The organism is Bacillus sp. FJAT-42376, from assembly GCF_003816055.1.
Classification (GTDB): Bacteria; Bacillota; Bacilli; order Bacillales; family Bacillaceae; genus Metabacillus_B.
Map to the genome: position 1 here is coordinate 3,497,457 of NZ_CP033906.1, position 55,082 is coordinate 3,552,538.

Below are 55,082 nucleotides of genomic sequence, written 5' to 3' on the forward strand. Positions count from 1 at the left end.
GAGGACGTAAAGAAGAAATATGTCAGAATGGCATTAGCGTCCGGCACTACGGCTTGCCTAGCCAGGAAATTATCAGTAGCTCCTTCTACTCTGTCAGGGTGGGTGCGCCAGTATCGGGATGAAGTCGAATTAGAGATGAAAATGGAGGGTGTCTCTCCCCTTTCTGAAAACTCTGGTACGGATGAGATCCAGAAAAAATATGATCAAGCCATGAAACTGTTAGGGGAAAAAGAGCTAGAAGTTGAAATGCTTCGAGAAATGATAAAAAAAAAATCGAAATGTTAACCGATAAAGTCGAATTCGCAAAAGAATGGGTAGAAGCCGGGTTTGCGGTCACTCGGGTAATCAACATTGTGGGAATATCTAAGTCCACTTACTATTATCAACAGGCCAATCCCATTCCGGCGAAAAGGGTAGCTGGCGGAAGGCCTATCCCCGGTTTTTCCTTAGACTCAAAAGGAAAACGTGTATCTGACGAGCAAATCAAAGCGTACCTGGTCAAGCTGATCGGTGGTATGGAGGCGGTCTATGGGTATCGGAAACTGACAAGCTGCCTAAAACGGAAGCACCATCTGACCATCAGTAAAAAGAAGGTGTACCGTCTGTGCAAGGAAATGGGGATCCTGTTCCCTTTAAAAATTCGAAACAATAAGTACCCCAGAAAGATTGCCAGGAATCGAATCGTCACAGGTCCAAATCAAATGTGGCAGATTGACATCAAATATGGATACATCCCAGGCATAGAGCGTTTTTTCTACCTGGCAAGCGCGATAGACGTGTACGATCGGAAGATTGTCGGCTTTTATTTAGGGAGAACATGTGGCGGGAAAGATATCACAAAAATGCTTAAGACGGCTCTGAGAGCCCGTAAAATAGAAAATTCCGGCGAAGAGAAGCTGGTGCTTAGAACCGATAATGGACCCCAGTTTATCGGGATCCAATTTCAAGAGTTCTGCCTGGAAAACAAAGAAAGGCTGGAGCATGAACGAATTCCTCCAAAGTCACCTAATTTGAATGCTTATATCGAGTCCTTTCATAGCGTCCTCGAACGAGAGTGTTACCAGCGGCACGAATTCCAGACATTCGAAGAGGCCAATGAAGTCGTGAAGGAATACATTCAGTTTTACAATAACAAAAGACTGCATGGAAGCCTTGAGGACTGGCCTCCAGCTGTCTATTTTCAGAAACATAAAAAGGGTGAAGTAAAACCTAGAAAGATCGCTCTTTGAAAAACGGAGAAAACATTAGAATTCGGAAGAGCGTGTCCAAAATTAGGGGGCTCAACCGATATCCTTAAATAATAGCAGATATATTCTGATTTTCGTCGATATATCCAAATTTCCGTCGATATCCTGAAATTTCAAAGAGAGTGCTCCCCCAACCCGATCCGAAAGCATCCAAATTTCAGCGAATACATCCGTCTTCCCGTCCATTCTGTTCGAATATAAACTAGCCCCATCTATATTCCCAGCCAAATTGCCTACTAAGTAATCACTTGCACCCCAATATTCCGCATAAAAAATAAGCAAGCGGCCTTTTCTCACGTTCGATATAAGATCATCGCAGAGAAACAGTACACTTGCTCTCCTTCCGCATCACAGGAAGCAGCAACTGAAAACTTTACGTCCACAAGCTGTTCATCATCTAATTTGGATAAAAAATGATTAACCTCTTTTTCCAGGTCTTTCTCGTGTTCTTCATCAAACACAGCCACCTTCATTGCATCAGCACCACCCTAAATCGCAGCCCTCCGCATACTGCTGCTGGCCGCAGTTTCGTTCATACAATTTATAAATCCGTCCTTCTTCAAAGACAAACCCTTCTATTAAATCATATTGCTTGCCCTCTTCGTTTATGACAAGCCAGCCGATTGGATTTTTCCCGCAAAATAATTCAATGAGGTCCTCACTTACCTTCGCCGTAACGCGCTTCGTGATATCGAGCATATGGTATTCACTCATCGCCCATCCCTCCCTTACCTCAATGTATGAAAAAGGGGGTTATTTATGTTAACGCTTTCAATATCCGTTTTCCTGAATCATTCACGAATAGAAAATTTATTAATGAGATTCCTTGACAAACATCCAAATCCATTGTAATTTGTATGTACAAACAAAAGGAGTTTTTATCATGCTGATTGATGAATATTTTAATAATTGTCTGTACTTCACAGTTAATAAGCTGTCCCGCGCAATCACCAAGATGGCGGAGGATGCCTTTAAAAGGACCGGGCTCTCTCCGACCCATGCCTTCCTCATGATGCTTGTCATAGAGAAGCCCGGCATTTCACAGTCGGAGCTCGCAGAAGCGCTTCATTTAAAGCCATCCACCATCACCCGTTTTGTAGATAAATTGGTGGAAAAGGGATACACTGAACGAAGAGCAGATGGAAAGAGATCGCTGAATCACCCGACTGCAGATGGAAAAGCCATTCTGGAAGACATTAAAGAAGGCTGGAAAATTCTCTTTCGTGCGTACTCAGATATTTTAGGAGACGATGAAGGAAAAGCATTGAATCAATTAATCCATGAAGCCGGAAACAAGCTCGAAAGGTAATGATACACAATCTCTTTAGTGAATAGGATAAAAGTTCATTAAAGAGTTCCGTTTATAGTTGCATGTACAAACAAAGAAACAAACCATTCTTCATCAGCCTGTAAAAAAATTTACCCTTTCATTTGTATATACAATTAATAATATTATGAGGAGGTCGCTACATGTCTGAAAAAGTCATGCTGATAGCAGGAGCAGGAACAGGTATCAGCCTAAGCACAGCACGAAAATTTGGTAAGGAAGGATTTAAAATTGCCCTCATTGCCCGCAATGCAGCGTCACTTCAACAGTACGAGAATGAATTGAATAGCGAGGGCATTGAGGCAAACGGATTTCCTGGAGATCTAGCATCAGAACAATCCTTAAAATCAGCCATCGGTTCCGTCATTAAAACTTTTGGAAAAGTGGATGTTCTATTGTATAATGCTGCTTCAGGAAAGCCTGGGAAACCAACAGAATTAACAATAGATGATTTGATGTCTGATTTTAAAGTAAGCGTTGCTGGAGCACTTGCCAGCGTGAAAGAAGTCCTTCCATTTATGAAAAATGGGGCAATTCTTTTGACAGGCGGCGGCCTGGCACTTCAGCCTTATGCCGATCTTGCCTCCCTGTCCATCGGCAAAGCCGGGATAAGAAGCCTGGCCGGCAGTTTGCATCAGGAATTGCAGCCTAAAGGGATTTATGTGGGCACATTGCTTGTTAATGGCTATGTGCAAGAAGGTACATGGTGTTCAGCTGATCATATTGCTGATGCATTTTATGGCATGTATGAAAATCAAACCGAGCAGGAAGTTTTCTTCCAGGAAAAATAAATTGATTTTAATACTAACATCAGAAAGGTGATATAAATGAAAACATTAGTTTTAACCGCCCATCCAAACATGGAGCAATCAAAGGTCAACAAAGTATGGATGAACCGTCTTCAGCAAGAAAAACAGGTAACAGTCCGCGATTTATATGCTCTTTACCCTGATTTTAAAATTGACCGGGAAACAGAACAGCAGCTCTTATTGGAGCATGACCGCATTGTTTTTCAATTCCCATTCTACTGGTACAGCTCCCCGGCTCTATTAAAAGAATGGCAGGACATGGTTTTAACATACGGGTTCGCTTACGGGTCTGAAGGAACGAAACTGCACGGAAAAGAGTTTATGCTCGCCATTTCTACAGGCGGACCTGCTGAAGCCTACCAATCCGGAGGCTACAATCACTATTCGATGAGTGAGCTGACTCGTCCCTTTCAGGCGACAGCCAATCTCTGCGGAATGCATTTCCTTCCATCCTTTTTACTGCAGGGGATGATGGCACTGGACGAAGAAAAACTTCAGGAAAGCGCAGAAGCACTTGCTGCGTATGTGATAAAGCCAAATATACGAAAGCGCTAAACACAGCCTGTATCAGGATGAAATCATCTATGATACAGGCTTTAATTTTGCTGCATGTCCAAGAAGACTATGGATTCAAGATTAAACATTTTATAAAACGGTTCTAAATAACACGGCTGACCTATACGATTTAGGAAGGAAATCATTAAAAAATCCATTCTATGAAACAGGTGAGGCCGAATGTTTGCCGTTCATTTCATTGAAGACAAAAACATCGTATTAAGCCAGCTGCTTACCGCTGTTCCTGCTGCAGGGGATGATTTAAAAATCAAAGGACGCAAAGGACAGGTTGCGGAAGTGAGAAGTGTGGATGACAGAAATGTGAACGTGTATGTGGTTTTCGAAAGCGTTGTCAAAAACAAAGCTGCTGCAGACGATAAGAAAAAGAAAAAAAGGTAAAAGAAAGTTGTTTTCGGACCCTTTTCATGGATTAATCACCCGTGAGAGGGTTTTTTCGTTCTTACTCATCGGGAATTTCATTCGGGAATTAATAAGAAAAAAACAAACAGGCCAAAATACAATCATCAGCAGCTACTGGAGCTGTGAACTGATTTCAGCATAACTTGGAACAGGCTTTAAAAATTGCAAAAACTATTGGCGGTGAAAATCATGGAAAATAAAGACTTTCAAAAAATTTATGAAGAATACCTTCATAAGGGAGCTGCCATGGCTCAATCGGAAGAAACCCATTCAGAAAAAGAACACATTGCCGCTGTCCGCAAAAACGATGACGGAGATCTCATCGCTTTTAAGACGAGCAGCGGGAGAGAATTGGATTATATTAGTGCGCTTAATGAAGCAAAAGCAGGAAAGCTTGCTCATGTGGATGTCTTTCATAAGTATGGCCGGGATATCATTCGAAGTGAGCCTGATGGCATAAAAGAAAATAACCTTGATCACTTGCCCTCTTTTTAATGAGCAGTCCTGTAAACCCGTTTTACTGCTTCCTCCCCTTTTTACATTTCGTCTGTTTTGGATGATTTCCGCTCCCTAACCCGTTCCATGAGGACACAAAAACCCCCCGGCATGCCGGGGGGATTCCATTCCACTGTTTTCTTACTGCGATACTTAATGCTTAGGGGACGTTTCGCCTTTCCAGCTGAGCATGCCGCCTGTCATATTGACCACTTTATAGCCCTGTTCCTGAAGGTAGGCTGCAACGTTTTCGCTTCTCTTACCGGAGCGGCAGATGAAAACATATTCTTTTTCTTTATCCAGCTCGCCTGCTCTTGCAGGAATATCGCCCATTTTAATATGTTTTGCTTCGGCAATCATGCCCTCAGCTACTTCGTCATCCTCGCGCACATCGATTAATTCAAGTTTTTCACCGTTCTGCAATTTTTGACGGACTTCTTCTGGAGAAATTTCTTTGATCATCTTCTGTTCAGCTCCTACATTCATAATGATTTTATTATAGCAGGGGAAGCCATCCCATGCTAATTTGCCGGATGGCTGCACAGACCGAGAAAAGCACCCGGATGAAATCCGGATGCCTTTCTTTTAATTCGCCACAATATTAACCAATTTTCCAGGAACGGCGATGACTTTACGGATGGTTTTGCCTTCAAGCTGCTCTTTTACTTTAGCATCTTCAAGTGCAAGTTTCTCCATTTCTTCTCTCGTTGCTTCAGCAGGAACGAGAAGCTTTGCTTTCACTTTGCCGTTGAATTGAACAACGACTTCGATTTCATCCTCTACAAGCTTGGACTCATCATACTCCGGCCATTTTTCATATGAAATGGTGTCTGTATGACCAAGCTTTTCCCATAGCTCTTCTGCAAGATGGGGAGCAATTGGAGAAAGAAGCTTCACAAAGCCTTCCATATATTCTTTTGGAAGTTCATTTGCTTTATAGGCATCATTCGTGAATACCATAAGCTGCGAAATCGCCGTATTGAAGCGGAGCCCTTCGATGTTTTCGCTCACTTTTTTCACGGTTTCGTGGTACACCTTCTCTAAAGAAGGATTTCCGCTGTTTGTAACCTTCGGAGTCAAGTTTCCATCATCTTCAATCATCAATCTCCATACGCGGTCAAGGAAGCGTCTTGCTCCGTCCAGTCCTTTTTCAGACCAGGCAATGGACGCTTCAAGCGGCCCCATGAACATTTCGTACAGACGAAGCGTATCAGCGCCATGGCTCTCCACAACTTCATCCGGATTGACAACGTTGCCTTTGGATTTACTCATTTTTTCATTATTTTCACCAAGAATCATTCCTTGGTTAAACAGCTTTTGGAATGGCTCTTTCGCTGGAACCATGCCGATATCGTAAAGGAACTTGTGCCAGAAACGTGCGTATAGAAGGTGAAGCACCGCATGCTCAGCTCCTCCGATGTACGTATCAACCGGCAGCCATTGTTTGATTTTTTCCGGATCGGCCAGATGATTTTCGTTCGCTGGATCGATGTAGCGCAGGTAATACCAGCAGCTTCCCGCCCATTGCGGCATCGTGTTTGTTTCTCTGCGACCTTTTTTCCCCGTCTCAGGATCTGTTACGTTCACCCACTCAGAAATGTTGGCAAGCGGTGATTCACCTGTACCGGACGGTTTGATTTCCGTTGTTTTCGGAAGCACAAGCGGAAGCTCTGCTTCTGGAACAGCGGACATGGTGCCGTCTTCCCAATGAATGATTGGAATCGGCTCGCCCCAGTAGCGCTGGCGGCTGAACAGCCAGTCACGAAGGCGGTACGTTACTTTCTTTTCGCCTTTGCTGTTTTCTTCAAGCCATTCAATCATTTTTTGAATCGCTTCCTCTTTCCCCATTCCGTTCAGGAATTCAGAGTTCACGTGCTCCCCGTCGCCGGAGTAAGCTTCTTTCGTTACATCGCCGCCTTGAACAACCTCTTTAATCGGAAGCTCGAATTTCACAGCGAATTCATAATCCCGTTCATCATGGGCAGGCACCGCCATAATTGCCCCGGTACCGTAGCTGATCAAGACGTAATCTGCCACCCAGATCGGCATTTTTTCGCCGCTTACAGGGTTGATGGCATATGCACCTGTGAAGACACCGGTTTTATCCTTGGCAAGATCTGTTCTTTCCAGATCGGACTTGGATTTCATTTGATTGATATAAGCATCCACCGCTTCTTTTTGGTCAGCTGTAACAATCTTGCTCACCAGCGCATGCTCAGGAGCAATGACCGCATACGTTGCACCGAAAAGAGTATCCGGTCTTGTTGTAAAAACGGTGAAGCTCTCGTCATGTCCATCTACTTCAAAATGGACGTGAGCCCCCTCTGAACGGCCAATCCAGTTGCGCTGCATTTCTTTAATACTCTCCGGCCAGTCTACTTCATCCAAATCCTCAATTAATCGATCTGCGTAGGCAGTGATTTTCAGCATCCACTGCTTCATCGGACGGCGTTCAACCGGATGTCCGCCCCGCTCGCTTTTCCCGTCAATGACTTCTTCATTCGCAAGCACGGTTCCAAGCGCCGGACACCAGTTCACTGCTACTTCATCAATATATGCAAGGCCTTTTTCATAAAGCTTAAGGAAAATCCACTGTGTCCATTTATAGTAATGAGGATCCGTCGTGTTGACCTCGCGATCCCAATCATAAGAAAAGCCGAGCGCCTGAATTTGGCGTCTGAAATTGTTGATGTTCTTTTCCGTGAATTCTGCCGGGTCATTTCCTGTATCCAGGGCAAACTGTTCGGCAGGAAGTCCGAATGCATCCCATCCCATTGGATGAAGAACATTGTACCCCTGCATCCGTTTCATGCGGGAAAGAATATCTGTCGCCGTAAATCCTTCCGGATGCCCTACGTGAAGACCGGCTCCTGAAGGATAAGGGAACATATCCAATGCATAAAATTTAGGGCGGTTCGGTTCCTCCCCTGTCTTAAATGTCTTGTTGGCAAGCCAGTGCTTTTGCCATTTCTGTTCGATTTTCTTATGACTGAAACTCATATACATCCTCCTTATTTTCGCTGAACGGACATCGAGTACGCGGCCGTGAACAATAAAAAAAGCTCCGTCCCTGTAAAAAGGGACGAGAGCTTTCTCCCGCGGTACCACCCAAATTAGTGTATACAAACTACACTCGCTTGACATTCGTAACGTGAATGCACGGCAGACACTACTGATTTCTTTCGCATCTGCAAACTCAAAGGCGAGTTCATGAACATTTGCTGCTGACTTCCACCTGCCGTCAGCTCTCTGTGGTGCATCCTGTTCACTACTGCTCCTTATCTCCGTTCGACTATTCTACTGCTATTTTATAAAAAATTTGAGGGATATGCAAGCTGGTTAAGATTTTTTAGGGAATGCTGCCTGAAAAGAGGCAGTCCTTAAGGGAGGGGCGGCTTGTGACTTGGACAGTTTTTAGTTGGGGGACCTTCAGGCTGTTCTTGCTGAGTGGAGAATTCAAAGCTTCTTAGTACCGCTTCCCCGCTGTATCCAGCGATGATGGAAAGCAAAACTAGCTGAAAAGAGGATTGCGGTTCTGAGGAGAGAACGAGCATGATGGCCGCGATCGTTCCGACGGCAAAGTCTTCATAGAAGCCAAGATAAATAAAACGCTTCGTCATTCTCGGTTTTTCAAGACGCCCCCTTTTTTTTATGTGGCTCACAATCCCCATTATGCCTCCAATGATACTGGCAATTAAAAGTTGAGCTGTCAATTACACCACCATTCTTTCTTTTTTATTCTGGCAAAGCGGAATAAAAAATACAGACCGGCAGTCCCACGGGGATGGGAAAGGCTTTTTTATTTCCATTATATAAAATAAATGTTTATACCGCCTGATTAATTGGAATTATTTTCTATATCGAACAAATGTACTAATTAGAGAAGACCGACTTAAAACAGGAATTATGCTGGTTGATTTCCGCTGCAGGTGTCCGCTTTCCGCGTGGCGGCCAATGAGCCTTTTCAGCGCTCTGCGCCTGAGGGGTCTCACCTGTCCCGCTTCACCCGAAGGAGTCTCCCCCTTCCACTCCTATCAATTTAAAAAAGGTTTGTTAAAATCTGAGATCCTTTGTAAAAATAATGGAGTTTCACCTGACTTTTTCTCAGTAAGATTTATAACTGTATACGAAATAGGTACTTCACCTTCAGCCCAAAAATCTTTACCATTGTAGAAATCCAAACTTCCTTCTCCAAAATATTTTATAGGGGGTGCAACTGGCGCCATAATTCTCAACCAGCCCCCCATCAAAAAAAAGCCCAAGAAGGATCAAACATCCATCTCAGGCTTCTATTTACCCTTTTGCCGAATCGGCAGAAAAGTCTTCGTTTGTAAGGTATTTAATATGGCGGTCGTATACGATCGTAATGAAGAAGCTAATAACAAGCAGTCCGATCAGAACAGCGAACATGACCGGCATGTTGAACACGTCTACCAGAATTCCGCCGAGCAGCGGTCCCACCATTCTTCCGGCGGTTGCTGTACTGTTTACAAACCCCTGATAAAAGCCTTCTCTTCCTTTTGGGGCCAGGTCATTTGCGATGGTAGGCACAGCAGGCCATACAAGCATTTCTCCAATGGTCAAAATGATCATCGCGGCTAAGAATCCTGTGAATTCTTGAACTGAAGCGGCAATGACAAAGGACACCATGAAGATTCCCATACCGATCAGCATTTGGGATTTCAGTGTTCTGGCAAATCGCTTCACGAAAGCAGCAAGCAGCGGCTGGCCTAGAACAATCAATAAACCGTTAATGGTCCAGAGAAAGCTGTATTGCTTCAAATCAATATTCAAGGTTTGTGTGTGCGCTGCAATCGTAGACTGCCATTGCACGTAAGCTACCCAGCACAGCAGGTAGGCAACAGACAGCGTGGCAAGTGCTGTAAATTTGGTTCTGTCTTTTACAGCGGGCTTTTTGGTCACGACGGTTGAAGCATGAATGGTTTCCCCCTGAATATTTCGGTATCCGAAAAATGCCACCAAAAAAAAGAGCACATACAACAGGCCGTTCGCTGTAAAGATCCACTGAAAGGAAATCGATGCAACCAGCCCTCCTAAAGCAGATCCAATCGCTACTCCGGCATTCTGGGCCACATAAATCGCATTAAATGATTTTCTGCCTCCCTCAGGCCATACACTTCCAGCCATCGCATACATAGCGGGGAAAACAATCCCGGACCCGAATCCGATAACCGCAAGCAAAATAACATAATAAGGCCAGGAATGGAAGAAAATCATGACGATAAGAGCTGAAAGGGTAATCACAATTCCAAGCAAAATCGAGCGGAAACCTCCCATTTTGTCAAAAAGGACTCCCCCTGCAAGATTCCCGACGACGCTTGCCCCCGAGTTCAGCATTAGAACCAGTCCGGCCACAGTCAGAGATTTCCCCAGCTCTTCGTGTATATATATCGTATTAAGAGGCCATAAAAAAGAAGCCCCGGTTACATTAATGATCATCCCAATTACGAGAAGCCATAGGGAACGCGGCATACGAACCCCTCCTTCTATATAAATCTTTCTTTTCCACTAAGTAGTGTATGGGGTTTTGGCGCGTTTTTCAACAGAAGTTTACCGGAAAAGGAATTAAAAGACATTTCAGATAATTGGTTTGATAAATAATCCATTTAACAGAAAAAAACAGGCTGCACCCTGCTTACGTTTTTTCAAGATAATAGGCTTTAGTATGCATATGCTTGAATTGCATTCCTAAAGTATGGAATTCGCAATCGGATGGAAAAAAATCTATACTTAATAGATAGAGGGCAGCAAAAAGAAGAAAAGAAGGAATGCAACCGTGCAAAACAAAAAATGGTTTTCATTTCTGCTGACACTGCTTTACGCTGTAGCGGGAGGAATCCTATTTCAGCTTATTCATATGCCAATTCCATGGCTGATTGGTTCAATGGTCTTCGTTTTGGCCGGCTCAAAAGTCTATCAGCCTGTTCAACTCCATTGGCCCCAGCAGATACGAAATACCGGAATGATCATCATAGGATATACGATTGGATTATCCTTTACAATGGAGGCTTTGCAGCAAATCGGGCAGCAGCTTCCATCTATGATTCTGCTGACGGCACTTTTATTGCTCTTCTCTTCCATCATTGCTTTTACTATATCCAGACTATCCGGGATTTCTTTTCCCACAGCCTTAATGGGCAGTATCCCCGGCGGACTCAGTCAGATTGTTACGCTCGCTGAAGAAACGAAGGGAATAGACATTACGGCTGTCACCTTCCTGCAGGTTTCACGCCTTATGATGATTGTTTTCTTTGTTCCGCTGATTGTTTTCAGTCCGTTCATTTCCCAACCGGGAAGTAATCCGCTTGGACCTGCAGTAAACCATCCGGCAAGTTGGGACAAACTGTTCCCTCACATTTGGGTATTTGCTTTTATTTGTATAGCAGCTGCGCTGATCGGGAAAAAGGCAAAACTTCCGACAGCCTTCTTGCTTGGACCAATGATTGTGACGATTATTCTTAATCTATCAGGCTATGACGGACCGCCTCTCCCTCAGGGAATGCTGAACCTCTCCCAGCTGATGATCGGCGCTTATATCGGACTGATGCTGAAGCCTGAAAACTTAAAAAACAAGGGAAAGATGGTTATCCTCTCTTTCATGAGCGGCACCCTGCTGATTGCAGGCTCAATCGGCTTAAGTATTTTGCTTACAGCCCTCCACCCCGTTAATTTTGTGAGTGCGTTTTTAAGCCTTTCCCCAGGCGGTATGGACCAAATGGCGCTCATTGCAAGGGAAGTAAATGCGGATCTTTCCATCGTCGTCTGTTATCAGCTGTTCCGGATTTTGTTTATCTTCCTTGCCGTGCCCCCGCTGATCAGGGTTATTTTCAGGACTATACTAAAAAGCAGTCTCGCCTCAGAAGCGTCTAAAAGCAACGAACAAAAAACCAGTTAGGCTGCCCTAACTGGTTTTTTTCTTTCATAATGGTTAAATTTCGCGTCTTAAAGCAGACAGTACATCAATGTTCGTTGCCTTAACAGCCGGCCGGAGTCCCGAAAGAACCGCCACGCCAATACTGATGGCTGAAGCAATGAGCACAAGGGAAACCGGGATGTAGGAAATCTGCATATCGAAGCTTCCTTCTCCCCCTCCAGCTGTCGACTGCAGGATAAGGGGAACAATTTTATTTGCCGCCCAGCTTACACCGTAAGAAATGGCGACTCCGATCACAGAACCGGCAACCCCGATCCACGCACTTTCCATCAGGAATAACCGGCGGATCATGTTTGGCTGTGCACCAATGGCTTTCATGATGCCAATCTGCTGGGTGCGTTCCGTAACGGCCATTGTCATCGTATTGAAAATTCCAATGGAGGCAATCAGTACAGCAACCGTGCCAACGAAAATCAATCCGATTTTAAAGGCTGTAAAAAACAGATTGGTTCCTTCAAGCTGTTCAGTAATGGAAAATACCTGATATCCTTTTTCCTTGAGAGATTTTGTCAGCCCGTCCACCTGATCAATCGAAGAGGCGTACGCATTCACCTGGTTATAGGTCACCTCTTTATTCAGGTCAATGGGTGGATCGACAAGCGGGGCAAGTTCTTTCAACTTATTCTTTCCAATCATTACATTCGTATCTTCCATATAATCACGTGCTGGTTTTTTCGCAACTCCTGAAATGATGAACGAATAGGACTTTTCTTTGCCGTTTTCTGCTGTATAGATGAACGTTACTTCTTTATTAATTAAATCTCCCTTGTATCCGGCAGGCCTTTTTGCACTGGCCGGATCCGTGTTGTACTTTTCAAGCTGGAGCTTTTCTTCCTGTGATAAAAGCTGCTTTCCGAAGTGATAGCCGACCACGATTTCATTCGGCTTTTTCGGCATTCTGCCGCGGTCAAGAGATAAGTTTCCTTTTTTCTCTTCTTTCATATCAGTAATGATAGAAGTAAAATTCTCCCCGGTTCTCCCATCAAACTCCGCTTTGACCGGTACATTTATGATATTTCTTCTTACAACGGCCTTCACATGGTCCTCTTTTTCTATTTCCTTTATCATCTGATCATTGATTGGCCTTGAAGCATCTCCGTCCTGCTTTCCTGCAATCTGAACTTCGGTCAGGATCTGCTGCTTCTTGATTTCGTCTGTTACGGACTTTTGAAATCCAAAACCTACTGAAGCAAGGACAATCAAAAACGAACAGCCCATCGTTGTGGCTAGTATCGTCATAAATACCCGGAGGCGGTTCTTCTTAATATTTTGGCGGACAAACCCGATCTGATCTTTAAACTTCAACCGGAACACCCCCGTTCAGCAGAACCCCATCATGCAGATTAAAGCGCTTATGGCTGATTTCCGCCACTTCATCATCATGAGTAATGATAAAAAATGTAATTCCCTTTTCACGGTTAAGCTGCTGAATCAGGGCAAGAATTTCTTTTTCTGTCTCCGAATCCAGACTCCCCGTCGGCTCATCGGCAAGGATAATCTGCGGGTTCAAAATTAAGGCTCTTGCAATACTGACCCGCTGCTGCTGTCCGCCTGAAAGTTCATTCGGAAAATGATTCGCCTGTTCCAAAAGCCCGACCCGGCTGAGCATCTCATTTACTCTCATCTTCCGCTGCGCTGCACTTACACCCTTTAACGTTAATGGAAGAGCAATATTTTCAAAGGTTGAGAGGCTTGGGATTAGCTGAAAATTTTGAAAAATGAAACCGAAATTCTCCAGTCTAAACTCCGCCCACTGCTTTTCATTAAACGCTGTTACATCCTGCCCATTAATGAGAATACTGCCATCCACCGGCTTCATAAAGCCCGAAATCAAATTCAGAAGCGTTGATTTACCCGATCCGCTCCGTCCGACAATCGACGCGATTTCTCCTCTTTTTATATCCAGGGAAACTCCGGTAAGGACCGGAATCTCCCGCTCTTTGCCCTTCTTTCCCACAAAAAAGGAATGGGATAGGCTGCTGATCTGAATCATCTTGTACTCCCTCCCTTTTATCTTGCCTTTTTATAAATAAAAAAGTAGCCCAGGGCTGCTCCGAAAGCTGCACCTATTACTAACCCTGAAAAATAACCGACGAACGATTCATTGCCAACCATATATCCGAATCCCGCAAATCCGAACGTACCAAGGAAAAGCACGATGAGGAAAACAGGAAGATTGAGTTTCTTCCATAGAAAGAAATAGCCAGTTCTCTCAGCCGGGTGATAACGAAAAGTAAAATATCCCACTGCCGTATAAAGAATGGTCAGAAGAAGAGGAACAACAAAATCTCCATAACTCCCCTTATCTTGATATAGAAAGGTAGTGACCCCCGAGAAAAGACCCACACGTTCCATCAAACGATCGCTATAAATAACTGAAGCATCTCCAAACACTTCTAAATTCATCCCTACAACGGAAAAAACCAGTACAGGCAGCAAAAGCACACTCACCGCCACCAGCCCCTGAGCAAAGGATGTACCTGTCAAACACCCTGCTGCAAACACAAGAGTATAAATCATCACGGCAGATAGAAATGTATAAAAATAATACCTGGTCATACTTCCGTCAATAACAGCATCGGTAAAGAATAAAATACCTGAACTGATCAGATAGGAGATAGCCAGACCCGCAAAAATGGTCCCCAATCCTATCAGCCACTTCGTCCAAAAAATAGATCCTCTCGAATAGGGAAGAGATAAGGTGAAATCCATGCTGCCTCTTTGCTTTTCCGTTCCGATCTGGCTAATGGCGAGGATAAATGGAAGAATCATGACAAATCCGTTAAAACCAGTATCCATCAAACTGACATGAAAAACCTCATCACCGTATTTTAAATAGGCTGAATAAGAGTTTAAGAGCATCCAGGGCAAATAAATTATAAGAACAGCAGAAGTTGTAATAAGGCCTGTAATCGATTGCCTCATTTCCTTTAATAAGAGTCCGTTTGTTACCATCTGCGTTTCCCTCCAAACTTTGCAATAAACACTTCTTCCAGGCTGACCGGAAGCTCATTCCATATTCTAGGATTCAGCGACTTAAGCCAAAGTCTTTGTTCCTCATTCTTTTTCTCCAGCAAAACCGTATAAAACACACCCGTATGGTCGAGAACCGGCAGTCCCTTCTCACGGATTTCAAGATGATGATCCTGTTCAAAGGCAAGCTGCACCTTCAGATAATCTTCTTTGACATCCTCCATATCCACCATATTGGACACCGTATTATCTTCCAGAAAGGCAATCCGGCTGCAAATCCTTTCGATATCTTCGAGCCTGTGCGACGTGATCACAATCGCCGTATTATGATTCGCTACCTCATCAATCATCAATTCCAAAACATCATGCCTCGTCACCGCGTCAATTCCATCCGTCGGTTCATCCAGCAAAATCACTTCCGGCCTCATCGCAAACGCCATGATTAAAGCAAATTGCTTCTTCAATCCGGTTGACAGATCGCGGTATTTTTTCGTTTCCGATAAGTTGTAGCGATTCATCAATTCATTCGCATACGTTACATCAAAATCCGGGTACATCGGTTTTAAGATCCGGACGAGCTGTTTATAGTTATACCGCTCATAAAACCCATTCCGGATTGGGACATAGGTTATTTTTCTCTTCACATCCGGATGCTTTGCAATCGATTGATTATCGTATAAAATTTCTCCCGCATCAGGAAGAAGAATCTGCTGTATCAGCCTTAAAAGAGTCGTTTTTCCGGATCCGTTTCTCCCCAAAAGACCAAAAATCTCCCCGGCCTCAAGGCTGAATGAAACATCATCAAGAATGCTTTCCCCATTCATTCTCTTAGACAGGTTCCGTATTTCAAGCATCTTTCTTTCCCCCAACCTCTTTCTTAATTTCATCGATCCACTCATGGAGCTCGTTAATATCCACACCTGCGTATGCCGCATCGATAATCAAAGTTTTCAGCTGCTCCTTAAGCATCTCCATCTTCCCCTTATCCAGTTTGATTTTCACGTTTTCTGAAACAAACGTACCCCTGCCTCTAAGCGTTTCGATAATTCCTTCTCGTTCAAGCTCTTTGTAAGCCTTGCTGACTGTATTTGGATTCGCAATAATAATCGTTGCCAATTCACGAACAGATGGAAGTTTATCTCCCGGTTTAAGAGCTCCTTTTAAACACAGCTCCTTCATACTCTGAACCACCTGCTCATAAATCGGTGTCGAGCTGCGAGGATCAATTTGTATCATGATCTCCCTACTTTCTTAAATTGAATGAACTGTATTAGGTGTACTACAATAATTAATACACTTATTACAATATACAGCTGAAGAACATTTGTCAACGGTGATAGAGGATTTTTTTGTAAAAAATGAGGGAGAGAAGGATATCGCATACTTTTTTTTCGATGATGCCGGTCTGCGGGTGATTTTCTGGTGCCGCGGACATCGCACGCTTTTTCCGGTGTTCCCGGACATTGTTCCCGGACATCTCACCCTTTTTCCGATTGTTCCCGGACATCGCACCCTTTACCGGTGTTCCCGGACATTCTTCCCGGACATCGCACGCTTTTTCCGGTGTTCCCGGACATTGTTCCCGGACATCACACGCTTTTCCGGTGTTCCCGGACATTGTTCCCGGGCATCACATCCTTTTCGGGTCTTCCCGGACATTGTTCCCGGGCATCGCATGCTTTTCCGGTGTTCCCGGACATTCTTCCGGGACATCCTTCCCGGACATCGCACGTTTTTCCCGTGTTCCCGGACATTCTTCCCGGACATTGTTCCCGGACATCACACGTTTTCACGGCAATCCCGGACATCACACTCCCCTTCCACAACCAATCAATCCAAATAAAAAAGCACCTGCCAAGGTGCTTTTCCATTACTCCCGATCAAGCTGGATGTCATTTTCACTTTCGACGGTAACGTCCATATGGCCTTTTTCTTCGAGCTTTCTTTGCATTTCCATTGCCTCGGCTTCGCTGCCGAAAGCTGGGCCGTCAAATACACGTTCCCCTGTTTTTTTATCTGTATATTGCACAACGTACGTTTTCATCATTGTGATCGCCTCCTGTTATGTTCTTCCCCGTTTTTATTGAATAAAAACGGGGAAGGGTCAGGGAGCGCTTAGTTTTCAGGATGCTGCTTCGATTTAATGGGCTGGCCCTGTTTGGCATATTTTTGTTTTGCCTTTTCTACAGGGTCCAGTTCCTTTGAAAATTCAGTTTTCGTTTGACCGGCGATTTTGGTCTTCTGCTCCGGGTTGTTCTGGTCTGAACGGGTTGCCATGCTGGACAGCCTCCTTAATGTTTTTGCAGGATCATTTCGTTTTGAAGCTCCTGAAGCTGGAGTCTCATTCGGTATAGCTGTTCTTTTTGCTGATCATCACAGCTTAATGTTAGTTTATTTAGATCGTTTACAGCATTTTCAAGCATGGTTTGAGCTTCGGTGTATTCAATATCATGATAATGATTTTGCTTAGCGCCGCTCTCAAATTGCTGTTTGGCATAATTGTACGCATCGACGGATTTTTGCATATATTCTTCTACTGATTGACGGGTTGCCATTTGCCTCGCTCCTCTCATGGTTCAAGCTTTTTTAGGGTTTACCATGACAGCATGATTACACCCGAGAAAATTTGTCATTCCAAAAAGGGGCGTGATAAAATGGCAGAATGACAATAATTTATTCGGGAGGCTTTTCTGACTTGATTCAGTCCAACCCTTTTCCATATGCAAGTGATACAAAGCGGTATCACACCTGGAATTACCATTTGAAAAACACATTTGGCCATAAAGTATTTAAAGTTGCGCTTGATGGCGGATTTGATTGCCCGAACCGTGATGGGACGGTTGCTTTTGGCGGCTGTACGTTTTGCAGTGCCGCAGGTTCAGGGGACTTTGCCGGCAATCGGGCGGATGACCTCACGACTCAATTTCATGAAGTGAAATCAAAAATGCATCAAAAATGGAAAGACGGAAAGTATATGGCTTATTTTCAGGCTTACACCAATACCCATGCCCCGCTCGAGGTATTAAAGGAAAAGTTCGAAACCGTTCTCGGCTTTGAGAATGTTGTGGGACTATCCATCGCCACCAGACCTGATTGTCTTCCGGACGATGTGGTGGAGTATTTGGCGGAGCTCAATCAGCGCACTTACCTTTGGGTGGAGCTTGGCCTGCAGACCGTTCATGAACGCACGGCTCTCCTGATTAACCGGGCTCATGATTATCCTGCCTATGTGGAGGGAGTTAGTAAGCTGAGGAAGCATGGCATCCGGGTTTGCACCCATATTATTAACGGTCTTCCGCTCGAAGACAAAGATATGATGATGGAAACAGCCCTCGAGGTGGCGAAACTTGATGTTCAGGGAATTAAAATCCATCTTCTGCACCTTTTGAAAGGGACGCCGATGGTGAAACAGTTTGAGAAAGGAATGCTTGAATTTTTATCCTTTGATGATTATGTTCAGCTCGTCTGTGATCAGCTTGAAGTCATTCCCCCGGAAATGATTGTCCACCGGATTACCGGTGACGGGCCGATTGATTTAATGATCGGGCCGATGTGGAGTGTGAACAAGTGGTCGGTCTTAAACGCCATTGATGCAGAAATGGAACGGCGCGGCAGCTATCAGGGCCGACTGTTTCATGAAAAAGGAGCGGCTGCGAAATGATACTGACCAGAATCCTTCCTTTTTGCCGGAATTTATTATCAGAGGCCGTTCAGCCTGGCAGCATCGCGGTTGACGCGACAGCGGGAAACGGGCATGACTCGGTTTTCCTTGCAGCGCTTACGGGTGAAGAAGGGCATGTTTTCAGCTTTGACATTCAGCAAGAAGCGATTGACGCAACGAGGAGAAACCTCGAGGATAAAGGGTTAAGCAACAGGGTGACGCTTTTTCATAAAGGCCATGAGTTCGCAGAGGAGCTGATTCCTGATGAATATCACGGGAACATTTCAGGAGCGGTCTTTAATCTTGGCTATTTGCCTGGCGGGAATAAAGAAATCGTGACTTCCCCTGAAGGGACGATCGAGAGCATCAGGCAATTATTCCGGATGCTGAAGCCGGAAGGAATCATCGTTCTTGTTATTTACCATGGACATCCTGAAGGGAAATTGGAGAAACAGTCCGTCTTGGAATTTTTGCAAAGCCTTCCTCAGGAAGAGGCCCATGTGATGCAATATCAGTTCATCAATCAGAAAAACAATCCGCCTTTCATTTGTGCCATTGAAAAGCGTTAAACCGGCTATTTGGCCGGTTTTTTTTATTACGCTGGAGTCATTAAAGCCGCAGCAGAAGGCAGAAGATCCGAACCGGAAATGGGAAAGAAGATCAAACAGAACTTTCATTAATAACCCGTATAAATAGCTTCGCAAAATAAAATACTAATTTCGAGATTTCTTCGTTGACTTTCGACAATATCTGCCGTAATCTTAAAAAGTATTTTTTATATAAATTAAACCTATCAACTAACTGGGGGATTACAAAGATGAAAAAAATCTTTTCCATTCTTTTCATAGCAGCTGCTTTATTTGCATTAGCTGCATGCGGATCTAAAAAAGAAGAGAGCGCTGGCGATCTTTATGATCAGATTAAAGATAAAGGCGAGGTAACAATCGGAACGGAAGGTACATATGCACCCTTCACCTTTCATGATAAATCAGGAAAACTGACGGGCTTTGATGTAGAGATTGCCGAGGAAGTATTCAAGCGTCTGGATATCAAACCGAAATTCGTTGAAACAAAATGGGACGGCATGATCGCCGGTCTTGATTCCAAACGTTACGATATGGTTGCCAATGAAGTAGCCATTCGTCCTGAGCGCCTTGAAAAATACGATATGTCTGAACCTTATATCGTTTCTAAAGCTGTATTGATTGTAAAAGAAGATAACAATGAAATTAAATCACTGAAAGATTTGAAAGGCAAAAAAGTTGGACAGTCACTGGACAGCAACTACCGGAAAATTGCAGAGGAAAATGGCGCAACGAATACTGTGGTTGAAGGCTTCAACCAATCCATCGATTTGATTGCTGCCGGAAGAATCGATGCAACAATCAACGACAGCCTTTCCTACCTCGATTTAAAGAAACAGCGTCCTGAGCTTCCAATCAAGAAAGTGTATGAAGAACAAGAAGCAACAGAAAATGCGTTTCTTTTCCGCAAAGACAGCGGAAAACTGAAAGAAGAGGTCGACAAAGCTTTAGCAGAAATGAAAAAGGACGGCACTTACCTGAAGATCTCTGAAAAATGGTTCGGTACAGATGTCTCCAAGTAAAGGATTTGAGTGAATATGTTTGCCGATGAACGTTCACAGCGGATTATAGGGATTCTGACAGAATCCTTTTTTCCGCTTTTAAAAGCAGGAATTGCCTTTACCATTCCTTTGACTCTTATTACTTTTGCCCTTGGCTTGATTTTGGCATTCTTTGTAGCACTGGCACGAATGTCAAATATCAAAATTCTTACCGCGATATCAGGATTTTACGTGTGGATTTTCAGAGGGACACCGCTTCTCGTTCAGCTGTTTATTTTATTCTACGGGCTTGGCAGTGTTGGCATTACATTAGAACCCTTTACGGCAGCTGTTATCGGCTTCACCTTAAATAAGGGGGCTTACAGTTCGGAAATCATCCGTGCGGCCATTCTTTCTATTCCGAAAGGACAATGGGAAGCGGCCTATTCCATTAATATGACACGCTCACAGGCGATACGGAGAATTATTCTTCCGCAGGCAGTGCGGGTATCTATTCCTCCGCTTGGAAACTCGTTTATCAGTCTTGTAAAAGATACATCTCTCGCTGCCACCATTACCGTTACGGAAATGTTCCAGAAGTCCCAGCAAATCGCATCTGTATATTATGAACCTCTATGGATGTACATTGAAGTCGCGTTTATTTACCTCATCTTCAGTACCGTGCTAACCTGGCTGCAATCCAAACTGGAGCACCGCTATGAACGCGGAATTGCTAAATAAGGAGGAGCCGGCATGATAAAAATGGATAAACTTTATAAACGCTTCGGCGATCTGGAAGTGTTAAAAGGAATTGATCTAACCATTGAAAAAGGACAAACCGCTGTCATCATCGGTCCTTCCGGTTCAGGGAAAACCACGCTTCTCCGCTGCCTGAATCTGCTGGAAGTTCCGGATTCAGGTACCATTCAGCTTGGAACGGAGACCATTCATTTTGCTGAAAAGCAAAAGCTCCGCTCGAACGTGACGGCTGCCTTCAGAAAGCAAACCGGGATGGTTTTTCAAAACTATAACCTTTTCCCCCATCTGACTGCTGTGCAAAACGTGATGGAGGGTCAGGTGACGGTGAAGGGAATTTCGAAAGAAGAAGCACGTAAGCAAGCATTGCTTCAGCTGGAAAAAGTAGGACTGCTGGAGAGAGCAGACATGTACCCTCACCAATTATCAGGGGGGCAGCAGCAGCGTGTAGGGATAGCGAGAGCCATGGCAATGGACCCCGATGTGCTCCTTTTTGATGAACCAACCTCTGCACTTGATCCGGAGCTCGTGGGAGAAGTTCTGAAAGTCATGAAAAACCTGGCCAATGAAGGAATGACCATGGTGATTGTGACGCATGAAATGAATTTTGCGAGAGATGCCGCTGATTTGGTCATCTTTATGGATGAAGGGGTTGTCGCTGAAGCAGGGTCCCCCCAAGCAGTATTTGACGAGACCCAAAACGCACGTACCCTTCAGTTCCTGAATAAAGTTCAGTCGAATGGATAAAAAAAAGCTGCAGAAGCGATTTCTGCAGCTTTTTATGTGCCCTGGGCCGTCATTTTTTGATAGGTCCGATACGCCCTGCCGTTCAAATAGAAGAAAAGCGATGTTCCTCCTCCTCTTCTTAAAAGCGTGCGGGCAAGTTTGTTCAGTTCTTTCCTTGATGTCACTTTTTGATCGGACAAATATACGCCAAGAAGTCCTCTGTTGATTAGCTTGTGAAAGCCTTCGTGGGGAATTCCCTTCAGGCTGCTGTCCGCTTTTTCGATGAAATGCTTTAGACGCTTCATCATGCTTTCTTCTGTCGGATAGTAGCTGCAAAAGTTCAAATCCCCTCCGGCGCGGTCTTCTTCCTGGTCAATTAAGTAGTCCAGGAGGATATGTAGCCCCTGTACATATGGGAAATAGCTGTCCCTGATTTGTTTCGCCAGTCTCTGATCGAATGAATTCTGGAATCCATAGGCAACGAGACAAAAGATTCCGAGTGTCGAACCGCTGCATGCAGAAAACTCGTACCATTCCATTTCAGGCAGGGTGCCCCGATGCCGTTCAAACCATGTTTCAAGACGTGGAACCCGCTCATCTTCCTTAACATGCTTGTGAACCTGAAGATCGCAGTAATAGCCTGACAGTTCAAGCAGGGTCCCTTTGATCTGAGGGTAATCTTCCATTTCGCCAAGGAGTCGTTGGCAGGTGGATACAAGATCATGCAAATAGCCGCCGTCATTCTGATCCTCACGGAAGAAATAGTAATTTTTCAATTCAGCCCCGCATGTGAGGGCGTCCGGCATGGATTGATGGAGCATGCTGAAATCATCCGGATCAAGCGACGTGCTCCGGTCGCACAAATTGTCCAAATAATCACTTATGGTCTGATAGGCCACAATAAACTCAATGCACTTTTTCATATTCGATCCGGCCAGAATCGAAAGAATACTGCCTCCCTCACAATGGAAGGATTTATCATTGATGCTTGCAAGCGCCTGGTTCCTTAATTCTGTGTTCGGGATGGCTTCGGCTTTCCTCTTCCACTCCCTCAAATTGTGGTGTACATGGGGAAATACTTGTTTATAAACCTTTTTCATTAACGAAAAAGGAGTCGTCGGGATTGTCATGTCGATTCACTCCAATTTTCTGCAGGAAGGTCCGGAAGGTGGTATTCGGCAAAAGCGAGCGCCATCTTAAATACCTGGTCCCTTTCAGGCTCATTAAAGATTTCATGGTAGAATCCCTTCCACTCTTTATACGATTTTTCAGATGAATCGAGGCGATTAAACCATGATTTAACTGCCGTCTTATCCACTATTTTATCATCCCCGCCCTGCATGACAAGGAGGGGGACATCAGGAAATGTATGCTGCTTATCATTTGCCTGGTGTACAGCATGAATAAGTTCCCTGTACCAGCGTATCGATACTTTGGTTACATACAAGGAGTCATTTTCATCAATCTCAATGACAGACTTGTTCCGTGTCGCCATTTCAATGCTTAAATTCGATTTTAACAGAAGCGCGGGCGTTACGATATTTAATCCTCTTGATACGGCATCCAATGCCGCGTTCGGTTTGTGAATTAAGCCAAGACACGGCGATGAGAGAATGACACCTGCCAGATTATGTTCTTTTTCCTGAAGCGCTCTGATGGCAATCAGGCCCCCCATGCTGTGTCCGAGGAGGAAAAGCGGCAAATCATATTTATCCGCTTCTGTCAGCCACCTGTTCAATTCCGTTATGTATTCACTAAAGGACTGGATATGCCCTCTTCTTCTTGTTGAGGTTCCCTGTCCGGGAAGATCTCCCATTATGACGTGATATCCCGCACATCTCCACATTTCAATCAGCCATTTATAGCGTCTGTGATGCTCAGCAGCGCCATGAACCATGACGATGACTCCTTTTGGCCGTTCTGCTTCCCATTTCCACATAAGAATCCCTCCATTTCCCAAAAATCTTTCCTTCCGTCCTTACAAGCGATGTTCATTTTATTATAATGGAATTAGAATTCCCTAATTACGCGAAAGGATGTTCAGCAAATGATCTATTCATACAAACAATTCACTCCAGATATTTCTGAAACAGCTTTTATTGCAGATTATGTAACGATTTCCGGCGATGTGAAAATCGGTGAAGAATCAAGTATATGGTTTAACACGGTTATCCGGGGCGATGTTTCACCAACCATTATTGGAAAACGGGTAAACGTTCAGGACCAGTGCTGCCTCCATCAAAGCCCGAACCGTCCGCTCATTATTGAGGATGATGTCACTATTGGACATCAGGTCATTCTCCACAGCTCTATTATTCGCAAGAACGCGCTGATCGGGATGGGCTCCCTTATCCTCGACGGAGCTGAAATTGGCGAAGGGGCTTTTATCGGTGCGGGCAGCCTCGTTCCTCCGGGAAAAAAGATTCCCCCGCATTCCCTTGCATTCGGCAGACCGGCGAAGGTCATAAGGCCCCTCAATGAAGAAGATGTGAAGGACATGGCGCGTATCCGCAGAGAATACACGGAAAAAGCGCAAATTTACAAACAGTCATCTCCAATAAAATAGGGGAGTATATTTATCTTATCACGGCAGCGCATCATCTCAAAAGGATGATGCCCTCCCGGTTAAGAGGAAACAATCAGGACAGCTCCATACAGACTCTCAAAGAGAATGGTTGAACACGTCTTTTAGGATATTGGTGCGTCTTTAAGGAATTGAAAAAAATATATTGAATTTCTTTACAATTCCTTATTACTGACTAAATAATTCTAAATTAAAATAGGGATTAAGCCTTTTGTAAAGGAGCCATGTGCTTATATGAAAACGAAACTGATTGCAAACATGTACGATTTCGAATGCAGAATCTTCCGCAGCGTCAACAGACACTTCGACCGGAAATTACTCAACATGTACTTCCGCAATATTACACATGCCGGCGGCGCATCTTTTACCATCCTCGTGTGTATAGCCATGTTTTTCTTTACGCACGGCCCTGTCAAATGGGTGGCGCTTGCCAGTGCTGCTTCACTTGCCATCAGCCATATTCCCGTTGCCATTGTCAAAAAAATGTATCCAAGGAAGCGCCCGTATATTTCCCTGCTGGAAACAAAAGTACCCGCCAATCCGCTGGAAGATCATTCATTTCCTTCGGGCCATACGACAGCCATATTTTCTGTTATTATTCCATTTTTACTTTTCATGCCAAGTCTCTCCGTGATTCTGATTCCTTTGGGTATAAGTGTGGGTCTTTCCCGTATCTATCTTGGTCTTCATTATCCTTCTGATGTGCTCGCCGGCTGTCTGCTCGGCACATCGACAAGCATCATGACGTTCATGATGGTCAGCAAGTGGCTTCCGAATTTGCTTCACTTTTCCTGATTATTCGGTTCGACTTTAAAGTCTGGAGGGATTCGATGAAAATCGCGTTGTTTACGGATACGTATGCTCCTGATGTTAATGGAGTAGCCCGGACATTAAAACGGTTCACAGACTATCTTGAAGCGAATGGCCATGAATATCGGGTTTTTGCGCCTGAAAGCACAAAAGAAAGCCGGTTTTCCAGTCATATCCACCGTTTTTCAAGCTTTCCTTTCTTTTTATACCCTGAGTGCCGCGTCGCGTGGCCCAATATGCTCCAGGTAAAAGGAGAGCTCCAAAAATTCCAGCCTGATCTCGTTCATATAGCAACGCCGTTCAACATCGGTTTTTGCGGCATGCATTATGCAAAAAAATTAAACATTCCCATTGTCGGCTCGTATCATACTGATTTTGACCAGTATCTGGAATATTACGACCTGCAGTTCTTCTCGAAAATCCTTTGGAAATACATGCACTGGTTTCACAGGCCTTTTAAAAAGCTGTTTGTTCCCTCCCCTGAAACGATGGAACAGCTGAAAAATCAAGGATTTCCCAATTTGAAAATATGGGGCAGAGGTGTGGACTGTTCCATGTTTTCTCCGCGCCTCGACGGTTTTGATGCGCACGAACATTACCATATAAAGGAGCCGTTTATCCTCTCTTATGCCGGACGCCTTGCTCCAGAGAAAGACATCCAGACACTGATGGCCATTGCCAAAAGGCTTCCCGAGCATTTACGGGAAAAAGTACATTTTCTGATTATCGGAGACGGTCCCTCAAAGGTTGAAATGATGAAGGATGCACCGGATAACATGACGTTTGCCGGGTATGTCAGCGGACGAAACCTTGCGAAACTTTATGCTTCATCTGATCTTTTTGTTTTCCCTTCCCCTACAGAAACCTTTGGGAATGTCGTACTGGAATCCCTGGCGTGCGGAACACCAGTCATTGGTGCAAATTCCGGGGGTGTCAAGAATATACTGTCAGAAGGAAAAAACGGTCTGCTCGTCGAGCCTCGTAATCCGGACGCATTCATTGAAGCGATTTCTTCATTGGTAGGCAATCATCGTCTTCGAGAGGAAATGTCCCGTCATGCGAGAGCCTACGCACTGACTCAAACGTGGAATCAGATTTTTGATGGCCTGCTGCATGATTATGAGGAGGTCATCGTCCATCCGGAAGAAGTCCGTTACGCTTAAATGAACAAAAGCGCAGGTGCCTTGAAGGAATAAAGTTCTGATAAGTGCGCGACGTCCTGTCGCAACGCCCAACTGATCCGCTTCATGCGGGCCTCCGACAACTTGAGGGGCCAGGCTCATTTTTATCATTCCCTAAACAGCAAAAAGGCGCAGCTGATTTCCCAGCGGCGCCTTTTTGATTAGCGGAACCATTTAATGTATCGGGCCGCCCATTTTTTTAACCCTCCGTCAAAAAGTTTCTCTCTCCAGTACAAATCAGCTGCTGTCTGGATGGCAGCTGCACGGTTAGGATAGGGATACACCATCCCGGATAAGCTTCTCAGTTTATCTCCGTTTGTTTTAGCCATTACGACCGATTGCATCCAGTCCCCTGCTCCTTCTCCTGCTGCATGTGCTCCGATGATTTTCCCTTTTTGGTCCATGATCAGCTTAATGAAACCAGATTCCTGCTCCGTGACAAAGCGGTCGACTTCATTCAGGCGCTTTTTATATACGGTTATCTTTCCGTGCTTTTCTTCTGCTTCTTTCTCTGTTAATCCAAGATGAAATACTTCAGGGCGGGTATATACATTCCATGGCATATTTTCATAGGAAATCTTGCTTTTCACTCCAAATACAGCATTCTGAACAATGGTTTTGCCTTCCTGCCCCGCTGCATGTGTAAAAATGTATTGGCCGGTTACGTCTCCCGCTGCAAAAATATGTTTTTGGCTCGACTGGAGATATTCGTTCACGATGACATGTCCATGGTCGTTCAGATTGATTCCGGCCGTTTCGCAGTTTAATCCCTTCGTATTCGGTACACGTCCCATAGCCAAGAGAATTTCATCTGCCTCGATCGCCTCTTTCTTCTCCCCTGTCTTTACATGAACGACTTTGCCTGTTTCAGAGACAGAAATCTTCTCCACCTCTGTATTTGAATAGATGGTTAGTTCTTTTGATAGCTGTCCAGTCATAAAATCACGAATTTCTTCATCTTCTTTTGAAAGAATCTTAGAAGAACGGTCGATGACCGTTACCTTGCTTCCCATTCGTGCGAAAGCCTGCCCCATCTCGACTCCAATCGGTCCGCCCCCGATAATCGCCAGTTTTTCAGGGAATGATTCCATGGAAAAAATCGTCTCGTTCGTCTGAAAACCGGCTTCTTTTAAACCTTCAATATCCGGTATAAGAGGACTGGATCCAACGGCAATGACAAACCGTTTTCCTGTAATCGTTTCGCCATTCACCCTTACTTCATGCGTTCCGGTGAATTCCGCGGTTCCATGAAATACATCGACACCCATTTGTTCAAACCGTTCATCCGAATCGTGATCCTGAATGGTTTGAATGGAAGTTTGAATAGAAGCCTTCACCTTTTCAAAGTCTGCGGTCAGCTTGAATCCCTGTTCAGCAGCCACTTTTTTCCCAGTGAAAAATTCATTAGCCTGATGGATAAGCGCCTTTGACGGGACACAGCCGACATGCAAACAGTCTCCTCCCAGGGTACTGCGCTTTTCAATAAGAGCCACTTTTGCACCAAAAGACGCTGCACCGGAAGCGGCTGTCAGCCCTCCTGATCCTCCGCCAATCACAATCAGATCATACTTCATCCTCTTTCCCCCTATTTAAGTATCCGTTTTGCTTCAAACAGTCTTTGAAAGGCTGTAAACATTTCAATGGCGAAAAAAAGGAGGGTCATCCATACAAGCTGGCTGCTAAAAAGAATCATTAATGTAAAAAGGATAAATCCTTCCGTTCTCTCAGCTAAACCGGCCTGATAATAAAAAGATTTTATCCCTTGTTTTTCACTCAATGCCCCAACTGTTAAAAAAATGGTCATTGAAACGATAATCGAGGCGCTAAGCAAAAGAAGCGCCCACTGTGCCGATGGAAAAGCGAAAGCGAGACCCAGAATCACACTGATTTCAACTATCCGGTCAAACGTGATATCCAGAACGGTCCCCCATGGAGAAGGCTTTGTTTTCCGGGCCATCGTCCCGTCTACTGCATCTAAAAAGCCTGACAGCCAAAGGACGGCAATCGCTATAAGGGGCATGCCGAAGAAAATAAAGACACCTGTCGAAACCCCTATCAGAAAGGCTAGCCCAGTTACTTGATTAGCTGAGAGCTTCCATTTCAGCAGAACCGAAGCCGTTCCATCAATTGCAGGCTGAACATATTTCCTCCCATGTGTATCAAGCATCCTCCTCCACCTCTTTTCCTTGTTTAGCAAACAGACGCTGCTTTATTTTTTTTCTGAAAATAATGGGAATCAGTGCCAAGAGAGCAAAAATCACGATGGCTATAATTAGAATGGATTGGTTGTCAGAGGTAAAGCTTGAGCCAAGAAAATTGTAGGCAAACGTTCCGGGCATGATTCCAACGACAGTTGCCGCAAGAAAGGGTGCCCACCGGATGGATGTAAGCCCGGCAGCATAGCTGATCAAGTCAAAATTCACGATAGGAAGGATCCTCAGCACCAATACATAAAGAAACCCGTTTTTCTCAATTATTTTTTTTACCGACTCTATTTTTTCTGAATCCGGAACAACTTTTGCACCAAAGGCTTTTGAAAGGAAAAAGGCTACGAGTGCTCCCCCTGCCGCTCCGATCAATGTATAGATAAACCCATAGACCGAGCCAAACGCAAGCCCTCCAGCCAGTGAAAGAATAGACGCCGGGAAAAGGATCAGTGGCCGAAACGTGTAGACGAGAATAAATACAAGCGGTCCGGCCGCTCCTAAAGAAAGAATCCAGTCTTTAATCATTCCCGGATTCAGATTTAAATAACGCTCATTCAGCCAGAAGAGAAGCCCGATCACGGCTGCGAGAAGCAGCCATTTACTGATTCTTTTCAAGGGGTTCCTCCTGTTTTCTTTTGACATACAGAATCTGACCTTCTTTTAACGGGTCCGATGAATGGATGGTGACAGCCGGCCGGTTCTCCGTTAATGCAATTCTGTAAAAGCGCTGGCCATACTTATAGATTTCCCCTTCTACCGTTCCCTCCCATGAGCCGTGAGATCGAGATTCAGATAGCTCCAGTTGATGGGTAGGGATGAATCGGTTCTCAATCATGATTCCATCCCCATAAAAGCATGCTGCTTTTTCATTAACTGGGTTAAAGTATATTTCGCGTGCGGTTGCCTGCTGGAGAATTTCTCCTTCAGAAAGGATCGCAAGTTCATCGCCAATCATGGCGGCTTCCTCCATATCATGTGTGACAAAAATAGACGTTATGTTTTGCTCTTTCAACAGGCCCTTCACCCAAATTCTCAATTTATCCCGCAAAAGAGGATCAATATTGGCAAAAGGTTCATCGAGCAGCAAAAGCTTTGGTTCCAAAACAAGCGCCCTTGCCAGCGCTGCCCGCTGCTGCTCTCCGCCTGAAAGCTGGTCGGGATAATGCCTGGATGCATGCTCCATTTCCGTTTTCTCAAGCATTTTCCTGACTTTTTCAGCTCTTACATCTTTTTTCTCTTTTTTGATTTTTAATCCATATTCCACATTTTCAAAAACGGTCATATGAGGAAAAAGGAGAGCCTGCTGGAAAACAAGGACGATTTCCCGTTTTCTCGCCGGTACACTTGTCAGATCTTTTCCATCCAATATGAATTGTCCGCTGTCGAGCGTTTCGAGCCCTGCCATACATTTGAGAAGGGTAGACTTTCCTGTACCGGATGGCCCGATTAAGGATAGAATTTCCCCTTGTCCAATGGAAAGCTTTAGCTGATTCAGGATTTTCTTTTTATTAAATTCCTTCGTGCCGTTAAATTGTAAATAGGACATATTAAAACCTTCCTTTATAGGGTGAAAGGATCCGAAACACGGCTTCAAACACCGCCCAGACTCCGAGGGGGATAACGGCAAACAGCAGAGAAAAAGCCGCGAGAACCGCTGTATCCGCTTGTTCAAAATATGGAAAATAGACAAGAGCGAGTGTCAGAACACTTCCGCCTCCTATTAAGCTTGTTAAGACAAACTGGCCAAGCGAAATCACAAACAATAAAAATGCGGATGCTCTGAATGAGGAGAGGAGCATCGGCAAATAGATGGACTTCACAATTTCAAGCTTTGATGCTCCAAGCGTTCTTGCCTGCTGTTCAAAGCTAATGCCCATCTGTTCAAAGCCTGCCCGGAACATTTTAACCGTATAGGGAAGCGTCGGGAGAAGCTGTATGAGCACTACTCCGCTCCATTCGTTTGCCAGACCTAGCCGGATAAAAGCAATGTGGAGGCCCATCGCAACGAGCAGAGCCGGCACCAGGATAGGAGCGAGCAGGACCGTCTCGGTGAATGTTTTCCCTTTAAACTCCTTGAAGGCAAGAGCCCTTGCTGCCGGTATGCCGATCAGATAATTTAACAGGACAACCATGACGCCTATTCCGATGGAGGTCCAGACAGCCTGAACAAGCAGGGGGTCTTCCAGCAAGAGTTTCCATGCTCTTGCTGACGGCTGAGAACTGAATACATGATGATGGTTCCTTTGCAGGAAACTGCTTCCTGCCAATGCTGCAATGGGCATAAATACAAGCAGCATATAAATCGTCAGAACCGTCTTTGACCCTTTTTTTCTGAATACCGTCCCTCTGCTGCTTTCCTTCCCCGTTCTCCTGTTCCTCCCCCATAAAAAATAGAATAGAACGGATAAAAGCAATATGAGGACCGTAACTGTCAGCATGGCAGCATACGCCAGCGGCCTATGAGACCAGTCCCCATTGTAAAACCACTCAAAGGCAAGGACCGATACCATTTTTGGAAACGTGATTCCAAGCAGTGCGGGAACTTCATAGGCAGTTAAAATAAAGGCAAACAGGATAATGAATGTCTCACTGAGTACAGGAATAATAACCGGCCATTCAGCAGTTTTAAAGACGTTCCATTTTGTTCCTCCGAGCGAAGTAATCACATCCCGCTTTCTGCCGTCCATTGTAAGATACAGTGGAATCAGCATGAGGATCACGAATGGAATTTCCTTTGTCACATACGTAAGAATGATACCGATGCCCCATTCGTCCCTAATCAGGACGGGGAACTGGTCTGTACGTTCCAGGACACCGAATTCGGTTAATAACTGCGGAATCCACCCCGTCTGGTCAATCAGCAAAACAAGCATATACCCCCAGACAAAGTGGGGAAAGAGCATAGGCGACCACGTCAGGAGCTTAAAAAAAGGACGCCTCATAAAAGGAGCTATTGCCCTTGTGATGAACAATCCGCCCCCAATTGCAAGGAGGGATGAAAGAAGAGCAATAGATACACTGTATAAAAAAGACATCTGAAAACTTTTCCCTGACCAGATTTCCGCATAGGCATGCAGACTCAGAGAGTCATCTGTTCTAACACTTTCGTATAAAGAAAAAAGAAGGCCGGATAAGAGAAGGATTCCCGCAATCAATATGGAGGGGATGACTCCTGCAGGCAGCTTTCTATTTTTGAACCACTTCATTCGTCCAGCTCTCCTTTAACCAGTTCACATACTGTGAATCAATCTCGGGAAGGAAAGCATCCTTTAACTGTTCCGGCGGCAATACACTTGCTCCCCGCTGTATTTTATCGTAATCCGCTTTCTGCTTTTCGGATAGCTTTGAATAATCCAAGGCTGGGCTCTCCCCCCAGAATTCAGGTGAAAGCTTTTTAATTTGGGCCTCCGGAGAAAGCATGAAATTAATGGATGCCAAGGCAGCCTCTTTGTTTGGGCTGTTAGCCGGTATGGCAAGAAAATGGGTATTGCCGATTGAGCCGGAGCCGAGAACAAATGAGCGCGTTGTGTCTGGGAAGATGCCTTTTTCAATCAGGCTTTCTGCCCGCGCTTCGTTGTAGCCCATCGTCATAGCTACTTCGCCGTTTGCGTAGAGTTTATCCAGCTCGGTTAAATCGTTCGGGTACAGCTTCCCTTTTTTCCAGAGGTACGGCTCCATTTCATTTAAATCCTTCCAAAGCTTTTCACTGCCGGTCTTTGCGAATTGTTCATCGTATCCTTTATCGAGCAGAGTCTTCGCCCCGCCCGCTGATTCATAAAACAAATGCCTGATAAAAGCATTCCCTGTAAAATCCTTCGGGTCCGGATAAGCAAACTGCCCCGGATTTTCTTTCACCCATTTCTTTAAATCCTCTATTGTTTTTGGAGGATCTTGAATTTTGGATGAGTCATAATGAAACACAAACTGCACTTTCCCCCACGGTGCTTCATATCCATCTGTTTGAAGGCCGAAATCATAGCGGTTTTCTAGAGATTTTGTATCATAGTATTTCGCATAATTCGGAAGTTTTTCAGTGATGGGGCCAAACAGAAGATGGTTTTTCCTGGCGTTTTTAAAGTTCTCTCCATTCAGCCATACGATATCAATCGTTCCCTTTGGCTGCCCCGCCCGTTTCTCTGTTTCAAGTTTTTGCAGAATCTCAGGGGTATCCATCGGAACTCTTTCCAGTAGAATATTGTTTTTTTCTTTTACTGCAGGTTTGACATACTTATCAATGTAAGCATTGATCCCAGGATCGCCGCCCCACATAAAAAGCCTCACTTTTTTTCCGTCTGCGTCTTTTTCGATCTCAGACCAGCTGGAGTCCAGGACAAGCTTGTTCTCTTTCTCTGTATCTGCCTTGGAGGAACAGCCTGCTAATGCTAGTATGATGACAAATAAGGCCAATAATTGCTTCATATTGAATCCCCTTTTATATTTAGATAGACAGATAATAATACCCCAATTGTCCAAGATTGAATCCCTTTTCAGCACATACAGGCCGGCCATTTTACGCCGGCCCTTTTTTTATTTAAACTCATTCAAAAACTCTTTATAGCCCTCTTTTTCCAAGTCTTCTTTCGGAATGAATTTCATTGCAGCGGAGTTCATGCAGTACCGCATTCCCGTCGGTTTGGGTCCATCATCAAAAACATGTCCGAGATGGGAATCTGCGTGTTTACTGCGCACCTCCGTTCTCTTCATAAAGAAACCATTATCCTCTTTTTCCACAATATTCTCTGGAACGAGAGGCTTCGTAAAACTTGGCCACCCTGTACCGGAATCGAATTTATCTTTTGAACTGAACAGCGGTTCCCCTGAGACGATATCAACGTAGATTCCTTCTGCTTTCAGATCATGATAGGCATTGTTGTATGCTCTTTCCGTTCCCTCTTTCTGGGTCACTTTGTACTGTTCAGCAGTCAGCTTTTTTTTCAGCTCGGCATCCGACGGTTTTTTGAAACCGTCATATACCGATGCCGCTGCAGTTTTTTCCTTTATCTGAACATCCCGGTCCTTTCCCCATACGTCATCGAGAAATTGATCCCGGCCTGAGTTATTCCGGTAAAATTTATACTGAACTGCGCTTTTTTTATAGTAGTCCTGATGATATTCTTCTGCTTGATAGAACGTATCGGCTTTTCTAATTTCCGTTACAAGCTTTGAATCAAATCGTTTTGTATGTTCAAGCTCTGCTCTGGATTTTTCGGCAGCAGCTTTTTGCTCGTTATTATGGTAGAAAATAGCGGATACGTATTGGCTTCCTCTATCGACAAACTGCCCGCCGGCATCGGTCGGATCAATCTGTCTCCAGAAGACCTGCAGCAATTCCCCGTAGGAAATTCTCGACGGGTCGTAAACAACCTGCACAGCCTCAACGTGTCCGGTTGAACCGGAGGAAACCTCTTCATAAGAAGGGTTTTTCTTCTCTCCTCCTGTATAGCCCGAAATCACTTCGTACACACCGTCCAGTTTTTCAAATGGCGGTTCCATGCACCAAAAGCATCCGCCTGCAAAAGTCGCGACGGCTTTTTTTGAATTCGTTTCAACTGCTGCAGCCGGCTCTGTTCCGTAAGAACGCTTTGTAAAATATTCCCCTATATTTGGCATAATCGCAAACAGAATGGCTGCGACCCCTGCGATGATTAATACTGGAAGCCATGTTTTCATGACCATTCTCCTTTCTGTTTTAGCGGAAGCGAAAACCAGAAATTGCTCCCCTTTCCTTCTTCACTGTAAACACCCATTTTCCCATGATGAAGAGTGATTAATTCCTTTGCAATAGCAAGCCCCAGTCCAGACCCTCCCAGTGCCTTATTTCTTGATTTTTCAGCCCGGTAAAACCGCTCGAAAATACGGGACTGATCGGATAAACTGATTCCGGCGCCCCTGTCCTTTACAGAGAAAACAAGAGAGTGCTCTTGTTTCCTCACAGTAATAGTGATGGGGCTGTTTTCTGGTGAATGCGCAATTGAATTTTGTATCATATTCGATAAAACCCTGATTATATGCTCCCTCATAACGGGGACCTGTGGCAGTTGTCCGTCAATGTCCACTTCGGGATGCACTTTCTTTTCTTTAAAAATCAGCTCAAACTGCTGCAGCACATCCAGCACAATCTGATCAGCGTGAACAGGCTCCGGATGGAAGGGCATCTGCCTGCTGTCAAGCTGTGAAAGCTCGAAAAGCTCTTGAATAAGCTTGCTTAAGCGATGGGATTCTTTTTTAATGGTTTCAAGATACTCATCTTTTTCTGCTTCATCTTTTACAATCCCGTCCTGAAGGGCTTCCACATAAGATAAGATGGAAGCGATCGGTGTCCTGAGATCATGGGAAACATTTGCAATCAGCTCTGTTTTGTATGCCTCAGACTTCCTCACTTCCTGAAACATGCGATCCAGTTTTACTGCCATCTCATTAAAATGACGGCCAAGTTCTTTAATTTCTGCCGGTCCTTTTTCAGCAACCCTGACATCAAACTCTCCCTGGGACATTTTTTTCGACTCAGATTTGATTTGGTTGACAGCTTTCATGAGCGGATCCGTAAGAAAGAAATATGCAAATGCAGAGATTGTGCCAGCTGCAAAAGTAATAATGGTTAAGATGAGGATCGACTGGTTCGGAATGGACATTTGCACGAAACTGATAAACAAAAAGACCAGAATGAGAGAGGTAGACAAAAAATTTGCCAGAATCAATGTAGTTCTGATTCTCATACCGGCTGCTCCAATTTATAGCCGATTCCCCATACCGTTTTAATGTACTCAGGTTCCGCAGGGTTCTTCTCAAGCTTTTCCCGGAGGCGCCTGATATGAACATTGACCGTGTTTCCATCCCCGGAAAAATCATACCCCCATACTTTTTCAAGCAGCTGTGACCTTGAAAACACTTGACCCGGATGGCTGGCCAGAAGCCAGAGTACATCAAATTCCTTAGCGGTCATCTCAATACCCGCACCCTCTGCTTTTACTTCCCTTGTGGAGGAGTCAATCGATATGGAGCCTATTGAGATCGAGTGCTTTGTCTCAGGTTTGAGTTTTGCCGTTCTTCTCAGCATGTTCTTTACTCTAAGGACAAGCTCTCTTGGACTGAAAGGCTTAGTTAAATAATCATCTGCACCTAGCGTCAGTCCAAGGAGGCGGTCCCGTTCCTGGCCAAGGGCAGTCAGCATAATCAGCGGAACATCCTCATCTTCCATCCTGATCTCCTCAGCCGCAGACCATCCATCCTTCATCGGCATCATGAGATCAAGGATAATCAAGTCAGGTTTTCCGTTTCTCCATTTTTCTAAGGCTTCAATCCCGTTCAAAGCGGTGTCTACCATATACCCCTCCCGCTCCAAATAGCGGCGGCATACATCAAGGATGGAAGGCTCATCATCGACCAGCAACACTTTCTTCATACTCTCTGACCCCTTTTTCCATATCGTTAGATAAACGGAAGAAATGTTTATAAGCGGCTTTATCCTTTTACTATATCCCAGCCTGACTTAAATAGATAAGAATCATGCTCTTTATCCTGAATTCATCTTATCCCCGTATGATTATCAAAGCATAAGCAAAAGATTAATTTTCTATTAACAATATAATTGCCCTTTGTAAGAAAACGAGTATTTCCAATAAAAAGATCATCCCATTTCCTTCCAAAACAAAAAGCCCGGAACCAAATTGGTTCCGGGCTTTATTTGCCGTTTCTTAAAGGACAGAGCGGAGTGCTTCTGCTTTGTCTGTTTGCTCCCATGGAAGCTCTACATCCGTACGGCCGAAGTGGCCGTATGCAGCAGTTTGCTTATAAATTGGACGGCGAAGGTCAAGCATTTTAATAATGCCTGCTGGGCGAAGATCAAAGTTATTGCGAACCGCTTCAACAAGAACTTCCTCGCTTGCTTTGCCTGTTCCGAATGTATCGATGGAGATGGATACCGGCTGTGCTACACCGATTGCATATGCAAGCTGTACTTCACATTTGTCAGCAAGACCGGCAGCCACGATGTTTTTTGCAACATAGCGCGCAGCATAAGCAGCAGAACGGTCTACTTTTGTTGCATCCTTGCCTGAGAATGCACCGCCGCCGTGACGAGCATATCCGCCGTACGTATCAACAATGATTTTACGGCCAGTCAGACCTGCATCCCCTTGAGGTCCGCCGATTACGAAACGTCCTGTCGGGTTGATGAAGTATTTTGTGTTTTCATCGATTAGTTCTGCAGGAACTACAGGTTTGATAACAAATTCTTTAAGGTTGCGCTGAATCTGCTCCAAAGAGATTTCAGGGTGATGCTGAGTTGAAATAACAATCGTATCCACACGGACCGGTTTATCATTTTCATCATACTCAACCGTTACTTGTGTTTTTCCGTCCGGACGAAGGTATGGAAGGATTTCTTCTTTCCGCACTTCTGCAAGACGGCGTGAAAGCTTATGGGCAAGAGAAATCGGAAGAGGCATAAGCTCTTTCGTTTCGTTGCACGCAAATCCGAACATTAATCCCTGGTCTCCTGCGCCAATTGCTTCAATTTCAGCGTCAGTCATCGTTCCTTCACGCGCTTCAAGGGCCTGGTCCACTCCCATCGCGATGTCAGCGGACTGCTCATCGATGGATGTCAGGACAGCACAGGTTTCTGCATCGAAACCATATTTTGCACGCGTATAGCCGATATCTTTAACAGTTTCACGAACAATCTTTGGAATGTCTACATAAGTGGAAGTCGTAATTTCTCCTGCAACCAGTACAAGACCTGTAGTGACAGAAGTTTCGCATGCGACACGTGCATTCGGATCATTTGCAAGAATGGCATCCAGGATGGAGTCTGAAATTTGGTCGCAAATTTTATCCGGATGGCCTTCCGTTACGGATTCTGATGTGAAAAGACGGCGTTTAATCGACATAGTAATTCCTCCTCTGATAATCGGGTGTTCTATTGGCAAGGTTCAGTTATGTACTTCCCCTCATTTTTTGAGACGGAACTCGTTCCCACTACTTATCTTTTGCTTTATGTTAAGAATCTTTCCCATTATAAAACCTAAGGAAAAAGATTCCAGACTGCATAAAAAAACCCTTCCTACTTAATAGAGGAAAGGAGTTATTTTTCAGCCTTTCACTCTTATCGCTCAAGGACTACAGCCTTGCGTCAGGTTAGCACCTTTGCATGAGAGAAAACAGAATGTTTTCAGAATCTTGCAGGTTGCTGGGCTTCATAGGGCCTGTCCCTCCACCAGCTCGGGATAAGAGAATCCGTTCAAGGACATATGATACCTCAGTTTTGAGGCAGATGTCAACATAAATTGACAAGGATTTATAGAGTTCAGACAAGACGGTTCACAGGATCATTTTTCATTCTGCCCCGTTACAAAAAAAGGCTAATTAAAGCATGTTGTTGATTAATTGTTTAACACCTGCTGATTAAAGCGGAAGGCGAGGGTCTCCTGCCTAGAGCAGCGGGACAGGTAATATCCTGCAGCCGCAAAGCAGCGAGGAGGCTCACCGCCTGCCCAACCCCTCATGCCGCGAAAATTACGAGTGCAGCCAGTATCAAGCTGTTATCCTGTGCCGGCAGGGCTATAAAGAAATTCTCTGCTGTCATTCAGCAGATGCGGAGTTCAGTTAATATTTTTATGCTTTCTGGTCATGTGCAGTTGCATTTTCTGAGGCTGAACGTAAAATACATCTATTAGTATAGACTAATTAGTTTAATGTGTTATACTTTTTATGAATCATTTAATTACGAGCAAAGGAAGGTATGGGGATGAATTCACTTGCGGCAACAAACGAGCTTTCGCTTTTACTTAAAGGGGAACATGTTTATCACAATTTATCAGTACCGCAGCTAGTTGAAAAAATTCTATCTAGAAACGAAGCCGTTCTTACTTCAACCGGTGCCATCCGTGCAACGACTGGAGCATATACTGGCCGTTCTCCTAAAGATAAATTTATTGTAAAAGAAGATAGCGTAAAAAGCAAAATTGAATGGGGTACGGTTAACCAGCCCATTTCCAGCGAAACATTTGAAAAACTTTATCATAAAGTACTTTCATACTTAAAAACACAGAAAGAGCTGTTCGTATTTGACGGATTTGCAGGAGCAGATGAACGATTCCGTCTGCCTATTAAGGTTGTGAACGAATATGCGTGGCACAGCCTTTTTGCAAATCAGCTCTTTATCCGCCCGGATGCCGGATCGGACCCTGCAGAAACAGAACCGTTCACCATTGTATCAGCACCCAATTTCAAAGCGGATCCTTCCATTGATGGAACGAACTCTGAAACGTTCATCATGATTTCCTTTGAAAAGAGAATCATTCTGATTGGCGGAACAGAATACGCGGGTGAAATGAAAAAATCGGTCTTCTCCATTATGAATTATCTTCTTCCGGAATCCGATATTTTTCCGATGCACTGCTCAGCTAATGTTGGCCAGGAAGGCGATGTCGCTCTATTTTTCGGATTATCCGGAACTGGAAAAACAACTCTTTCTGCCGATCCGAACCGCAAGCTGATCGGAGATGATGAGCATGGCTGGTCATCCAGCGGAGTCTTTAACATTGAAGGCGGATGCTATGCTAAATGCATCAATCTTTCAAAAGAAAAAGAACCCCAAATTTTCAACGCCATCCGGTTTGGTTCCGTTCTGGAGAACGTCGTTGTCGATGAATCGACCAGGGAAGCGGACTATGATCATGCGTTTTACACTGAGAATACCAGAGCCGCCTACTCTTTGGAAGCGATGGATAATATCGTCCTTCCGAGTATTGCCGGTCATCCGAATACGATTATTTTTCTGACAGCTGATGCCTTTGGTGTATTGCCTCCGATCAGTAAGCTGACAAAGGAACAGGCAATGTACCATTTCTTAAGCGGATATACGAGCAAGCTTGCCGGAACAGAACGGGGAGTTACTTCGCCTGAAGCGACATTCTCTACATGCTTCGGTTCTCCGTTCCTCCCTCTTCCTGCCCAGCGCTATGCTGAAATGCTCGGGAAGAAAATTGAAGAGCATAATGCAGATGTATACTTAGTCAATACCGGATGGACCGGAGGAGAATACGGAGCAGGCAAGCGGATGAAACTTGAATACACAAGAGCGATGATTCAGGCAGCACTTGAAGGGGATCTTGCTTCTGCAGAAATGCATCAGGATGCTATTTTCGGCCTGAGCATTCCATCCCATGTGCCAGGAGTTCCGGATGAAGTGCTCACTCCATCTAAAACGTGGGAAAACAAAGAAGCCTATGAGGCGAAAGCTAAATTGCTCGCTGAAAAATTCAATCACAACTTTACGAAGTTTTCTTCCATCAGACCGGAGATTGCCGAGCTTGGCGGACCTCTTGTCTAAAATCTAAATCGTCATGCTGACGTTATCAAATACTGATTACAGCTCATTTCCAGTTTAAAATTATAAAGGAATAGCTCCTTATAAGGGAAAGGCACAAATGGTGTCTTTCCCTTTTTGTGCAGGAATCTGTTTCTTTAACAGAACTGGGCCTCACTTTTCCCCCTTCATGTCTATTAACGGTCATTGTCTCCCTAAAAAAATCTTCCAAAATAATAAAATTTAAAACTTATATACACCTTCTTCATTTTTATGTTATCTTAATAACATCTTTCTCAAACGAACAAATGTATTTTCAAGGAGGACATCATGAATTTCCGTTTAGGCTTGTTACCGAAAATTTTTCTCGCCATTCTTCTCGGCATTGCTGCCGGTAAAATTTTACCTGAAGGTGCCATTCGCTTTTTCGCTACCTTCAATGGCATCTTTGGCAATTTTATTAACTTTGTGATTCCGCTCATCATTATCGGCTTTATAGCACCCGGAATAGGCCAAATCGGAAAAGGAGCAGGAAAACTGCTTGGATGGGCCACAGGGACAGCTTATGCATCTACCATTGCTGCAGGACTTCTTGCTTTTTTTGCCGGATCAATCCTTTTGCCTGGATTCACGGAAGGATTCAGCCTAAACAAAATGGGAAATCCCGAGGAATTTCTTCAAAAGCCCTTTTTTGAAATTGAAATGCCGCCGATCATGGACGTAGTAGGCGCTCTTTTACTGGCATTTACACTCGGAATCGGGATGGCTTCCATCAAGGGAAATTCGTTAGTAGCGGTTTTGGAAGACTTTAGGCAGATTGTCGAAAAACTGATTGCCGTCATCATTATCCCGCTCCTTCCTTTTTACATTTTTGGAATTTTTGCGAATATGACGTTCGGAGGCCAGGTTGAATCGATTCTTTCCGTTTTTGCAAAAGTATTCGCTATGATTATTATTCTTCATTTTATTATGCTTCTATTGCAATATTCAGCAGCAGGGGCGATTTCAAAAAGCAATCCGTTTAAACTGCTTAAAATCATGCTCCCGGCGTATTTCACTGCGCTCGGAACCCAATCTTCAGCTGCTACCATCCCCGTCACGCTTGATCATATTAAAAAGACGGGGAAAGCAGATGAAAGAACAGCAGAGTTTACCATCCCGCTGTTTGCAACCATTCATTTATCCGGCAGTACCATTACACTGGTAAGCTGTGCGATGGGAGTCATGCTCCTGAATGGGACAAGCCCTTCTTTTCAAGCCCTTCTTTTCAAACCCTTTTTCCGTTCATTCTTATGCTTGGGGTAACAATGATTGCTGCACCGGGTGTGCCGGGAGGTGCCGTTATGGCAGCGCTTGGACCTCTCCAGTCGATGCTGGGATTTGATGCAACGATGGTTTCTCTAATGATTGCCCTCTATCTTGCCCAGGATAGCTTCGGAACAGCAGCAAACGTAACAGGAGACGGCGCATTGTCCATTCTGTTAAGCAAATTGGGAAAAAAGAAAAATCGTCCGATTTCCGGTCAGGCTGCATCATAAAAACCAAAAAACGAGAGACTGTAAGGTAAATCCATCTTAAAGACCACTTCCCTTTTGCAGTCAGCCAAACCCATTCCTTAAGCACAGACGATTTATACAGAAAAAACCCCCGGCTGACCGGGGGGTTTCCATACCATTATTTTCTCTAAAGTAGTGCTTTCTTACTTTTGAAACGCCATGATATAACCGCCGCTTGTAGCCGTTCTCCACTTTTTTCCGTTTACAGAAACGGATTTAATGGATCCTTTATTGAATACTAGCGTCGTTTTTTCGAGCATTTCTGCATTTTTGAGAATCACTTTTAATTCTCCTGCCGCCGAAAGAGATGTGCCCGTATTCTCGTCGAAGTTAAAATCCAGTCCAAGTTTGGAATGGGCTTTTGCCGCAGTAAGTTTTCCGGCTTCAGTTTGCTGATAATTTTGATAAAAATGATAGGAGCCTCCTGAACTGTCTGCTCTTACACCATGATTCCCAACTCTTTTTCCTGTTGCGGCAGGTGCATTTTCATTTGAATAAGGCTGCAGAATCGTTACAAATTGGGCTGAATGGCCATTTACCCTTTGAATCATGACCGGAGTCAGTTCATTCGGCGATGAGGATGGGCCCGGGCCATCGGCTGAAAACACGGATGCTGGCTGAAAAGGAATGGAGTATGTGCGCAGACCTTTCCCATTTTGATCCCATCTGCTGCTCCAACCCGATTCAATTCCGCCGGCCCCTTTCTGATTTTTGAAATAATCATAGCCTCCGCCTTTGCCCATTGGACGATCAAGAGGCTGTAAAGGTACATTTGTCTGATAGGTTCCTAATCCATGAAGGGCCAAATCGTATTGATGGGACTTTGACTCATCGCTGACCAAAAACCAGTCAAGGATAAATTCATCTTCCATCCATAAACTTCGTTCATACGTAACGCCGCTATACGCGCTGTTTGCCGTTCCATACATATACTTAAAATTCGGTTCGCTTGAAAAAATCGGCATGTCACCCTTTGCTTCGCTTTGGGAGCGGCCATCCACTGTCACTGTATTATGGCTGATGGTTTGTTTGTACCATCCGCGGTAAAGAGGATGAGTATAGCCCGGTGTTCCAAAATCAGGCGCCAGGAGAGTTCCTGCTCCGTATAGGTCTAGATTCAATTTGTCATAATGGCCATGAGATCCCCCATGCTCTCCATAATCCATCAGGACAAAGGACTGCCGTTCTCTCGAATCAGGGTGTCTTAAAATAGCCTGGCCTATACTTGTCAGCTGCAGACTCTTGGTCGGAACCTCTGCTGCGGCTTCAATGCTGTCACTTCCAAAGAATAGGGCAAAATCACCGGTCCGGCTCAAATTCTTATATTTCGTATGAAGAAACCAGGCGTAGCCGGAATCTTTATATTTTGAATACGCAAGCTCATAGTCGTTATAGCCGCGCGATGAAGTATAGTTTGTGATGGTGCTGCCGTATTTTCCTCCATCATTATTAGCAGGCTGAACAAAGTTCGGATAACTGTAAAGAAGAGGAATATCAAACATTTTCTTGAATTTATCATCATTATATAAATCATAGCCCCAATGGGATGCTGTCTGGGCCAGGATGCTGAGCGGGGCAAGAGCATATGTGTGGTAGGCCATCGATCCTTCCCACCAGAAACCGTCCTCCAGCACAGCCTCATCCATTAAATAATAAAAGCCCCTCTTTCCGTATATCGCCTCTTTAAGGAGTTCCGGTCTGTCAGTGGCTGCGCCGATCATACCGATTGCCGCATTATGCCAGGCCTGCCAGTTCGATTTGCTGTACGGGTTTTGCTTCAGCGTTTCTGCAATCGGAAGAAACAAGTCGTTTTCTATTTTTTTCTTCTCTGCCTCTGTAAAAGACGGGCTGCTGTACAGAAGGTCATAGCCAGAAGCAAGATCCACTGCACTTACCGCTTCATCCAGCGACTGATAATACCATTTTCCGCCTTTATCCTGCTTCGGAAAATCCTTATACATATCCGCATACTGCAGCAATAAGTTTTGTGCAGCTTCTGCATACGTTTCATTTCCATTTAATGAATAAGCGGTTGCTAGAATTCTGATTTGGCGGACTCTTTCATTGTGTTCATAAGCAAGCCAGCCCGCTTCAATTTTTTCTCCTTCATACATTTGTTTATCGCTCGGGCAATAGTGCCGGCCATTCTTGTATTCAAGTGGAGTCCCGTCCTTGCAAACATACCAGGAAGCATATCCGGCTGCTTTTTTGGGAATCGTCTGGTTTAGCTTCAGGAATGAATTCGATTCACTCTCCAGTCTTTTTAAATAATTCTTAGCCCATGTCTCATTGGCCACGCGCTTTTTAGCTGTTTTCAGTTCTGTTTCACCAATAAAGGAATGCGGTCTTGGATTAGCAGTTTGAGTATTCATAACTGGAGTATACACGGAGTCCGCAGATGATGAACCGGCAGCATGTACCGGTTTTGAGTAGCCGGCGGGAATGGTTCTGAATTTATCTGCTCTTGCTGAAACTAAAGCCTCATAATCAGCCGATTGAACAAACGGATTTTTATGTGTGTAAGGATGGCGGGTGACAGCAGCAGAAACCGAAGAAAAAGGAAGGGACAGAAGGAGCCATACAATCAGGAAACCCTTAAAGGGGTGAAGAGTCAATATCATTACCTCCGAAGATTTTATGTCTTTCTCACTATTACTTATCGACTATTCTCCGGTATTATTTCACTTTTTTTATAAAAAAACAGGATTTTTTTCTTACTTTTTTCAGCTTAAGCCCGGCTTTTGATTGCGTCTGCCAGCCATTCGCGCTCTGGACTGCCTGTTAGTCTTTCCGCCGGATGGCCCTTAGGTCTCCCCTTTCCCGCTCTCTTGGGCGCTCAGCTGTCCCCGTCAATAGGCGGTTAAAAACAGAGCCAAATTGAAAAGAGCCCTCAAAGGACTCTTAGTTGGTTGAATTTAATTTAATCAGCTGGTATGTGAGAACCGTGCCGCCATTTGCCCACTCTACTTTAGTGATAATGGCTCTCCCGCTCACTTCTCCCTCTTTCGTCTTTCTCACTTCAACAGGCAAATCAAGCGGATATAGGCGGTATCCATCCTTTTTAAGGGTAAATACATTATCCTCCAGCCGTTTTTCTCTGCTCTTCGTTACAATCATCGTATTCATTTCAAGGGGCATGCCCATTTTCATCTCTCCTTTAGTCCGGTTCCATCTAAGTTTATCATATCAGACCTCCGGCTGCTTTTTCATCCAGCCGGTCAGCCGTCTGACCGTTTCTCTGTTCACTGCAGGCGGAAAGTAATGAGTATATTCTTCAAAGTACCACACTTCCGCTTTTTTCCCCAGTTCTGCAGCACGCTTTTCTAAAAGCCTGGAGTGCTCTACTGATACATTTTGGTCCTTCACACCATGAATGATTAAGAGCGGGGCTTTCATGTTCTCTAAATTGTGCAGAGGGGTCCGCCAGTAATATTCTTGAGGAAGTTTGTTCGGGGTTCCGCCAATCACTCTTTTCATCATTCTCCTTAAATCCTCCCGCTCCTCATACGTGAGAACCATATCTGAAACTCCTCCCCATGTTACGACCGAGCAAAGATCTTTTCGTTCATTCCCTGCAATCAGGGCCATCACGCCTCCCCTTGAGAAACCGAAAGCATGAATTCTTCCCTTAGAGGTTTTCGGATGCCTCTTTAATAGATCAATCGCTGACAAGGCATCCTCCCGGTCTTTTCCGGCAAAATCTTCATTCCCTTCTCCTCCCTGATTGCCTCTGTAAAATGGAGCTACTACGACAAACCCTTCAGAAGCGAATTGCACGATCCGTGCAGGGCGAACCATTCCTACCCCTTTTATGCCCCCTCTTAAATAAAGGAACCCATCGTATTCCCCTTCCTTTTTCGGCTCAGCCAGCAGCCCCTTTACTTTCAATCCCCCTGATAAATAGGTAACAAGGTATAAATCAATTTCAGGGTGAGGAGAAGGATATTTTTGCTTTTCCAGTATCTCTCCGTTTATCATCATCATCCCTCTTTCCTGTATAGGCATTCACACTATTTTTTCTTTTTCATAAAGTATGGTAGATCGTAAAACAGCGGACTGCTGCCAGTGCATAGATAAAGCACTCAACCAAAAGGAGGAATCACAATGAAAAAATGGTTTATCAGCTGCATGGTCCTTATCTTACTAGCATTACCACTTTCAGCATGTAATCAAAACCCTGTGCAGAAAATCCGTGTCGCAGAAGTTACACGGTCCATTTTTTATGCTCCGCTTTATGTCGCCATCTCAAAAGGATTTTTTAAAGAGGAGGGGCTCGATATTGAACTGACCACGGCTTTTGGCGGAGATAAAACGATGACCGCACTTCTTTCCGGCGGCGCGGATGTTGGGCTGGTCGGATCGGAAACTTCAATTTATGTAGAGGCACAGGGATCGAAGGATCCTGTCATTAATTTTGCCCAGCTCACTCAAACGGACGGGACGTTCCTTGTAGCCAGAGAAAAAAATGAATCATTTGACTGGAATGATTTAAAGGGAAGTACGTTCCTTGGGCAGCGCAAGGGCGGTATGCCTCAGATGGCAGGGGAATTTGTATTGAAAAAGCACGGCATTAATCCGCATAAAGACTTGAATCTTATTCAGAACATAGATTTTGCTAATATTGCAAATGCCTTTGCTTCAGGCACAGGTGACTATGTACAGCTGTTCGAGCCTACTGCAAGCATCTTTGAAAAAGAAGGAAAAGGACACATTGTCGCATCCTTCGGGAAAGAATCAGGGCTGATCCCTTATACCACATTTATGTCAAAAGAAAGTTTTATTAAGAAGAATGCAAATGCTGTACAAAAGTTCACCAATGCCATTCAAAAAGCACAGAACTGGGTAAAAGATCATTCTGCCAAGGAGATTGCCTCCGCCATCGCGGGCGAATTTAAGGATACGGATATCCAGCTGATTGAAACGGTTGTCAGCCGGTATAAAGAGCAAGGCTCATTTGCCGCTGACCCAGTCTTGGATAAAGCAGAGTGGGAAAACCTCCAGAACATTATGGATGAAGCAGGAGAGCTTCCTGCCCGCATTGAACACAGCAAACTCGTTAATACCGAATTTGCGGAAAAGGCATCGAAATAGTAAGGAGGCTTTTAGGATGACGTTCCTCTCAATCCAAAACCTGTCCCACTCCTACTTCACAAAAGACACCATTGCAACAGCATTGGATGATATCAGTCTGACAGCCGAGGAAGGAGAATTTATCTCCTTTCTCGGTCCAAGCGGCTGCGGGAAAACCACATTGCTGACCATTATCGCAGGACTGCTCGCTCCAACCGAAGGGACCGTTGCCATTAAAGATGAGCCCATTGAACGGATGCGGGGGAAAATCGGCTATATGCTGCAGCAGGACTATCTTTTTCCTTGGAAAACGATTGAAGAGAATGTCCTAATCGGACTAAAAACATTGCAGAAACTCACCCCGGAATCCGAAAAAAGAACATTATCTTTGCTTTATGAAATGGGACTTCCAGGAGTTGAAAAGAAATATCCCCGGCAGCTTTCGGGGGGAATGCGCCAGCGGGCAGCATTAACCCGAACATTGTCAGCCAATCCGGACCTTTTGCTTTTAGATGAACCTTTCTCCGCATTGGATTATCAAACAAAGTTAAAGCTTGAAGACTTGGTTCATCAAATCCTTCATGATTACCATAAGACAGCCATCCTTGTAACACATGACATTGGAGAGGCCATCGCCATGAGCGACAGAATCTTCCTATTTTCGGCGAATCCGGGGAAAATCGCCAGGATGTTTCCTATTCCCCGGGAAATTCGGGAACTGTCTCCTTTTGCAGCAAGACAGCATCCGCTATATACAGAACTATTCCAGGCTATTTGGAAGGAGCTGGATCGGTTTGAAAAGGGTTAAATCCCATCTTGAACAGCTTCACGAGCTGTATTTAGACGGGCTAAAACGGGAAAAAATGATTATCCGCCTCTATCAAATCCTAATATTCGCTGCTTTTTTCAGTCTTTGGGAAATCTCCAGCAAAAATAATTGGATTGATCCGCTTATCTTTAGTGCGCCCTCAAAAATATGGACGCTCTTCCTTGAAAAATGGAACGATGGAACATTGGCGGCAAATGCAAGCATCACCATTTTTGAGACCGTTCTGGGGTTTATCCTCGGTACTCTGGCTGGCACACTTCTTGCAGCCCTGCTGTGGTGGTCACCGAGAATATCAAAAATACTCGACCCTTATCTTGTCATTTTAAATGCGATGCCAAAAGTAGCGCTCGGACCTATTTTAATTGTTGCCATTGGTCCCGGCTTCTCTTCCATCGTCGCAATGGGAGCGATTATTTCGGTCATCATTACGACGATTGTGGTTTATACGTCATTTAAAGCCATTGACCCGAATTATTTAAAGGTTCTTCAAACGTTCGGGGCAACCAGGTTTCAATTGTTTAAAGAAGCCGTCCTGCCTTCCTCTTTCCCTGTCATTATTTCTACACTGAAGGTGAATGTCGGTTTGTCCTGGGTAGGGGTCATCGTTGGAGAATTCCTTGTGTCTTCCAGAGGATTCGGCTATATGATCATTTACGGGTTCCAGGTTTTTAATTTCACCCTTGTGTTCTTGAGTCTGCTGCTCATCGCTGTTTTTGCCACTGTGATGTACCAGCTTGTTGACTGGCTTGAAAAGCGGCTCATTAAACATTCCGACTAAAAAGCCTGCCGGATACCGGCAAGCTTTTTTAGTCCTGTATATTTGCTATAATCCGTTTCAAAGACTGCTGCAGCACTTCATCTTTCATAATAAAGCTGAAACGCCTGTCCGCCTGAATGTTTTCAGGAAGTTCATCAAGAAGAACAGGGCCTTTCGTTTCCATGTAATCATCAAGATGAATCAGTTCGTCCACTGCAGCATAATAAATATTTTTAATAATGGTCTTTTCTTTTCCGGAAACGCGGTATTGCCCCATATACTGAAGGGTAGACACGACGCCTCCCGTTTCCTCTTTTACTTCTCTTATTGCGGCTTCATCTGCTGTTTCATTTTCTTCCACTTTACCGCCCGGGAATTCATAACCCCGGTCCCCATGATCGGTAAGAAGCCACTTATTCTGATAGCGGCAAACTACCCAGACATGCTTCGGAACGCTTGAAAATGGGTTTTTTTCAAAAGACAGCTGCACTTGATTATGATAATAATCTTTAAAACGATACATGTGATCCCTCTATTTTCGACTTATCCTGTTCTATTTTATCACATTGGGATAACATTGTATAAGATCTGCTAAGTTTGATCTTCAATATTAGTCAGAATGTTCTGTTCCTCAATGTGCTGTTTCGCTTCATCATCACCAAGTTCGTAGATCATTCTATAAATATTTATATTTGCCTGGTCTACTGAATCATTCGGCCGGTCAAAATGGTACGGCAAATACGGTACGTGCGTTCTGAAAAAACCTTTCCAGTCAGCAGCATACTGCTGCTCGAAATACCCTCTTAACTCAATAATCTGATCATCTGTTGCTTCTATGCGGTAATCCCATGCAGATGAATCGGACACCTGTGATATTTCTCCGCTTCCAACGGTTACATAATAGGTGGTTTTGCCAGCCCCATCCATTTCATCACTCCTCAAGCCTTTTCTCCCTATTTTGCGGCAAGAGCAGTCTTTTATTCAGGGCTTATTTTTTCACCTTGCTTTTCAGTAAATCCAGGGCGTCTCTTACTATTTGGGGAACAGGTAAGCCAGAACTGCTGACATTTGTAATAATATAGAGCAATTCGTAAAAAATATAAAAGATAACGGTGAAATCTCTGATGGAAATCCCGATTGGTATGACCTTGTCCAACAAATTGGCGACTGCCACCATTATTAGGATCAGAGCCTTTTTTAACAGCTGAATCCCGATCGCCCGTATTGAAGCCTGGCCGCTTATGGCTTTCGATATAGTAAAACTGAGAAACTCAATGACCATCAAGGCAAACAGGACATACATCATCTGTTCTATCTCACCGAGTAAAAATGTCAGAAAAGTCATGCTAAATGAATATAGCGTCATCACTTCTGCATCCTTGCTCATTTCACACCTCCTTTATGGAAGAGGGATCATTTTATGCTATGCACTGTGACTGCTGCGGTATAGACCATTATCTGATGGATGAAAAAAAGGCCCTTGTCATACAAACAAGGAACCATTTAGAAGGGATGCTGTGTCTATTGAATTGGAAAGAACATTTTATTAATGATATTGCTTTGAATTTCAGAATGGATTCGGAAGATTTGGAAGCTGCCATTGAAACATACGTCAGCGAGCTTTCCGATGGAGAAGTATTGCAGCTGACAAAAACAATCAATGCGGAAGAGCTCAGAGATCTTTTAGCCCAGTCTATTTTAGATAAGGCGGAAAGAAACAGCGGGACGTAAAATAATCGGAAGACGCTGTATGAACGAGGTTCTGCGCAGAGCGCGGCAGATTTCATGTCCCCCGTCTTCTCGGATGTGGGACGATTCTCCTCAGAAGGAAAGCACTCATTCCATTATCACGAACGGATTCTCAGAAAAAGAGGCTGGACAAAGGGTTTCTTGCTAATAAAAAAACCGAACGATTATTTGAAACTCCGATATAGAGCTTCGTAATCGTTCGGTTTTACTGTTTTTCATGCTTTTTTCAAAGGCTTTGTTAAAGCACCCTGTTAATTTTTAACACCTGTTGATTGGAGCGGAAGGCGTGAGACTCCTGCGGGAGCAGCGGGACAGGTGAGACCCCGCAGTGGCGAAGCCAGGAGGAGGCTCACCGCCCGCCCAAGGATAAGCGAACGACTTCAGCGGAAATCAACCGCCAAGTTTAACAGTGCTTTTTCAAAAGAAATATTCGGCTATAAGGACAACAATTCTAGTTATGTCTCAGCCTCTTCCATTGTGAGATAGATCTTTTCAGAGTCAGCCTTGCTGCTCAGCAGATGTTCTGCTCAAGTTTATCCATTAATTGAAACAGTGTATCCCGTTCCGTTTCTGAAAAACATGAAAACACTTCTGAAGCAAGCTCCGTATGCAGATCCATGGCTTCTTCCAGCCGTTTCTTTCCCTGCACAGTCAGATCAAGCCGGATTTGACGGCGGTCCGTTTCTGAATGAACCCGGTTCAGTAATCCCATTTTGCAGAGCTGGTTGGATCCCATTGTAACAGCACTCGGCTTCACACTTAGCTTTTCTGCAAGCTGTGTAGTCCCCATACCGCTATTCCTTTGCAGGATCCATAATATCTGGAGCTGGAAAGGAGTGATTCCTGACGGCTCCAGATTCTCCTTTACAAGAAGCGAATATTTCCTCTTAAATCGAATGGTCTTTTTTTGAACCTGCTCCAGCCAATCCGTCTCTGTCGTCTTCATTGGAACCACCTCTAATAGAAAAATTCAGCTTCCTAATCACCGTTTCCCTTTGTCAAGAGACTGCAAAGCTCTTCGATACGCATCATCGTTCATCTTCGTATCTTTAAGCGGTTCATCGGTCTCTTCTTTTTTAAATTGAGATAACGCTTTTCGGTAAGCATCATCGTTCATATTTCTGGATTTTGCAGCAGGTTCCGGTTTTGATGACGGTTCAGCGGGAGACGCTTGTTCTGCCGGACTTGGCTCTTTCCGCTGCTCTTTTTCCTTGCCTTTGCTTTCTGGAATGTGTTTATTATTTTTCGAACGGGACATAGCCCTTGTATTCGCGATAATAATCACAGCTAGCAAAACAACGGCAACGACAATTAATAAAACACCCAACATCTGATTTCACCTACTGTTTTATTGACATGCGTTTCGTAACTTCTGCTACACGTTCTCCAAGAGCCATTCCAAGTGCACGGTCACTGGAAGAAATGACTTCACTGCTCTCTACCGGGCATGTAATGCCTGCTCCGTAGTAAGAACCATACAAAGCATTTTCAGGTGTGTTGCCGGGAAGTCCTGCAATAATCATTCCCTGATGAAGCATCGGTGTAATTAAATTTAAAAGGGTGGCTTCAAGTCCGCCATGAGTTGTTGCCGTTGTACAAAAAACAGCTCCAACCTTATTAATCAGTTTTCCTTCAGCCCACAAATAGCCCAATTTATCAATCCATGTCTTTAACCCTGCACTGATGGTACCGAAATGGCCCGGGCATCCCCAGATGATTGCATCCATTTCAGGCAGCTGATAGACATCCGCATCCTTGACGTTTTTCAAATATACCGTTGCCTCACCTGATTTTTCAGCACCAGCTGCAATTGCCTGGGCAAGAGCTTCTGTATGCCCGCCTTCACTGTCATATACGATACAGATTTTCATATCCATTCCTCCCAAATCTACTAGCTATTGATCAATGTACATTTTTAGGTGCGGGAAGCATCCTGATTTCTTCTGAATGCTTTGGAACAGAAGAAGTCTCCTGTACCTTTTTGTCTTTCCTGACGTCTCTCAGGAAGAACGCAAGGACAAGTCCAATGACTGATATCCCTGCCGCCCAGAAAAATGCATCATTAATCCCATGAATGGTGGACTCTCTGACAAGTTTTCCGTATAGAAGCTGGACAGCCTGTGACTGTGCTTCTTCTGGAGACATGCTCATCGCTTGAGCAATTTTTTGTGTAAATTCACTGAATGCCTGTGCAAAGAATGGATCCGCTGTGTTCATTTGGCTTCCCTGCTCTTCCAAATGGAAATCCGTTCTGTTTGTATAGATCGTTGTCAGGAAACTAATTCCTACCGACCCCGCTACCTGTCTGAACGTATTTGCCATCGTCGAGCCATGGCTGCTCAGTCTGTCCGGAAGCTGGTTTAACCCTGCTGTCATAATCGGCATCATCAGGAAAGACATCCCGAATGTGCGGATCATATACAAGACGAGAATATGGTTATAGGTTGTTTCCATTGTAAGCTGGGTAAATTCATACGTCGTAACGGTTGTAATAACCATACCGATGATACCGAGCGGTCTTGGTCCAAATTTATCAAATAGAATACCTGAGACAGGTGACATGATAAGCATCACGATCGCACCGGGAAGTAAAAGCAGCCCTGAGTCAAGCGGTGAATAGCCCCTGATATTCTGAAGATAAATCGGCAGCAGGAACATACCGGAAAATAGACAAATGGTAATTGCGATGTTAATGATACTTGACAATGTAAAGATCGAATATTTGAACACCCGCACATCCAAAAGAGGTTTTTCGGATTTAAGCTGCTTAATGGTAAATACAACAAGCAAGATTAATCCGATTCCCATGGATGAAAGGACCACTGGATCGGTCCACCCTTCATTCCCTGCTTCACTGAACCCGTAAAGCAATAATCCCATACCGGCGAGAGATGTAAAAATAGATAAGAAATCCGCTTTAATCTTCTCGGGAGGATTGATGTCTTTCAATTGGAAAAAGGCAATGATAAAGACGATGGCTCCGAGAGGAACCATGCCGTTAAAAAGCAAATGCCAATCATAATTCTGGACAACAAAGCCGGATAGCGTCGGTCCGATTGCCGGTGCGAACATCATCGCCAATCCGAAAATCCCCATTCCTTTCCCACGCATTTCAGGAGGGAAAATAAACACGATAATAGTCATAACAAGAGGAGCCAATACTCCTCCGCCAATTGCCTGAATGAGTCTTCCTGTCATCATGACAGGAAAGCTTCCTGCTAATCCGCATATGAGTGATCCAAGCGTAAAGCAGAACATGGCAAATAAGAATAAATTCCTTACAGCAAATCGTTTAATAAGATAAGCAGATAATGGAATGAGCGCACCGTTCACAAGCATATATCCTGTCAGCAGCCACTGAGCTGTGTTTGTTGTCACTCCAAACTCTGTAATGAGATGGGGGATCGCTACATTTAGAAGCGTCTGATTCAGTATCGCCAGAAATAGTCCGAGCATTAGAACAATCAAAAGAGGCATATGCTGCCGGACACCGCTGTCTGATTTCTGTGCTGCATGTTGTGTCATCACTCTTTTCCTCCTTTCCTTAAGCTTTCAAAAAAGAGCTGTCTCTTTATTTAGAGATTTTTACTTCAGCGTTCATTCCCGGAAGCACTTCCTCAGAATAATTCGCAATAGAAATTTTTACAGGCACGGTTTGCGTAACTTTTGTATAATTTCCGTCATCATTTGATTTCGGCATTAAAGAGAAGATAGAATTTGTCGCATAGCCGATTTTTTCAATTTTCCCTTCGATTACAGTTCCTCCGTTGCCGTCAACTGTTACGTCAACATCGTCCCCTACTTCAATATCCTTCAGCGTATCCTCTTTTAGATTCGCTGTAATGTACAATTCGTTCAGATCAATGATGCTTGCAATGGTTTGACCAGGCTGTGCCAATTGATCGTTCTCCATTTGTTTTTTAATGATTGTACCCTGTGCCGGAGCAGTAATAGACTGACTGCTTTGGCTGGAACCAATTTTAGCGATTTCAGCACCTTTTCTGACTTCATCGCCTTCTTCTACATTCAAATTAGTAATTTTCCCTGCAGCCGGAGCTTTAATTGTATGAAGATCTCCTGCTACCTTTGCATTATCCGTTGTTACAAAGTTGGTCTGCTGGTAATAGTAATAAACGCCTCCTGCAACCAATGCAAGGATAATCAATACCCCTACAAAATTCACTAAAATAAGCCGTCCTCTGGACATAATAAAATTCCTCCTTAATCCTTAATTCGATTAACCATTATAAAAATACTTTTTAATAAAGTTACTTTTTAATAAAGGTATTTACGATTTGTTACTTTATCATATATTTTTACTTTTTTACAGTAAAAACATTTGGTTAACTTTACAATGTTTAAAACTTGCACTAAATTTATAGGAGAAAAGGGTACGAAAAAGAAAAAAGGGGAGCCGTTATGAAGAACAACCTTAATAAGCAGCTCGAACGGCTGGATGAAATAAAAGACACCTTGTTTATGCACAAGCGCCAGCTGATCGAAATGAAAATTAAAGAATTACCCTATAGTTTAACCCCAACCAAATACCACATTCTTAAATTTGTCTATAATCAAAGGAAATGCAAAGTCGCAGATATTTCCCATAAATTGTACTTAACTTCAGGAGCAACAACGACTCTTCTAAACCAGCTTGAAGATGATTTGCTCCTGAAAAGAGCCCGGGACCAAAATGACCGCAGAATCGTTTGGATTGTCTTGACCGATCAGGGAGATCAGTTCGTTTCAGCTATGATTGAGCAGCGGAACATCTTTTGGGCTGAAATGCTTTCTGTTCTTGATGAAGAGGAGAGAGAAGAATATTTCAGGATCTTAAACAAAATTGAGGCTGGAATTCTATCCAGCAAAAGGGCTATCCAAAAAAGAAATTAAAGCGGCTTCCGGTCAGGCCTGAGGAGAAAAATTCATTTAAAGCCCGGGAATACATCAATGCATTCCCGGGCTTTACCGCTTTTAAGAGCTGTTTCAGCTATTTCCCGAGGTAGGCAAGCAGCATCCAGTTATGCTTTTCAAGACTTTGATGAATGGAAAGCAGCATATCACCTGTTGTTTCATCCCCAGCTTTCCCTGCCAGAACCATGCCCTCTTTAAGCTCACTGGCAACGGTCTTGAAGTCGGCATGCAGCTGCCTTACCATTTCCTCAGCTGTTTCAGCTCCTGCCGCTTCCTTAATCGAAGAAATCTCAAGACATCCTTTCATTGTAGCCACCGGTTTCCCCTGCAATGCGAGCAGCCTTTCAGCCAACTCGTCTATGTAAGTGCCAGCTTCGTTATAAAACTCCTCAAATTTTGCATGGAGCGTAAAGAAATCCTTTCCTGTAACATACCAATGATAATGATGCAGTTTGACGTATAGAACCGTCCAATTCGCTACTTGTTTATTAACGATATCAAGCAATTCCCGGGACATACTAATTCCTCCTTAATTGGCTTTATGGTGGAGATTTACTGCTATTAGCTTGTCTCGAAACGTGTCTCAATATTTATCAGCATGGTAAAATCAAGGAGAAAGTCCGCGTATCTGA

63 protein-coding genes, 1 pseudogene, 1 riboswitch and 1 other annotated feature (1 of these 66 only partly in view) are annotated in these 55,082 nt (G+C 44.3%); of the genes and pseudogenes, 23 read left to right on the forward strand and 41 right to left on the reverse strand.

Going from position 1 to position 55,082, the window contains the following annotated elements; all coding sequences use genetic code 11:
• Positions 1-285, forward strand: the 3' portion of a protein-coding gene (locus CEF21_RS17475) for a transposase (protein ID WP_123918602.1). It extends 24 nt beyond the left edge of the window; only the last 285 of its 309 coding nucleotides appear in the window; its start codon lies off the left edge, out of view; its stop codon occupies positions 283-285.
• Positions 279-1,229, forward strand: a complete 951-nt coding sequence (locus CEF21_RS17480) for an IS3 family transposase (protein ID WP_123918604.1) — start codon at positions 279-281, stop codon at positions 1,227-1,229. Before CEF21_RS17475 ends, CEF21_RS17480 begins: the two co-directional genes overlap by 7 nt.
• Positions 1,230-1,540: 311 nt before the next feature.
• Here the strand turns inward: CEF21_RS17480 and CEF21_RS17485 are convergent, their stop codons facing one another.
• Together CEF21_RS17485 and CEF21_RS17490 are read right to left on the reverse strand one after the other, a co-directional pair.
• Positions 1,541-1,720 (reverse strand): sporulation protein Cse60, encoded by a 180-nt coding sequence (locus tag CEF21_RS17485; protein WP_123918606.1) that lies wholly within the window; start codon positions 1,718-1,720, stop codon positions 1,541-1,543.
• Between the two features lie 4 nt (positions 1,721-1,724).
• Complete coding sequence (locus CEF21_RS17490; RefSeq protein ID WP_123918608.1) at positions 1,725-1,961, reverse strand: DUF2553 family protein; 237 nt, start codon at positions 1,959-1,961, stop codon at positions 1,725-1,727.
• Between the two features lie 169 nt (positions 1,962-2,130).
• Here CEF21_RS17490 and CEF21_RS17495 point away from each other — a divergent pair, with 169 nt between their 5' ends.
• The 5 genes from CEF21_RS17495 (at position 2,131) to CEF21_RS17515 (ending at position 4,853) form a co-directional block, all read left to right on the forward strand.
• Positions 2,131-2,556 carry a MarR family winged helix-turn-helix transcriptional regulator gene (locus tag CEF21_RS17495; RefSeq protein ID WP_241156702.1) on the forward strand — a complete coding sequence of 142 codons (426 nt, stop codon included), beginning with the start codon at positions 2,131-2,133 and terminating at the stop codon, positions 2,554-2,556.
• Between the two features lie 161 nt (positions 2,557-2,717).
• Positions 2,718-3,365, forward strand: a complete 648-nt coding sequence (locus CEF21_RS17500; RefSeq protein WP_123918610.1) for an SDR family NAD(P)-dependent oxidoreductase — start codon at positions 2,718-2,720, stop codon at positions 3,363-3,365.
• A gap of 36 nt (positions 3,366-3,401) precedes the next feature.
• Positions 3,402-3,938 carry an NAD(P)H-dependent oxidoreductase gene (locus CEF21_RS17505; RefSeq protein WP_123918612.1) on the forward strand — a complete coding sequence of 179 codons (537 nt, stop codon included), beginning with the start codon at positions 3,402-3,404 and terminating at the stop codon, positions 3,936-3,938.
• Positions 3,939-4,118: 180 nt separating this feature from the next.
• Positions 4,119-4,337 (forward strand): hypothetical protein, encoded by a 219-nt coding sequence (locus CEF21_RS17510; protein ID WP_123918614.1) that lies wholly within the window; start codon positions 4,119-4,121, stop codon positions 4,335-4,337.
• Between the two features lie 210 nt (positions 4,338-4,547).
• The gene (locus CEF21_RS17515) at positions 4,548-4,853 is read left to right on the forward strand and encodes a DUF3892 domain-containing protein (RefSeq protein ID WP_123918616.1); all 306 of its coding nucleotides are present in this window, start codon (positions 4,548-4,550) and stop codon (positions 4,851-4,853) included.
• A 153-nt stretch (positions 4,854-5,006) separates the two neighbouring features.
• On the opposite strand, the gene CEF21_RS17520 is transcribed toward CEF21_RS17515, so the two are convergent.
• From CEF21_RS17520 to CEF21_RS17540, 5 genes are all read right to left on the reverse strand, one after another.
• A complete protein-coding gene (locus tag CEF21_RS17520; RefSeq protein WP_123918618.1) occupies positions 5,007-5,315 on the reverse strand; it encodes a rhodanese-like domain-containing protein in 309 nt (102 codons plus the stop codon).
• Positions 5,316-5,438: 123 nt separating this feature from the next.
• A complete protein-coding gene (leuS, locus tag CEF21_RS17525; protein WP_123918620.1) occupies positions 5,439-7,853 on the reverse strand; it encodes a leucine--tRNA ligase in 2,415 nt (804 codons plus the stop codon).
• A gap of 75 nt (positions 7,854-7,928) precedes the next feature.
• Positions 7,929-8,147: a binding site (T-box leader), on the reverse strand.
• Positions 8,148-8,233: 86 nt separating this feature from the next.
• A complete protein-coding gene (locus CEF21_RS17530) occupies positions 8,234-8,566 on the reverse strand; it encodes a DUF4257 domain-containing protein (protein WP_123918622.1) in 333 nt (110 codons plus the stop codon).
• 321 nt (positions 8,567-8,887) lie between these two features.
• Positions 8,888-9,079: a hypothetical protein gene (locus CEF21_RS17535; RefSeq protein WP_123918624.1), complete on the reverse strand. Its 192-nt coding sequence runs from the start codon at positions 9,077-9,079 to the stop codon at positions 8,888-8,890.
• 67 nt (positions 9,080-9,146) lie between these two features.
• The gene (locus tag CEF21_RS17540) at positions 9,147-10,346 is read right to left on the reverse strand and encodes an MDR family MFS transporter (protein ID WP_123918626.1); all 1,200 of its coding nucleotides are present in this window, start codon (positions 10,344-10,346) and stop codon (positions 9,147-9,149) included.
• Positions 10,347-10,650: 304 nt separating this feature from the next.
• Between CEF21_RS17540 and CEF21_RS17545 the strand changes: the two genes are divergently transcribed.
• Complete coding sequence (locus CEF21_RS17545; protein WP_123918628.1) at positions 10,651-11,769, forward strand: AbrB family transcriptional regulator; 1,119 nt, start codon at positions 10,651-10,653, stop codon at positions 11,767-11,769.
• 33 nt (positions 11,770-11,802) lie between these two features.
• On the opposite strand, the gene CEF21_RS17550 is transcribed toward CEF21_RS17545, so the two are convergent.
• The 10 genes from CEF21_RS17550 to CEF21_RS17590 form a co-directional block, all read right to left on the reverse strand.
• Complete coding sequence (locus CEF21_RS17550) at positions 11,803-13,113, reverse strand: ABC transporter permease (protein WP_123918630.1); 1,311 nt, start codon at positions 13,111-13,113, stop codon at positions 11,803-11,805.
• Positions 13,103-13,801, reverse strand: coding sequence for an ABC transporter ATP-binding protein (locus CEF21_RS17555; RefSeq protein ID WP_123918632.1), 699 nt, complete (start codon positions 13,799-13,801; stop codon positions 13,103-13,105). Before CEF21_RS17555 ends, CEF21_RS17550 begins: the two co-directional genes overlap by 11 nt.
• Before the next feature lie 17 nt (positions 13,802-13,818).
• Complete coding sequence (locus CEF21_RS17560) at positions 13,819-14,763, reverse strand: ABC transporter permease subunit (RefSeq protein ID WP_123918634.1); 945 nt, start codon at positions 14,761-14,763, stop codon at positions 13,819-13,821.
• The gene (locus CEF21_RS17565) at positions 14,757-15,635 is read right to left on the reverse strand and encodes an ATP-binding cassette domain-containing protein (RefSeq protein WP_123918636.1); all 879 of its coding nucleotides are present in this window, start codon (positions 15,633-15,635) and stop codon (positions 14,757-14,759) included. The genes CEF21_RS17560 and CEF21_RS17565 overlap by 7 nt, the downstream gene beginning before the upstream one ends.
• Positions 15,628-16,017, reverse strand: a complete 390-nt coding sequence (locus CEF21_RS17570) for a GntR family transcriptional regulator (protein ID WP_123918638.1) — start codon at positions 16,015-16,017, stop codon at positions 15,628-15,630. The genes CEF21_RS17565 and CEF21_RS17570 overlap by 8 nt, the downstream gene beginning before the upstream one ends.
• A gap of 91 nt (positions 16,018-16,108) precedes the next feature.
• Complete coding sequence (locus CEF21_RS17575; protein WP_123918640.1) at positions 16,109-16,399, reverse strand: hypothetical protein; 291 nt, start codon at positions 16,397-16,399, stop codon at positions 16,109-16,111.
• Positions 16,371-16,589, reverse strand: coding sequence for a hypothetical protein (locus tag CEF21_RS17580; RefSeq protein WP_123918642.1), 219 nt, complete (start codon positions 16,587-16,589; stop codon positions 16,371-16,373). The genes CEF21_RS17575 and CEF21_RS17580 overlap by 29 nt, the downstream gene beginning before the upstream one ends.
• A 62-nt stretch (positions 16,590-16,651) precedes the next feature.
• Entirely contained in the window at positions 16,652-16,828 is a 177-nt protein-coding gene (locus CEF21_RS21395) for a hypothetical protein (RefSeq protein ID WP_164462236.1), read from the reverse strand.
• A gap of 68 nt (positions 16,829-16,896) precedes the next feature.
• Complete coding sequence (locus CEF21_RS17585) at positions 16,897-17,058, reverse strand: glycogen biosynthesis protein GlgD (RefSeq protein ID WP_123918644.1); 162 nt, start codon at positions 17,056-17,058, stop codon at positions 16,897-16,899.
• 14 nt (positions 17,059-17,072) lie between these two features.
• Positions 17,073-17,336: a YtzC family protein gene (locus CEF21_RS17590; protein WP_123918646.1), complete on the reverse strand. Its 264-nt coding sequence runs from the start codon at positions 17,334-17,336 to the stop codon at positions 17,073-17,075.
• 140 nt (positions 17,337-17,476) lie between these two features.
• Between CEF21_RS17590 and mnmL the strand changes: the two genes are divergently transcribed.
• The 5 genes from mnmL to CEF21_RS17615 all read left to right on the forward strand — a co-directional run bounded on the left by mnmL (position 17,477) and on the right by CEF21_RS17615 (position 21,509).
• Positions 17,477-18,442, forward strand: coding sequence for a tRNA modification radical SAM protein MnmL/YtqA (gene mnmL / locus CEF21_RS17595; protein WP_123918648.1), 966 nt, complete (start codon positions 17,477-17,479; stop codon positions 18,440-18,442).
• Entirely contained in the window at positions 18,439-19,011 is a 573-nt protein-coding gene (gene mnmM, locus CEF21_RS17600; protein ID WP_123918650.1) for a tRNA 5-(aminomethyl)-2-thiouridylate-methyltransferase MnmM, read from the forward strand. Before mnmL ends, mnmM begins: the two co-directional genes overlap by 4 nt.
• A 248-nt stretch (positions 19,012-19,259) precedes the next feature.
• On the forward strand, positions 19,260-20,048 hold the full coding sequence (locus tag CEF21_RS17605) for an amino acid ABC transporter substrate-binding protein (protein ID WP_123918652.1): 789 nt from the start codon (positions 19,260-19,262) through the stop codon (positions 20,046-20,048).
• Between the two features lie 15 nt (positions 20,049-20,063).
• The gene (locus CEF21_RS17610) at positions 20,064-20,747 is read left to right on the forward strand and encodes an amino acid ABC transporter permease (RefSeq protein ID WP_123918654.1); all 684 of its coding nucleotides are present in this window, start codon (positions 20,064-20,066) and stop codon (positions 20,745-20,747) included.
• A gap of 12 nt (positions 20,748-20,759) precedes the next feature.
• Positions 20,760-21,509: an amino acid ABC transporter ATP-binding protein gene (locus CEF21_RS17615; RefSeq protein ID WP_123918656.1), complete on the forward strand. Its 750-nt coding sequence runs from the start codon at positions 20,760-20,762 to the stop codon at positions 21,507-21,509.
• Between the two features lie 32 nt (positions 21,510-21,541).
• On the opposite strand, the gene CEF21_RS17620 is transcribed toward CEF21_RS17615, so the two are convergent.
• Both CEF21_RS17620 and CEF21_RS17625 read right to left on the reverse strand, forming a co-directional pair.
• On the reverse strand, positions 21,542-22,618 hold the full coding sequence (locus tag CEF21_RS17620) for a tetraprenyl-beta-curcumene synthase family protein (protein ID WP_123918658.1): 1,077 nt from the start codon (positions 22,616-22,618) through the stop codon (positions 21,542-21,544).
• Complete coding sequence (locus CEF21_RS17625; protein WP_123918660.1) at positions 22,615-23,427, reverse strand: alpha/beta hydrolase; 813 nt, start codon at positions 23,425-23,427, stop codon at positions 22,615-22,617. Before CEF21_RS17625 ends, CEF21_RS17620 begins: the two co-directional genes overlap by 4 nt.
• Before the next feature lie 108 nt (positions 23,428-23,535).
• Between CEF21_RS17625 and CEF21_RS17630 the strand changes: the two genes are divergently transcribed.
• From CEF21_RS17630 to CEF21_RS17640, 3 genes are all read left to right on the forward strand, one after another.
• Positions 23,536-24,054, forward strand: coding sequence for a gamma carbonic anhydrase (locus tag CEF21_RS17630; RefSeq protein WP_123918662.1), 519 nt, complete (start codon positions 23,536-23,538; stop codon positions 24,052-24,054).
• A gap of 252 nt (positions 24,055-24,306) precedes the next feature.
• Positions 24,307-24,867 carry a phosphatase PAP2 family protein gene (locus CEF21_RS17635; protein ID WP_123918664.1) on the forward strand — a complete coding sequence of 187 codons (561 nt, stop codon included), beginning with the start codon at positions 24,307-24,309 and terminating at the stop codon, positions 24,865-24,867.
• A gap of 35 nt (positions 24,868-24,902) precedes the next feature.
• Entirely contained in the window at positions 24,903-26,045 is a 1,143-nt protein-coding gene (locus CEF21_RS17640) for a glycosyltransferase family 4 protein (protein ID WP_123918666.1), read from the forward strand.
• Between the two features lie 179 nt (positions 26,046-26,224).
• Here the strand turns inward: CEF21_RS17640 and CEF21_RS17645 are convergent, their stop codons facing one another.
• The 10 genes from CEF21_RS17645 to metK all read right to left on the reverse strand — a co-directional run bounded on the left by CEF21_RS17645 (position 26,225) and on the right by metK (position 37,158).
• Positions 26,225-27,637, reverse strand: coding sequence for a dihydrolipoyl dehydrogenase family protein (locus tag CEF21_RS17645; RefSeq protein ID WP_123918668.1), 1,413 nt, complete (start codon positions 27,635-27,637; stop codon positions 26,225-26,227).
• Between the two features lie 11 nt (positions 27,638-27,648).
• A complete protein-coding gene (locus CEF21_RS17650) occupies positions 27,649-28,230 on the reverse strand; it encodes a CDP-alcohol phosphatidyltransferase family protein (protein WP_123918670.1) in 582 nt (193 codons plus the stop codon).
• A complete protein-coding gene (locus CEF21_RS17655; RefSeq protein WP_241156703.1) occupies positions 28,223-28,885 on the reverse strand; it encodes a TVP38/TMEM64 family protein in 663 nt (220 codons plus the stop codon). The genes CEF21_RS17650 and CEF21_RS17655 overlap by 8 nt, the downstream gene beginning before the upstream one ends.
• Complete coding sequence (locus CEF21_RS17660) at positions 28,869-29,816, reverse strand: ABC transporter ATP-binding protein (protein WP_123918674.1); 948 nt, start codon at positions 29,814-29,816, stop codon at positions 28,869-28,871. The genes CEF21_RS17655 and CEF21_RS17660 overlap by 17 nt, the downstream gene beginning before the upstream one ends.
• A 1-nt stretch (position 29,817) precedes the next feature.
• On the reverse strand, positions 29,818-31,476 hold the full coding sequence (locus CEF21_RS17665) for an ABC transporter permease subunit (protein WP_123918676.1): 1,659 nt from the start codon (positions 31,474-31,476) through the stop codon (positions 29,818-29,820).
• Entirely contained in the window at positions 31,457-32,689 is a 1,233-nt protein-coding gene (locus CEF21_RS17670) for an ABC transporter substrate-binding protein (protein ID WP_123918678.1), read from the reverse strand. The genes CEF21_RS17665 and CEF21_RS17670 overlap by 20 nt, the downstream gene beginning before the upstream one ends.
• Positions 32,690-32,797: 108 nt before the next feature.
• Entirely contained in the window at positions 32,798-33,940 is a 1,143-nt protein-coding gene (gene msrB / locus CEF21_RS17675; protein ID WP_123918680.1) for a peptide-methionine (R)-S-oxide reductase MsrB, read from the reverse strand.
• A complete protein-coding gene (locus CEF21_RS17680) occupies positions 33,937-34,986 on the reverse strand; it encodes a sensor histidine kinase (protein WP_123918682.1) in 1,050 nt (349 codons plus the stop codon). Before CEF21_RS17680 ends, msrB begins: the two co-directional genes overlap by 4 nt.
• Positions 34,983-35,672, reverse strand: a complete 690-nt coding sequence (locus CEF21_RS17685) for a response regulator transcription factor (RefSeq protein ID WP_123918684.1) — start codon at positions 35,670-35,672, stop codon at positions 34,983-34,985. Before CEF21_RS17685 ends, CEF21_RS17680 begins: the two co-directional genes overlap by 4 nt.
• Before the next feature lie 292 nt (positions 35,673-35,964).
• Positions 35,965-37,158 carry a methionine adenosyltransferase gene (metK, locus tag CEF21_RS17690; protein WP_123918686.1) on the reverse strand — a complete coding sequence of 398 codons (1,194 nt, stop codon included), beginning with the start codon at positions 37,156-37,158 and terminating at the stop codon, positions 35,965-35,967.
• A gap of 212 nt (positions 37,159-37,370) precedes the next feature.
• Positions 37,371-37,501, reverse strand: a riboswitch (SAM riboswitch).
• A gap of 514 nt (positions 37,502-38,015) precedes the next feature.
• On the opposite strand from metK, the gene pckA reads away from it, so the two are divergent.
• Both pckA and CEF21_RS17700 read left to right on the forward strand, forming a co-directional pair.
• Positions 38,016-39,602, forward strand: coding sequence for a phosphoenolpyruvate carboxykinase (ATP) (pckA, locus tag CEF21_RS17695; RefSeq protein WP_123918688.1), 1,587 nt, complete (start codon positions 38,016-38,018; stop codon positions 39,600-39,602).
• A gap of 306 nt (positions 39,603-39,908) precedes the next feature.
• Positions 39,909-41,116 (forward strand): annotated as a pseudogene (locus CEF21_RS17700) (dicarboxylate/amino acid:cation symporter).
• A gap of 161 nt (positions 41,117-41,277) precedes the next feature.
• Here CEF21_RS17700 and CEF21_RS17705 read toward each other — a convergent pair.
• The 3 genes from CEF21_RS17705 to CEF21_RS17715 all read right to left on the reverse strand — a co-directional run bounded on the left by CEF21_RS17705 (position 41,278) and on the right by CEF21_RS17715 (position 45,112).
• Positions 41,278-43,749, reverse strand: a complete 2,472-nt coding sequence (locus CEF21_RS17705; protein ID WP_164462237.1) for an alginate lyase family protein — start codon at positions 43,747-43,749, stop codon at positions 41,278-41,280.
• Positions 43,750-44,035: 286 nt separating this feature from the next.
• Positions 44,036-44,278, reverse strand: a complete 243-nt coding sequence (locus tag CEF21_RS17710) for a DUF2584 domain-containing protein (RefSeq protein WP_123918692.1) — start codon at positions 44,276-44,278, stop codon at positions 44,036-44,038.
• Positions 44,279-44,320: 42 nt separating this feature from the next.
• Complete coding sequence (locus tag CEF21_RS17715) at positions 44,321-45,112, reverse strand: alpha/beta hydrolase family protein (protein WP_481747681.1); 792 nt, start codon at positions 45,110-45,112, stop codon at positions 44,321-44,323.
• Positions 45,113-45,238: 126 nt separating this feature from the next.
• Here CEF21_RS17715 and CEF21_RS17720 point away from each other — a divergent pair, with 126 nt between their 5' ends.
• Genes CEF21_RS17720 through CEF21_RS17730 form a run of 3 tightly spaced genes read left to right on the forward strand, consistent with a single transcriptional unit; the run spans position 45,239 to position 47,811 of the window.
• On the forward strand, positions 45,239-46,225 hold the full coding sequence (locus CEF21_RS17720; protein ID WP_123918693.1) for an ABC transporter substrate-binding protein: 987 nt from the start codon (positions 45,239-45,241) through the stop codon (positions 46,223-46,225).
• A gap of 16 nt (positions 46,226-46,241) precedes the next feature.
• Positions 46,242-47,012, forward strand: a complete 771-nt coding sequence (locus CEF21_RS17725) for an ABC transporter ATP-binding protein (RefSeq protein ID WP_123918694.1) — start codon at positions 46,242-46,244, stop codon at positions 47,010-47,012.
• On the forward strand, positions 46,999-47,811 hold the full coding sequence (locus CEF21_RS17730; RefSeq protein WP_206427782.1) for an ABC transporter permease: 813 nt from the start codon (positions 46,999-47,001) through the stop codon (positions 47,809-47,811). The genes CEF21_RS17725 and CEF21_RS17730 overlap by 14 nt, the downstream gene beginning before the upstream one ends.
• Positions 47,812-47,839: 28 nt before the next feature.
• On the opposite strand, the gene ytkD is transcribed toward CEF21_RS17730, so the two are convergent.
• From ytkD to CEF21_RS17745, 3 genes are all read right to left on the reverse strand, one after another.
• A complete protein-coding gene (gene ytkD, locus CEF21_RS17735; RefSeq protein ID WP_123918695.1) occupies positions 47,840-48,313 on the reverse strand; it encodes an RNA deprotection pyrophosphohydrolase in 474 nt (157 codons plus the stop codon).
• Positions 48,314-48,381: 68 nt separating this feature from the next.
• Positions 48,382-48,717 (reverse strand): hydrolase, encoded by a 336-nt coding sequence (locus tag CEF21_RS17740; RefSeq protein WP_123920363.1) that lies wholly within the window; start codon positions 48,715-48,717, stop codon positions 48,382-48,384.
• A 61-nt stretch (positions 48,718-48,778) separates the two neighbouring features.
• Complete coding sequence (locus CEF21_RS17745; protein WP_123918696.1) at positions 48,779-49,177, reverse strand: phage holin family protein; 399 nt, start codon at positions 49,175-49,177, stop codon at positions 48,779-48,781.
• Positions 49,178-49,314: 137 nt separating this feature from the next.
• Between CEF21_RS17745 and CEF21_RS17750 the strand changes: the two genes are divergently transcribed.
• Positions 49,315-49,521, forward strand: a complete 207-nt coding sequence (locus tag CEF21_RS17750) for a hypothetical protein (protein WP_123918697.1) — start codon at positions 49,315-49,317, stop codon at positions 49,519-49,521.
• 529 nt (positions 49,522-50,050) lie between these two features.
• Here CEF21_RS17750 and CEF21_RS17755 read toward each other — a convergent pair.
• Genes CEF21_RS17755 through CEF21_RS17775 form a run of 5 tightly spaced genes read right to left on the reverse strand, consistent with a single transcriptional unit; the run spans position 50,051 to position 53,746 of the window.
• The gene (locus CEF21_RS17755) at positions 50,051-50,485 is read right to left on the reverse strand and encodes a MarR family winged helix-turn-helix transcriptional regulator (RefSeq protein ID WP_123918699.1); all 435 of its coding nucleotides are present in this window, start codon (positions 50,483-50,485) and stop codon (positions 50,051-50,053) included.
• Positions 50,486-50,521: 36 nt separating this feature from the next.
• Positions 50,522-50,869 (reverse strand): hypothetical protein, encoded by a 348-nt coding sequence (locus CEF21_RS17760; RefSeq protein ID WP_123918701.1) that lies wholly within the window; start codon positions 50,867-50,869, stop codon positions 50,522-50,524.
• 10 nt (positions 50,870-50,879) lie between these two features.
• The gene (locus CEF21_RS17765) at positions 50,880-51,410 is read right to left on the reverse strand and encodes an NAD(P)H-dependent oxidoreductase (RefSeq protein ID WP_123918703.1); all 531 of its coding nucleotides are present in this window, start codon (positions 51,408-51,410) and stop codon (positions 50,880-50,882) included.
• A gap of 31 nt (positions 51,411-51,441) precedes the next feature.
• Entirely contained in the window at positions 51,442-53,064 is a 1,623-nt protein-coding gene (locus CEF21_RS17770; protein ID WP_123920365.1) for a DHA2 family efflux MFS transporter permease subunit, read from the reverse strand.
• 46 nt (positions 53,065-53,110) lie between these two features.
• Positions 53,111-53,746: a biotin/lipoyl-containing protein gene (locus tag CEF21_RS17775; protein WP_123918705.1), complete on the reverse strand. Its 636-nt coding sequence runs from the start codon at positions 53,744-53,746 to the stop codon at positions 53,111-53,113.
• 212 nt (positions 53,747-53,958) lie between these two features.
• Between CEF21_RS17775 and CEF21_RS17780 the strand changes: the two genes are divergently transcribed.
• Positions 53,959-54,429 carry a MarR family winged helix-turn-helix transcriptional regulator gene (locus tag CEF21_RS17780; RefSeq protein ID WP_123918707.1) on the forward strand — a complete coding sequence of 157 codons (471 nt, stop codon included), beginning with the start codon at positions 53,959-53,961 and terminating at the stop codon, positions 54,427-54,429.
• Between the two features lie 97 nt (positions 54,430-54,526).
• Here CEF21_RS17780 and CEF21_RS17785 read toward each other — a convergent pair whose 3' ends face one another.
• On the reverse strand, positions 54,527-54,967 hold the full coding sequence (locus CEF21_RS17785) for a Dps family protein (protein ID WP_123918709.1): 441 nt from the start codon (positions 54,965-54,967) through the stop codon (positions 54,527-54,529).
• Between the last annotated feature and the right edge of the window lie 115 nt (positions 54,968-55,082).

Bases quoted from the DNA above. Each gene is read 5' to 3' on its own strand.
- CEF21_RS17765 (WP_123918703.1), bottom strand. From the start codon at position 51,410: ATGAAAATCTGTATCGTATATGACAGTGAAGGCGGGCATACAGAAGCT.
- CEF21_RS17500 (WP_123918610.1), top strand. From the start codon at position 2,718: ATGTCTGAAAAAGTCATGCTGATAGCAGGAGCAGGAACAGGTATCAGC.
- CEF21_RS17620 (WP_123918658.1), bottom strand. From the start codon at position 22,618: ATGACAATCCCGACGACTCCTTTTTCGTTAATGAAAAAGGTTTATAAA.
- CEF21_RS17710 (WP_123918692.1), bottom strand. From the start codon at position 44,278: ATGGGCATGCCCCTTGAAATGAATACGATGATTGTAACGAAGAGCAGA.
- CEF21_RS17645 (WP_123918668.1), bottom strand. From the start codon at position 27,637: ATGAAGTATGATCTGATTGTGATTGGCGGAGGATCAGGAGGGCTGACA.
- CEF21_RS17615 (WP_123918656.1), top strand. From the start codon at position 20,760: ATGATAAAAATGGATAAACTTTATAAACGCTTCGGCGATCTGGAAGTG.
- CEF21_RS17580 (WP_123918642.1), bottom strand. From the start codon at position 16,589: ATGTCCGGGATTGCCGTGAAAACGTGTGATGTCCGGGAACAATGTCCG.
- CEF21_RS17725 (WP_123918694.1), top strand. From the start codon at position 46,242: ATGACGTTCCTCTCAATCCAAAACCTGTCCCACTCCTACTTCACAAAA.
- CEF21_RS17660 (WP_123918674.1), bottom strand. From the start codon at position 29,816: ATGTCCTATTTACAATTTAACGGCACGAAGGAATTTAATAAAAAGAAA.
- CEF21_RS17780 (WP_123918707.1), top strand. From the start codon at position 53,959: ATGAAGAACAACCTTAATAAGCAGCTCGAACGGCTGGATGAAATAAAA.
- msrB (WP_123918680.1), bottom strand. From the start codon at position 33,940: ATGAAAACATGGCTTCCAGTATTAATCATCGCAGGGGTCGCAGCCATT.
- CEF21_RS17575 (WP_123918640.1), bottom strand. From the start codon at position 16,399: ATGTCCGGGAACACCGGAAAAGCGTGTGATGTCCGGGAACAATGTCCG.
- mnmM (WP_123918650.1), top strand. From the start codon at position 18,439: ATGATACTGACCAGAATCCTTCCTTTTTGCCGGAATTTATTATCAGAG.
- CEF21_RS17485 (WP_123918606.1), bottom strand. From the start codon at position 1,720: ATGAAGGTGGCTGTGTTTGATGAAGAACACGAGAAAGACCTGGAAAAA.
- CEF21_RS17670 (WP_123918678.1), bottom strand. From the start codon at position 32,689: ATGAAGCAATTATTGGCCTTATTTGTCATCATACTAGCATTAGCAGGC.
- CEF21_RS21395 (WP_164462236.1), bottom strand. From the start codon at position 16,828: ATGATGAAAACGTACGTTGTGCAATATACAGATAAAAAAACAGGGGAA.
- CEF21_RS17720 (WP_123918693.1), top strand. From the start codon at position 45,239: ATGAAAAAATGGTTTATCAGCTGCATGGTCCTTATCTTACTAGCATTA.
- CEF21_RS17510 (WP_123918614.1), top strand. From the start codon at position 4,119: ATGTTTGCCGTTCATTTCATTGAAGACAAAAACATCGTATTAAGCCAG.
- CEF21_RS17585 (WP_123918644.1), bottom strand. From the start codon at position 17,058: ATGGCAACCCGTTCAGACCAGAACAACCCGGAGCAGAAGACCAAAATC.
- leuS (WP_123918620.1), bottom strand. From the start codon at position 7,853: ATGAGTTTCAGTCATAAGAAAATCGAACAGAAATGGCAAAAGCACTGG.
- CEF21_RS17715 (WP_481747681.1), bottom strand. From the start codon at position 45,112: ATGATAAACGGAGAGATACTGGAAAAGCAAAAATATCCTTCTCCTCAC.
- CEF21_RS17495 (WP_241156702.1), top strand. From the start codon at position 2,131: ATGCTGATTGATGAATATTTTAATAATTGTCTGTACTTCACAGTTAAT.
- CEF21_RS17625 (WP_123918660.1), bottom strand. From the start codon at position 23,427: ATGTGGAAATGGGAAGCAGAACGGCCAAAAGGAGTCATCGTCATGGTT.
- CEF21_RS17775 (WP_123918705.1), bottom strand. From the start codon at position 53,746: ATGTCCAGAGGACGGCTTATTTTAGTGAATTTTGTAGGGGTATTGATT.
- CEF21_RS17565 (WP_123918636.1), bottom strand. From the start codon at position 15,635: ATGCTTGAAATACGGAACCTGTCTAAGAGAATGAATGGGGAAAGCATT.
- CEF21_RS17650 (WP_123918670.1), bottom strand. From the start codon at position 28,230: ATGCTTGATACACATGGGAGGAAATATGTTCAGCCTGCAATTGATGGA.
- CEF21_RS17555 (WP_123918632.1), bottom strand. From the start codon at position 13,801: ATGATTCAGATCAGCAGCCTATCCCATTCCTTTTTTGTGGGAAAGAAG.
- CEF21_RS17515 (WP_123918616.1), top strand. From the start codon at position 4,548: ATGGAAAATAAAGACTTTCAAAAAATTTATGAAGAATACCTTCATAAG.
- CEF21_RS17590 (WP_123918646.1), bottom strand. From the start codon at position 17,336: ATGGCAACCCGTCAATCAGTAGAAGAATATATGCAAAAATCCGTCGAT.
- CEF21_RS17610 (WP_123918654.1), top strand. From the start codon at position 20,064: ATGTTTGCCGATGAACGTTCACAGCGGATTATAGGGATTCTGACAGAA.
- CEF21_RS17785 (WP_123918709.1), bottom strand. From the start codon at position 54,967: ATGTCCCGGGAATTGCTTGATATCGTTAATAAACAAGTAGCGAATTGG.
- CEF21_RS17665 (WP_123918676.1), bottom strand. From the start codon at position 31,476: ATGAAGTGGTTCAAAAATAGAAAGCTGCCTGCAGGAGTCATCCCCTCC.
- CEF21_RS17535 (WP_123918624.1), bottom strand. From the start codon at position 9,079: ATGGCGCCAGTTGCACCCCCTATAAAATATTTTGGAGAAGGAAGTTTG.
- CEF21_RS17770 (WP_123920365.1), bottom strand. From the start codon at position 53,064: ATGACACAACATGCAGCACAGAAATCAGACAGCGGTGTCCGGCAGCAT.
- pckA (WP_123918688.1), top strand. From the start codon at position 38,016: ATGAATTCACTTGCGGCAACAAACGAGCTTTCGCTTTTACTTAAAGGG.
- ytkD (WP_123918695.1), bottom strand. From the start codon at position 48,313: ATGTATCGTTTTAAAGATTATTATCATAATCAAGTGCAGCTGTCTTTT.
- CEF21_RS17680 (WP_123918682.1), bottom strand. From the start codon at position 34,986: ATGAGAATCAGAACTACATTGATTCTGGCAAATTTTTTGTCTACCTCT.
- CEF21_RS17560 (WP_123918634.1), bottom strand. From the start codon at position 14,763: ATGGTAACAAACGGACTCTTATTAAAGGAAATGAGGCAATCGATTACA.
- CEF21_RS17685 (WP_123918684.1), bottom strand. From the start codon at position 35,672: ATGAAGAAAGTGTTGCTGGTCGATGATGAGCCTTCCATCCTTGATGTA.
- CEF21_RS17505 (WP_123918612.1), top strand. From the start codon at position 3,402: ATGAAAACATTAGTTTTAACCGCCCATCCAAACATGGAGCAATCAAAG.
- CEF21_RS17540 (WP_123918626.1), bottom strand. From the start codon at position 10,346: ATGCCGCGTTCCCTATGGCTTCTCGTAATTGGGATGATCATTAATGTA.
- CEF21_RS17605 (WP_123918652.1), top strand. From the start codon at position 19,260: ATGAAAAAAATCTTTTCCATTCTTTTCATAGCAGCTGCTTTATTTGCA.
- CEF21_RS17745 (WP_123918696.1), bottom strand. From the start codon at position 49,177: ATGAGCAAGGATGCAGAAGTGATGACGCTATATTCATTTAGCATGACT.
- CEF21_RS17630 (WP_123918662.1), top strand. From the start codon at position 23,536: ATGATCTATTCATACAAACAATTCACTCCAGATATTTCTGAAACAGCT.
- metK (WP_123918686.1), bottom strand. From the start codon at position 37,158: ATGTCGATTAAACGCCGTCTTTTCACATCAGAATCCGTAACGGAAGGC.
- CEF21_RS17755 (WP_123918699.1), bottom strand. From the start codon at position 50,485: ATGAAGACGACAGAGACGGATTGGCTGGAGCAGGTTCAAAAAAAGACC.
- CEF21_RS17635 (WP_123918664.1), top strand. From the start codon at position 24,307: ATGAAAACGAAACTGATTGCAAACATGTACGATTTCGAATGCAGAATC.
- CEF21_RS17760 (WP_123918701.1), bottom strand. From the start codon at position 50,869: ATGTTGGGTGTTTTATTAATTGTCGTTGCCGTTGTTTTGCTAGCTGTG.
- CEF21_RS17640 (WP_123918666.1), top strand. From the start codon at position 24,903: ATGAAAATCGCGTTGTTTACGGATACGTATGCTCCTGATGTTAATGGA.
- CEF21_RS17520 (WP_123918618.1), bottom strand. From the start codon at position 5,315: ATGATCAAAGAAATTTCTCCAGAAGAAGTCCGTCAAAAATTGCAGAAC.
- CEF21_RS17570 (WP_123918638.1), bottom strand. From the start codon at position 16,017: ATGATACAAATTGATCCTCGCAGCTCGACACCGATTTATGAGCAGGTG.
- CEF21_RS17490 (WP_123918608.1), bottom strand. From the start codon at position 1,961: ATGAGTGAATACCATATGCTCGATATCACGAAGCGCGTTACGGCGAAG.
- CEF21_RS17480 (WP_123918604.1), top strand. From the start codon at position 279: ATGTTAACCGATAAAGTCGAATTCGCAAAAGAATGGGTAGAAGCCGGG.
- CEF21_RS17740 (WP_123920363.1), bottom strand. From the start codon at position 48,717: ATGGATGGGGCTGGCAAAACCACCTATTATGTAACCGTTGGAAGCGGA.